52 protein-coding genes (1 of these 52 only partly in view) are annotated in these 55,644 nt (G+C 72.7%); 17 read left to right on the top strand and 35 right to left on the bottom strand.

The genetic code is table 11. From position 1 onward, the window contains the following. From AB0F29_RS19105 to AB0F29_RS19075, 7 genes are all read right to left on the bottom strand, one after another. A protein-coding gene (locus tag AB0F29_RS19105) for a GMC family oxidoreductase (protein ID WP_361873452.1) crosses the window boundary here: on the bottom strand, nucleotides 1-282 show its 5' portion. Its footprint begins 1,599 nt before the window's first position; only the first 282 of its 1,881 coding nucleotides appear in the window; the start codon lies at nucleotides 280-282; the stop codon falls past the left edge of the window. Nucleotides 283-342: 60 nt separating this feature from the next. Next, complete coding sequence (locus AB0F29_RS19100; RefSeq protein ID WP_361873450.1) at nucleotides 343-1,959, bottom strand: succinic semialdehyde dehydrogenase; 1,617 nt, start codon at nucleotides 1,957-1,959, stop codon at nucleotides 343-345. 173 nt (nucleotides 1,960-2,132) lie between these two features. After that, nucleotides 2,133-3,800, bottom strand: coding sequence for a serine/threonine-protein kinase (locus tag AB0F29_RS19095; RefSeq protein WP_361873449.1), 1,668 nt, complete (start codon nucleotides 3,798-3,800; stop codon nucleotides 2,133-2,135). Nucleotides 3,801-3,916: 116 nt separating this feature from the next. Further along, nucleotides 3,917-5,671 (bottom strand): serine/threonine-protein kinase, encoded by a 1,755-nt coding sequence (locus AB0F29_RS19090; RefSeq protein ID WP_361873447.1) that lies wholly within the window; start codon nucleotides 5,669-5,671, stop codon nucleotides 3,917-3,919. Nucleotides 5,672-5,864: 193 nt separating this feature from the next. Continuing rightward, the gene (locus tag AB0F29_RS19085; protein WP_361873445.1) at nucleotides 5,865-9,098 is read right to left on the bottom strand and encodes a protein kinase; all 3,234 of its coding nucleotides are present in this window, start codon (nucleotides 9,096-9,098) and stop codon (nucleotides 5,865-5,867) included. 278 nt (nucleotides 9,099-9,376) lie between these two features. Next, a complete protein-coding gene (locus AB0F29_RS19080) occupies nucleotides 9,377-11,500 on the bottom strand; it encodes a serine/threonine-protein kinase (protein ID WP_361873443.1) in 2,124 nt (707 codons plus the stop codon). Between the two features lie 260 nt (nucleotides 11,501-11,760). Then, nucleotides 11,761-13,467, bottom strand: a complete 1,707-nt coding sequence (locus tag AB0F29_RS19075) for a glycerol-3-phosphate dehydrogenase/oxidase (protein WP_361873441.1) — start codon at nucleotides 13,465-13,467, stop codon at nucleotides 11,761-11,763. A 242-nt stretch (nucleotides 13,468-13,709) separates the two neighbouring features. Here AB0F29_RS19075 and AB0F29_RS19070 point away from each other — a divergent pair, with 242 nt between their 5' ends. Together AB0F29_RS19070 and AB0F29_RS19065 are read left to right on the top strand one after the other, a co-directional pair. Next, nucleotides 13,710-14,972 carry a nucleotide sugar dehydrogenase gene (locus AB0F29_RS19070; protein ID WP_361873439.1) on the top strand — a complete coding sequence of 421 codons (1,263 nt, stop codon included), beginning with the start codon at nucleotides 13,710-13,712 and terminating at the stop codon, nucleotides 14,970-14,972. Nucleotides 14,973-15,102: 130 nt separating this feature from the next. Then, nucleotides 15,103-15,813: a hypothetical protein gene (locus tag AB0F29_RS19065; RefSeq protein WP_361873437.1), complete on the top strand. Its 711-nt coding sequence runs from the start codon at nucleotides 15,103-15,105 to the stop codon at nucleotides 15,811-15,813. Between the two features lie 84 nt (nucleotides 15,814-15,897). Here AB0F29_RS19065 and AB0F29_RS19060 read toward each other — a convergent pair whose 3' ends face one another. The 4 genes from AB0F29_RS19060 to AB0F29_RS19045 all read right to left on the bottom strand — a co-directional run bounded on the left by AB0F29_RS19060 (nucleotide 15,898) and on the right by AB0F29_RS19045 (nucleotide 20,233). Then, on the bottom strand, nucleotides 15,898-17,022 hold the full coding sequence (locus AB0F29_RS19060; protein ID WP_097870356.1) for a GuaB3 family IMP dehydrogenase-related protein: 1,125 nt from the start codon (nucleotides 17,020-17,022) through the stop codon (nucleotides 15,898-15,900). Between the two features lie 104 nt (nucleotides 17,023-17,126). Further along, nucleotides 17,127-18,629 carry an IMP dehydrogenase gene (gene guaB / locus AB0F29_RS19055; protein ID WP_361873435.1) on the bottom strand — a complete coding sequence of 501 codons (1,503 nt, stop codon included), beginning with the start codon at nucleotides 18,627-18,629 and terminating at the stop codon, nucleotides 17,127-17,129. A 137-nt stretch (nucleotides 18,630-18,766) separates the two neighbouring features. Next, a complete protein-coding gene (locus AB0F29_RS19050; protein WP_018960265.1) occupies nucleotides 18,767-19,342 on the bottom strand; it encodes a sigma-70 family RNA polymerase sigma factor in 576 nt (191 codons plus the stop codon). Nucleotides 19,343-19,621: 279 nt separating this feature from the next. Continuing rightward, the gene (locus tag AB0F29_RS19045; RefSeq protein ID WP_003948568.1) at nucleotides 19,622-20,233 is read right to left on the bottom strand and encodes a response regulator transcription factor; all 612 of its coding nucleotides are present in this window, start codon (nucleotides 20,231-20,233) and stop codon (nucleotides 19,622-19,624) included. 453 nt (nucleotides 20,234-20,686) lie between these two features. Here AB0F29_RS19045 and AB0F29_RS19040 point away from each other — a divergent pair, with 453 nt between their 5' ends. Next, nucleotides 20,687-21,016, top strand: coding sequence for a WhiB family transcriptional regulator (locus tag AB0F29_RS19040; RefSeq protein WP_361873433.1), 330 nt, complete (start codon nucleotides 20,687-20,689; stop codon nucleotides 21,014-21,016). Nucleotides 21,017-21,179: 163 nt separating this feature from the next. Here the strand turns inward: AB0F29_RS19040 and AB0F29_RS19035 are convergent, their stop codons facing one another. After that, nucleotides 21,180-22,070 (bottom strand): LysR family transcriptional regulator, encoded by an 891-nt coding sequence (locus tag AB0F29_RS19035; protein WP_018960263.1) that lies wholly within the window; start codon nucleotides 22,068-22,070, stop codon nucleotides 21,180-21,182. An 80-nt stretch (nucleotides 22,071-22,150) separates the two neighbouring features. Here AB0F29_RS19035 and AB0F29_RS19030 point away from each other — a divergent pair, with 80 nt between their 5' ends. From AB0F29_RS19030 to AB0F29_RS19020, 3 genes are all read left to right on the top strand, one after another. Then, entirely contained in the window at nucleotides 22,151-22,819 is a 669-nt protein-coding gene (locus AB0F29_RS19030) for an MOSC domain-containing protein (protein ID WP_361873431.1), read from the top strand. 242 nt (nucleotides 22,820-23,061) lie between these two features. Beyond that, on the top strand, nucleotides 23,062-24,645 hold the full coding sequence (locus AB0F29_RS19025) for a PQQ-binding-like beta-propeller repeat protein (RefSeq protein ID WP_361873429.1): 1,584 nt from the start codon (nucleotides 23,062-23,064) through the stop codon (nucleotides 24,643-24,645). Between the two features lie 52 nt (nucleotides 24,646-24,697). Beyond that, a complete protein-coding gene (locus AB0F29_RS19020) occupies nucleotides 24,698-25,471 on the top strand; it encodes an SDR family oxidoreductase (protein WP_361873428.1) in 774 nt (257 codons plus the stop codon). Between the two features lie 214 nt (nucleotides 25,472-25,685). Here AB0F29_RS19020 and groL read toward each other — a convergent pair whose 3' ends face one another. From groL to AB0F29_RS19005, 3 genes are all read right to left on the bottom strand, one after another. Then, complete coding sequence (gene groL, locus AB0F29_RS19015; protein WP_015610787.1) at nucleotides 25,686-27,311, bottom strand: chaperonin GroEL; 1,626 nt, start codon at nucleotides 27,309-27,311, stop codon at nucleotides 25,686-25,688. A gap of 98 nt (nucleotides 27,312-27,409) precedes the next feature. Beyond that, nucleotides 27,410-27,718, bottom strand: a complete 309-nt coding sequence (gene groES, locus AB0F29_RS19010) for a co-chaperone GroES (RefSeq protein ID WP_003966899.1) — start codon at nucleotides 27,716-27,718, stop codon at nucleotides 27,410-27,412. 332 nt (nucleotides 27,719-28,050) lie between these two features. Further along, nucleotides 28,051-28,974 (bottom strand): polysaccharide deacetylase family protein, encoded by a 924-nt coding sequence (locus tag AB0F29_RS19005; protein WP_361873425.1) that lies wholly within the window; start codon nucleotides 28,972-28,974, stop codon nucleotides 28,051-28,053. A 161-nt stretch (nucleotides 28,975-29,135) separates the two neighbouring features. On the opposite strand from AB0F29_RS19005, the gene AB0F29_RS19000 reads away from it, so the two are divergent. Then, on the top strand, nucleotides 29,136-30,359 hold the full coding sequence (locus AB0F29_RS19000) for a methyltransferase domain-containing protein (RefSeq protein WP_361873423.1): 1,224 nt from the start codon (nucleotides 29,136-29,138) through the stop codon (nucleotides 30,357-30,359). Between the two features lie 763 nt (nucleotides 30,360-31,122). On the opposite strand, the gene AB0F29_RS18995 is transcribed toward AB0F29_RS19000, so the two are convergent. Further along, on the bottom strand, nucleotides 31,123-31,587 hold the full coding sequence (locus tag AB0F29_RS18995) for a VOC family protein (RefSeq protein ID WP_361873421.1): 465 nt from the start codon (nucleotides 31,585-31,587) through the stop codon (nucleotides 31,123-31,125). A gap of 181 nt (nucleotides 31,588-31,768) precedes the next feature. Next, nucleotides 31,769-33,340 carry an MFS transporter gene (locus AB0F29_RS18990; protein ID WP_361873419.1) on the bottom strand — a complete coding sequence of 524 codons (1,572 nt, stop codon included), beginning with the start codon at nucleotides 33,338-33,340 and terminating at the stop codon, nucleotides 31,769-31,771. Between the two features lie 127 nt (nucleotides 33,341-33,467). On the opposite strand from AB0F29_RS18990, the gene AB0F29_RS18985 reads away from it, so the two are divergent. Next, complete coding sequence (locus tag AB0F29_RS18985) at nucleotides 33,468-34,253, top strand: TetR/AcrR family transcriptional regulator (protein WP_361873417.1); 786 nt, start codon at nucleotides 33,468-33,470, stop codon at nucleotides 34,251-34,253. A 102-nt stretch (nucleotides 34,254-34,355) separates the two neighbouring features. On the opposite strand, the gene AB0F29_RS18980 is transcribed toward AB0F29_RS18985, so the two are convergent. The 4 genes from AB0F29_RS18980 to tsaB are packed head-to-tail and all read right to left on the bottom strand — an operon-like array spanning nucleotide 34,356 to nucleotide 36,911. After that, nucleotides 34,356-34,625, bottom strand: coding sequence for a hypothetical protein (locus AB0F29_RS18980; RefSeq protein ID WP_018960254.1), 270 nt, complete (start codon nucleotides 34,623-34,625; stop codon nucleotides 34,356-34,358). Beyond that, nucleotides 34,622-35,740, bottom strand: a complete 1,119-nt coding sequence (gene tsaD, locus AB0F29_RS18975; protein WP_361873415.1) for a tRNA (adenosine(37)-N6)-threonylcarbamoyltransferase complex transferase subunit TsaD — start codon at nucleotides 35,738-35,740, stop codon at nucleotides 34,622-34,624. Before tsaD ends, AB0F29_RS18980 begins: the two co-directional genes overlap by 4 nt. Beyond that, entirely contained in the window at nucleotides 35,740-36,234 is a 495-nt protein-coding gene (rimI, locus tag AB0F29_RS18970) for a ribosomal protein S18-alanine N-acetyltransferase (protein WP_361873681.1), read from the bottom strand. Before rimI ends, tsaD begins: the two co-directional genes overlap by 1 nt. A gap of 29 nt (nucleotides 36,235-36,263) precedes the next feature. Then, a complete protein-coding gene (gene tsaB, locus AB0F29_RS18965) occupies nucleotides 36,264-36,911 on the bottom strand; it encodes a tRNA (adenosine(37)-N6)-threonylcarbamoyltransferase complex dimerization subunit type 1 TsaB (RefSeq protein WP_361873679.1) in 648 nt (215 codons plus the stop codon). A gap of 134 nt (nucleotides 36,912-37,045) precedes the next feature. On the opposite strand from tsaB, the gene AB0F29_RS18960 reads away from it, so the two are divergent. Next, nucleotides 37,046-37,642, top strand: coding sequence for a hypothetical protein (locus AB0F29_RS18960; protein ID WP_361873413.1), 597 nt, complete (start codon nucleotides 37,046-37,048; stop codon nucleotides 37,640-37,642). Between the two features lie 41 nt (nucleotides 37,643-37,683). On the opposite strand, the gene AB0F29_RS18955 is transcribed toward AB0F29_RS18960, so the two are convergent. From AB0F29_RS18955 to glmS, 8 genes are all read right to left on the bottom strand, one after another. Beyond that, entirely contained in the window at nucleotides 37,684-37,866 is a 183-nt protein-coding gene (locus AB0F29_RS18955; protein ID WP_018960249.1) for a hypothetical protein, read from the bottom strand. A 134-nt stretch (nucleotides 37,867-38,000) separates the two neighbouring features. Next, complete coding sequence (gene tsaE, locus AB0F29_RS18950; protein WP_361873411.1) at nucleotides 38,001-38,591, bottom strand: tRNA (adenosine(37)-N6)-threonylcarbamoyltransferase complex ATPase subunit type 1 TsaE; 591 nt, start codon at nucleotides 38,589-38,591, stop codon at nucleotides 38,001-38,003. Next, complete coding sequence (locus AB0F29_RS18945; RefSeq protein WP_361873409.1) at nucleotides 38,560-39,798, bottom strand: alpha/beta hydrolase; 1,239 nt, start codon at nucleotides 39,796-39,798, stop codon at nucleotides 38,560-38,562. The genes tsaE and AB0F29_RS18945 overlap by 32 nt, the downstream gene beginning before the upstream one ends. Further along, nucleotides 39,795-40,967: an alanine racemase gene (gene alr, locus AB0F29_RS18940; RefSeq protein ID WP_361873407.1), complete on the bottom strand. Its 1,173-nt coding sequence runs from the start codon at nucleotides 40,965-40,967 to the stop codon at nucleotides 39,795-39,797. The genes AB0F29_RS18945 and alr overlap by 4 nt, the downstream gene beginning before the upstream one ends. Before the next feature lie 69 nt (nucleotides 40,968-41,036). Next, on the bottom strand, nucleotides 41,037-41,432 hold the full coding sequence (locus AB0F29_RS18935; RefSeq protein ID WP_361873677.1) for a DUF488 family protein: 396 nt from the start codon (nucleotides 41,430-41,432) through the stop codon (nucleotides 41,037-41,039). 39 nt (nucleotides 41,433-41,471) lie between these two features. Continuing rightward, nucleotides 41,472-42,920: an NAD(P)H-hydrate dehydratase gene (locus AB0F29_RS18930; protein WP_361873405.1), complete on the bottom strand. Its 1,449-nt coding sequence runs from the start codon at nucleotides 42,918-42,920 to the stop codon at nucleotides 41,472-41,474. Between the two features lie 305 nt (nucleotides 42,921-43,225). Next, on the bottom strand, nucleotides 43,226-43,594 hold the full coding sequence (locus AB0F29_RS18925; protein WP_361873403.1) for a holo-ACP synthase: 369 nt from the start codon (nucleotides 43,592-43,594) through the stop codon (nucleotides 43,226-43,228). A gap of 41 nt (nucleotides 43,595-43,635) precedes the next feature. Continuing rightward, the gene (gene glmS, locus AB0F29_RS18920; RefSeq protein WP_361873401.1) at nucleotides 43,636-45,483 is read right to left on the bottom strand and encodes a glutamine--fructose-6-phosphate transaminase (isomerizing); all 1,848 of its coding nucleotides are present in this window, start codon (nucleotides 45,481-45,483) and stop codon (nucleotides 43,636-43,638) included. A gap of 90 nt (nucleotides 45,484-45,573) precedes the next feature. On the opposite strand from glmS, the gene AB0F29_RS18915 reads away from it, so the two are divergent. Both AB0F29_RS18915 and AB0F29_RS18910 read left to right on the top strand, forming a co-directional pair. Beyond that, entirely contained in the window at nucleotides 45,574-45,795 is a 222-nt protein-coding gene (locus AB0F29_RS18915; protein WP_265599845.1) for a type II toxin-antitoxin system VapB family antitoxin, read from the top strand. Beyond that, nucleotides 45,792-46,202, top strand: a complete 411-nt coding sequence (locus tag AB0F29_RS18910; RefSeq protein WP_361873399.1) for a PIN domain-containing protein — start codon at nucleotides 45,792-45,794, stop codon at nucleotides 46,200-46,202. Before AB0F29_RS18915 ends, AB0F29_RS18910 begins: the two co-directional genes overlap by 4 nt. 75 nt (nucleotides 46,203-46,277) lie before the next feature. On the opposite strand, the gene AB0F29_RS18905 is transcribed toward AB0F29_RS18910, so the two are convergent. Beyond that, nucleotides 46,278-47,633 (bottom strand): M14 family metallopeptidase, encoded by a 1,356-nt coding sequence (locus tag AB0F29_RS18905; RefSeq protein ID WP_361873397.1) that lies wholly within the window; start codon nucleotides 47,631-47,633, stop codon nucleotides 46,278-46,280. A 195-nt stretch (nucleotides 47,634-47,828) separates the two neighbouring features. Here AB0F29_RS18905 and AB0F29_RS18900 point away from each other — a divergent pair, with 195 nt between their 5' ends. Further along, nucleotides 47,829-48,206, top strand: coding sequence for a hypothetical protein (locus AB0F29_RS18900; RefSeq protein ID WP_361873395.1), 378 nt, complete (start codon nucleotides 47,829-47,831; stop codon nucleotides 48,204-48,206). Nucleotides 48,207-48,269: 63 nt separating this feature from the next. On the opposite strand, the gene AB0F29_RS18895 is transcribed toward AB0F29_RS18900, so the two are convergent. From AB0F29_RS18895 to AB0F29_RS18885, 3 genes are all read right to left on the bottom strand, one after another. After that, nucleotides 48,270-49,505 (bottom strand): DUF6596 domain-containing protein, encoded by a 1,236-nt coding sequence (locus tag AB0F29_RS18895; RefSeq protein ID WP_361873675.1) that lies wholly within the window; start codon nucleotides 49,503-49,505, stop codon nucleotides 48,270-48,272. 224 nt (nucleotides 49,506-49,729) lie between these two features. Further along, nucleotides 49,730-50,080, bottom strand: coding sequence for a YciI family protein (locus tag AB0F29_RS18890; protein WP_018960234.1), 351 nt, complete (start codon nucleotides 50,078-50,080; stop codon nucleotides 49,730-49,732). A gap of 118 nt (nucleotides 50,081-50,198) precedes the next feature. Next, nucleotides 50,199-51,557, bottom strand: a complete 1,359-nt coding sequence (locus tag AB0F29_RS18885; RefSeq protein WP_361873392.1) for a BTAD domain-containing putative transcriptional regulator — start codon at nucleotides 51,555-51,557, stop codon at nucleotides 50,199-50,201. A 125-nt stretch (nucleotides 51,558-51,682) separates the two neighbouring features. Here AB0F29_RS18885 and AB0F29_RS18880 point away from each other — a divergent pair, with 125 nt between their 5' ends. Continuing rightward, nucleotides 51,683-52,207, top strand: a complete 525-nt coding sequence (locus tag AB0F29_RS18880; RefSeq protein WP_361873390.1) for a hypothetical protein — start codon at nucleotides 51,683-51,685, stop codon at nucleotides 52,205-52,207. Here the strand turns inward: AB0F29_RS18880 and AB0F29_RS18875 are convergent, their stop codons facing one another. Both AB0F29_RS18875 and AB0F29_RS18870 read right to left on the bottom strand, forming a co-directional pair. After that, on the bottom strand, nucleotides 52,208-53,266 hold the full coding sequence (locus AB0F29_RS18875; RefSeq protein WP_361873388.1) for a hypothetical protein: 1,059 nt from the start codon (nucleotides 53,264-53,266) through the stop codon (nucleotides 52,208-52,210). Between the two features lie 373 nt (nucleotides 53,267-53,639). After that, complete coding sequence (locus AB0F29_RS18870; RefSeq protein ID WP_361873386.1) at nucleotides 53,640-54,059, bottom strand: ATP-binding protein; 420 nt, start codon at nucleotides 54,057-54,059, stop codon at nucleotides 53,640-53,642. Between the two features lie 135 nt (nucleotides 54,060-54,194). Between AB0F29_RS18870 and AB0F29_RS18865 the strand changes: the two genes are divergently transcribed. The 4 genes from AB0F29_RS18865 to AB0F29_RS18850 all read left to right on the top strand — a co-directional run. Next, nucleotides 54,195-55,076, top strand: a complete 882-nt coding sequence (locus AB0F29_RS18865) for a helix-turn-helix transcriptional regulator (RefSeq protein WP_361873384.1) — start codon at nucleotides 54,195-54,197, stop codon at nucleotides 55,074-55,076. Then, nucleotides 55,073-55,264: a DUF397 domain-containing protein gene (locus AB0F29_RS18860; RefSeq protein WP_361873382.1), complete on the top strand. Its 192-nt coding sequence runs from the start codon at nucleotides 55,073-55,075 to the stop codon at nucleotides 55,262-55,264. Before AB0F29_RS18865 ends, AB0F29_RS18860 begins: the two co-directional genes overlap by 4 nt. Before the next feature lie 16 nt (nucleotides 55,265-55,280). Further along, complete coding sequence (locus AB0F29_RS18855) at nucleotides 55,281-55,472, top strand: DUF397 domain-containing protein (protein ID WP_361873380.1); 192 nt, start codon at nucleotides 55,281-55,283, stop codon at nucleotides 55,470-55,472. A gap of 16 nt (nucleotides 55,473-55,488) precedes the next feature. Further along, nucleotides 55,489-55,644: DUF397 domain-containing protein (locus AB0F29_RS18850; protein WP_361873674.1), on the top strand; the 156-nt coding region annotated here is incomplete at its 3' end.

Here is a 55,644-nt window from a genome sequence, read left to right as displayed (position 1 = left end):
GACGTTGCCGAGGAGGTGGACGCGCTGGATGCCGAACAGGCCCAGCGCGGGGGCCCAGAGGTAGTTCTTCAGGTCCCAGGAGGTCTTGGGGAGGGTGCCGGGGGTGAAGCGGCGGCCCGCCTCCAGGATCCCGACCCGGTACCCCTTCTCGGTCAGCCGGAGCGCCGACACCGCGCCCCCGAAGCCCGATCCGACGACCAGGACGTCGTAGTCGTACGCGGCGTCGTCCTCGGCCGGGACATGGCTCACGGCCTGTTTCTGGGCAGGGCTGTCCTGGGACATGGCACTCCTCGGAACGGGATCGGTACGAAAAGGGCGGAAGTCGCTGGGCCCCCCGGGGCGTCAGCGCAGCCGGAACGCCTTCATCGCCTTGAGGCTGCTGGTCATGAGCGCGGCGTACTTCTCGTCGTCCATCCCGAAGGCGGGCGCGAGCGGCATCAGCCGCTGCTGGGCGATGGTCTGGGCCTCGGTGAACTTGAGGATGCCCTCGGAGCCGTGCCGTCGGCCGAGGCCGGAGTCCTTCATGCCGCCCATCGGGGCCTGGACGCTGCCGTACGCGGGGGCGAACCCCTCGTTGATGTTGACGGTGCCGGTGCGCAGCCGGGCGGCGACCGCGTGACCCCGCTTGGAGTCGGTGGTCCAGACGCTGGCGTTGAGGCCGTACGGGGTGGCGTTGGCCAGCGCGATCACCTCGTCCTCGTCGCTGAAGCGGTAGATCGAGACGACCGGTCCGAAGGTCTCCTCGGTGCAGACGGCCATCGGGGCCTCCACCCCGTCGAGGATGGTCGGCTCGTAGAACAGCGGGCCGATGTCGGGGCGTGCGACGCCGCCGGCGACGAGCTTCGCACCCTTCTCGACGGCCTCGTCGACGTGGCGCGTGACGGCCTCCAGTTGGCGTTCGCCCACGAGGGAGCCCATGTCGGCCCCGTAGGCGAGGGCGCTGCCGAGCCGCATGGCCTTCGTCCGGGTGGCGAAGCGCTCCACGAAGGCGTCGGCGACGGACTCGTGGACGTAGAGCCGCTCGATGGAGATGCAGAGCTGTCCGGCGGAGGAGAAGCAGGCGCGGACGGCTCCGGCGGCGGCCTTCTCGACGTCGGCGTCCTTCAGCACGAGCATGGCGTTCTTGCCGCCGAGCTCCAGGGAGACGCCGACCAGCCGGGACGCGGCGCCGACGGCGACCTCGCGGCCGGTGCGGGTGGAGCCGGTGAAGGAGACGTAGTCGGCGCGGCTGACGACCTCGGGTCCCACGACGGGCCCCTCGCCGAGGACGACCTGGAAGACCTCGGCGGGCAGTCCGGCCTCGATCAGCAGGTCGCGGGCCCACAGGGCGGTGAGCGCGGTCTCCGTGTCGGGCTTCATCACGACGGCGTTGCCGGAGACGAACGCGGGCAGCGCGTCGCCCACGGAGAGTTCGAGAGGGTAGTTCCAGGGGGCGATCTGGCCGACGACGCCGCGCGGCTGGCGCAGTTCGGTGACCTTGGTGAGGATCGGGACGACGCCGGTGTGGCGGCGGGGCTTGAGGTAGGCGGCGGCCTTGCGCCCGTAGTGGCGGGCGGCGACGGCGACGGCCTGCACCTCCTCGTGGGCGTGCAGGCGGGCCTTGCCGGTCTCCAGCTGGATGAGGTCGAGGACCTCGGACTGGCGGCTGAGGACGAGGTCGTGGAAGCGCAGCAGGACGGCGGCCCGCTGCCGTACGGGGACGGCGGCCCAGACGGGCTGGGCGGCGCGGGCCCGGTCGAAGGCGGTGGCGACGTCCTCGGGGGTGGACTCGGGCAGGTCGGCCAGCTTCTCCCCGGTGAAGGGGGTGTGGTTGGCCGTGCGGCCCGACCCGACGACGCCACGGGTCAGCTGGGCGATCACCTCGGGGGTGACCACGTCGGCGGCGGTGCGCACACCGGCGGGGGCGGCCGCCACGGGGTTCGTACCGAGAGGGGCGTCAGGGGCCTGCGAGTCCGTCATGAGGCCGAGAGTATGTCCAGCCGCAGCCTTTGGGTACCCGTGGGTAACAGTTTTTCGCAGGACCCCCCACCTACGCCGGACACCCTCCTCGAACGAGCCAGTGATCGCTGGCGATATAACCGCTGATCAGTGGCTATGCGGCCGATCGCCCCACGGCGGTCGGCCCGCGGCGCTCAGGAAGCGTGAATCTTCAGCCCCTCGGTGACCTTGGTGAAGATCGCGTCGCCGTCCTTCGCCGCGTCCCCCTTGGCGGGCATCCGCACCCGCACGTGCCAGTAGGGGTCGTTCTCCTTCTTGCCCGGGATCAGCAGCTCCCGGAGGCGGTAGCGCACCGGATCGTCGCCGGAGGAGGGGTAGGGGACGAACTCGGTGGTCATCTCGACCGCCTTGCGCCCCTCGTGCGTGGCGTCCTTGTACGTGACGGAGGCCTCCTCCATGTCCGTGGAGCTCGACGAGCCCTCCTCGTAGTACTCCTTGCGGGCCTTCGGGTCGACGCCGGGGTTGTCGTCCATGGTGTCCTCGCTCTTCGGGGAGCGGTGCCAGAAGGTGATCTCGAAGACGCCGCTGGGGTCCGCGTACCAGACCAGCTCGTCCTCGCCGTCCTCCTGGACCCGCTTGTACTCCTCCGGCACGGCGACGTCCGCCGACAGCACCTCGTTCTCCGGCCGGACCTGCCAGCCCTCGGGCGGTCCGTCGCCCGCGAACGGGTTCAGCAGGAGCAGGACGAGCGAGACCGCCACCGCCAGCGCCCCGCCGCCGAGCGCGAACTGCGCGACGCGGTTGCGGTGCAGCACGGGCGGCACCCACTTGCTGCCACCGCCTCCGCTTCCGCCCACGGGGACCGTCCCGTACGCGGAGGTCGCCTGCGCCGGGGCCGGGGACGCCAGCTGCTGGAGGGCCCGCCGGACCTCGGCGGCCGGCGGACGCGCCGCGGGGTCCTTGCGGAGCAGCTGCATGACGAGGGCGCCGAACGCGCCCGTGCCACGGGCGGGCACCTGCGGCTCGGCGGACAGCACGGCCTGGAGGGTGGCCGGGGTGTGCGAGCGGCGGTACGGGGACATCCCCTCGACCGCCGCGTACAGCACGACGCCCAGCGACCAGAGGTCCGACTCCGGTCCGGGGCGCTGCCCGAGGACCCGCTCCGGTGAGATGAACTCGGGCGAACCGACGAACGCCCCGGTCTCGGTGAGCTGCTGCTCGCCCTCGACCTGGGCGATCCCGAAGTCGGTGAGGACGACCCGGTCGCCGGTGCCGAGCATGACGTTGTCCGGCTTGACGTCCCGGTGCAGGATGCCGATCGCGTGGGCTGCCATCAGCGCGTCGAGGACGGCGAGTCCGATCCTGGCCGCCTCGCGGGGGTCCAGGGTGCCTTCCTGGAGGCGGTCGCCGAGCGACGGGCCGCGCACCAGCTCCATGACGATCCACGGCTTGCCGTCCTCGACGGCCACGTCGTGGACGGTCACGACGGAGGGGTGGTCGATCCGGGCGGCGGCCCGCGCCTCGCGCTGCATGCGCTGGTGCACCATGCTGTGCTCGCGCTCGCCGAGGTGTTCCGGTACGCGCGGTTCCTTGACGGCCACCTCCCGGTCGACGACCTCGTCGTGGGCCCGCCACACCGTGCCCATACCGCCGTGGCCGAGCCGGGCGAGCAGCCGGTAGCGCCCGCCGATCAGCCGGTTCACCGCGCTGTCCGGGGCGCTCGCGTGGACGGTCGGGGACGGAACGTGCGCCGGGGGTGAGGGATGCGGCGCGGGATGCGGCGCGCCGAAGCCGCCCGGTGTCTGCGGCGGCTGGAGTCCGTAGCTGGTGGGCTGGTTCGCCCATCCCCCGTGATCTGTCATGTACCCCATCCTGGATCACGCGCCGGGCCGGACACCACCGGGGGTGGAGACCGGATGCGCAGCCGTGACCGTCTCGCGACCCGGCCGGAGCATCGGCACCCGCAGGGCGCCGATGCTCACTGCTGGGGTTTCGGGGCGCTCCAACTGCGCAGCATGATGTCGAACTTCTCGCGGCTGGCCTCCCAGCCCTCCTGCGGGGCCGTCAGATACAGCGCGTACTCGGGGCCGCCGGGACCGCCGTAGTACATCTGGTCGATCCCGTGCCGGGGCCCCGGGTGGTCCTTGGTCTCGTTCCAGGTGAACTCCCAGAGGGCGCCCGGCCGGTCGCGGAAGGTGTTCTTCTCCATCCCGATCCGCTGATACCCCGGCAGCCGCTCGGAGAGCTGCTCCTCCATGTTCTCCGTGTGCAGATACGGATGCTCGAAGTCCGGGTCCGGGTCGACGCTGATGCGGATCCGGTGGGCCCCGCCGTCCGGCGTGTAGTCGATCTGCCCGTCCTGGACCTGCCGGGTCCAGTCCACCGGCACGACCAGGCTGAACCCCGCCGGGTCGTCGACCCGGTGCCAGCCGTCGGGTATCTCCGGTGCCCCCTCCGACGACGCGGCCGGATCCGGCGAGGTCTGCTCCGTGGAGCTCCGCTCCGGGGACGGTGTGCCGCCGGCGACCGTGCCGCCGCTCGTTCCGCCGGGGGCGTCCGAACCCTCCCGGTACTTCATCGCGAACAGCCCGGCCGCGCCCCCCAGGACGGCGGCGGCGACGACCACGACGAGCACCGTGCGCCACCGGGATTTGGCGCGCCGGGTCACCGGGGCGGAGGCGGGGCCGGTGACCGGAGCGGCCGCGTCCGGGCCGGGGGCGGGCGTTGTCGTGGCGGGGGTCGCTCCGGGCAGCCGGGCGGTGGCGCCGTCGGAACCGTCGGCGCCGTTCGGGCTGCCGGAACCGTCCGGGCCGCCGGGGCCGTTCGCGTCCCGGTGGGCGTACCGGGCGTCCTCGGAGAAGCGCTGGGTCGGCACGTGCGCCTGGGCGGCGCGGGGCTCGCGGCCGTCCATCGCGTCCAGCAGCATCTGCTCGGTCTGGGCGGCGGTGGGCCGGTCGTCCGGGTCCTTGCGGAGCAGCGCGGTGATCACGGCGCCGAGCGGGCCGGCGTTGACCGGGGCGGGCGGCTCCTCGGTGACGACGGCCTGCATGGTGGAGATCGGGGACGTACGGCGGAACGGGGAGGTCCCCTCGACCGCCGTGTACAGCGTCGCGCCCAGGGACCAGAGGTCGGAGGCCGGTCCGGGGTCGCCGCCGCGTACCCGTTCCGGGGCCAGGTAGTCGATGGAGCCGACCAGTTCGCCGGTCCGGGTGATGGTGGAGTCGCCCTCGATCGCGGCGATCCCGAAGTCGGTCAGCAGCACCTGCCCGTCGCGCGCCAGCAGCACGTTGCCGGGCTTGACGTCGCGGTGCAGCACCCCGGCCGCGTGCGCGGCGCGCAGGGCGCTCAGCACGTGCAGCCCGATCCGGGCCGCCTCGCGCGGGGCGAGCTCGCCGCTCTCCTTGGCGGAGTCGGCGAGCGAGGGCCCGTCGACGTACTGCATGACGATCCAGGGGCGGTTGTCGTACTCGATCACGTCGTGGACGGTGACGACGCCGGGGTGCGTGATGCGCGCCGCCGCCCGCGCCTCCTTCTGCGTCCTGGCGTGCAGGACGAGCCGGTCGGCCTCGGCGACGTACAGCCCGGCGGTCAGCTCCTTGACGGCGACCGTGCGGTGCAGCACCTCGTCGTGGGCGCGCCAGACCTTGCCCATGCCGCCCCGGCCGAGGACGTCGCCCAGCCGGTAGCGCCCCGCCAGCACCAGTCCCGCGTCCGTGCTCTGTGATCGATCCACGTGATGTCCCCGCCCCGTTCCTCGAATGGCCAGATTACGGAGGCGCGGCGGTGGGGCGGAACCGGGGATCGCCCACGAGACCGCACTGTGATGGTTGTCGGCACCGCACAACGCCCGTGCCGGAGCAGTAGCGATGACGTGTGATCAGGCCCAGGAACGGACGGTCACGCGCGCGGTCGGGTGTGACCGGCGGTCAGGTGACCCGGTAGGAGGCGATGGCCTGCTCGTAGATCTCGGTGACCTTGTCCCGGTCGCTCTCGGGCCCGATCACCTGGATGACGTGGTATCTGCCGTCGACGATCATGGCGAGATTACGGACGTACACCTCACGCCCGCCGCTCTCCTGCCAGGTGAACTGCCCCTCGGCCATGGCCTGCCGGCCGACGTCGACCCGGCGCAGTCCGGACGAGGAGGACCAGGTGGAGTCGCGGAACGGCTGGAGCTCGGGCTCCTTCTCCCGCTGGTAGTCCAGGGGATCGCCGCCCCCCGCCTTCACCGTGTCCCGGCCGGGCACCACGAGCAGGGTGAACCCGTCGCTGCCGTAGCGGATCTGCCGGTCCGCGTTGGCGGGGCTGCGCTGCCAGTCCTTCGGTACGCCGACCTCGAACCCCTCCGCGTCCTCACGGAGGGCGTAGCCGGGGGCGAGCGCCACGGCCGACCGGCTGGTCTGCGGCTGCTGGGAGCCGGGATCGGCGGACCCGCCCCCCGAGGCGGACGGCTCGGGCTCCCCCGAGGCGGCGGGCGGTGCGGCGGAGCCGGCGGGCGACGTCGGCGCTCCGCTGTCCTTGCCCGGCTCCTGCTTCGGCAGGAACATCACGGCGTACGCGACGGCGGCGGCCATCAGCAGCAGGATGAGGACGAGCAGCAGCCGGCCCAGGCTGCGCGGCGATGAGGACTCCTCGCCCCGGCGCGATGGTTCCCGCAGCACCCGGGGCCCCTTGGGCGCACGGGGTGCGCGGGCCGGACGCTCCTCCTCCCAGGTCTCCACGGGCATCCGCACGGACCGGTCGGGCGGCAGCAACGACTCCTGCCGGTCCCGCTGCTTGCCGCCGCCGCGCTGCTTCGGCGGCTGCTGCTGGCGCTTCCCCTGGCGGTGCCTGCCGTGCGCCGAGCCGCCGCCGAAACGGCCCCGGCGCCGGCGGACCAGCTCGCCCCGGCGGCGTACGACGGGGAGCCGGGCGGCGTCGGGCGCGGGCAGCGGCACGACGTCGGCGCCCGCCTCCGGCTCCGGCGCGGAGCGCACCAGCGAGCGCAGCCAGCCGCGCAGCTCCTCGAAGTCCGGCCGCTCCGTGGGGTCCTGGCGCAGCAGCGACTCGACGACGGGCCGCAGCGGGCCGCACTCCTCCGCGAAGGCGGGCGGCTCCCCGCACACCATCTGGACGAGCTCGGCCGCGTTCTCCTCGGGGTAGGGGGCGTGGCCCTGGACGGCGCGGTAGAGCAGTGCGCCGAGCGCCCACAGGTCGGTGGCGGGGCCGATGGGGGGCGCGAGCTGCCAGTTCTCGTGGACGGGACCCGCCTGTTCGGGGGCCCAGCGCTCGGTGACGGCTCCGACGACGGCGATACGTGCCTGGCGGGCGCGTTCGGCGGCGAGCGGGGTGGCGGGGCCCCGGTAGACGGCGGGCTCGTCGCCGCCCGCGACGGCCTCCTCCCAGGCGCCGGGGGCGGTCCGCCCGTCCCGGGGCGGTGCGGTGCGGGCGAGCTGCTTGGGGGCCGGGGCCGCCGGGCCGGGCCGCCGGGAGTCGGCGCGCAGCGCGTCCTCGCCGGAACCGCCCGCGGAGACGGGCCGCGCACCGGGTCCGTCGTCCCACGTCCCGGCGAGGTGCACGCGGCGGCCCGGCGGCCGGGGGCCGTCCTCGTCGTCCTCGTCGTCCTCGTCGTCATAGGGGCCCTCGGCGGGCCGGCCCCAGGGGGAGGTGAGGTGGGGGGCCACGGGGGCGCCAGGGGCCGGGGCCCCGGGCGCCGGGCGCTGCGGCGGGAGGATGCCGGTGTCGGCGTCCGCGTCGGCTCCCGCTCCCGCTCCGGCTCCGGCTCCGGCTCCGGTGATTCCGCTGGTGCCCGGGGCGGGCGTGCGCCCTTCCGGCGGCGACTTCGTGAGGTCGGCCGGGGCGCGGTCGGTCTGCTGCCGGTCCTCGGTGACCCGGGCGGCGGCCCGTGCGCCCGCCCGGTAGGCGGCGATGGCTCCGGCGCGCGCGGCCCGCAACTGGGCGGCGCTCGCGGCGCCCGGCTCGGCGGGGGGCGGCACGGCGGTGTACGGGACGGCGGGTGCGGCGGGGCGCGGGACGATCTCCTGGCCGGCGTGCGACGCGAAGCGCTCGGCTTCCGGGCCGCCCGGGGGCAGGTCGTACCGGTCGCCGGACCGGTCCTCGGCCCGGTCGCCGTACCGGTCGTCGTCCCTCTCGTCGTCCCTCTCGCCGTCCCGGTCGTCGTCCTGGCGCGGTGCATAACCCTGCGGCAGCGACGGAACGGGAAGCCCCTGGTCCGCCCGGTACGGCCGGTCCCCCCCGTACGGCCGGTCCGCCCGACCGTCGCCCCGGTCGCCGTCGTCACCGGCGTACTCCTGGACGTCCACGTCCACGTCCACGGCATCGTCCGCGTACTCCACGTACTCCGCGTACTCCTGGACGTCCGCGTCCGCGTCCGCGTACTCCGTGTGCTCCTCGACGGCCGCGTAGCCCTGGCCGTCGTCGACGGATCCGTAGCCGTCGACCGGTGCGTACTCCGTTTCGCTCCTGGCCGCCGGGAGCGCGTAGGCCCCGTCGAGCGCTCTCGGCGGGGCGGCCTCGAAGGCCGGGATGCCGTACGTCGTGGGGCCGGCCACCGGGTCGGTGTCGGGCGCCGGTCCGGGGGCGTATCCGCAGAGCGCCTCCTCGGCGGCGCCCGCCGCGAGACCGGTGAGCATGACACGGCCGTCGTCGCACACCAGGACCGTGCGCACGGTGATGTTGCGATGGGTCCAGCCGTGGGCGTGCAGCACCCGCAGGGCGGTGAGCACGTCGGAGCCGATCTCGGCCGCCCGGTAGGGGTTGAGGGGGCGTTCGGCGAGGAGGGCGGCGAGCGGGCGGGCCGCGACGAGCTCGCTCACTATCCACAACGAGCCCGCTTCGGCGAACACGTCGAAGACCTGGTCGAGCCGGGGATGGTCGGGCACCTGGGCGGCGGCCTGCGCGGCCTCGATCGCCCTCCGGACCGCCGGGTCCGTGCTGCGGCGGACCGCTCGCCCGGGGGCGCGTCCGGATGATGCGGAGGGCCGGCCGTCGGCGTCGAGCACCTCCGCGTCCACGATCTCCGGCAACGGCACCTGGCGGACCAGGACTTCCTGTCCGCTGTACGTGTCGAACGCCCGGGTCTCGGCCAGTTCGTACCCATCGGACGGGGGCAGCGGAAGGCGGTAGCGGTCGGCAAGCACCCGACCCGCGTAGTCGTCCACGACGCCTCCCCAGAGCGCGCTCTTCCCCCGGTCACCGGAGGCGCACTTATCCGTCGGTCACGGTCATTCGGCGGACAATTGACCCGCTGTTCCGGCTGCGTACGGTCCCCGGCCTCTTACGATACGTGGCAACACGGGCCGCCGGGCCGGGTCGCGCCAACCCGGTCCGCACAAACGTTTCCCACCGACCGGTCCAGGGCGTTCCCGACCCGTCGACGGGCGTGCCCAGGCGGTCGGTCGGCACGTGCCCAGGCGCGCAGTCGGCACGTGCCCAGCGGTCAGTCAGTGGGCGTGAACGTGGCGAACGCCGTTTCGCGCAGCGTCCGGCACTCGTCGTCCTCCCACTCGCCCACCTTGCAGCTGATCATGATCGAGTAGCCACGCTTGGCGTCCACCTTGAACCCCCGGTTGAGCACCTTGACCCGGACGCCGTTGTGGTTGCGTTCGAACGTCCAGTCCGCGACGGTCGGATAGCCGTTGTACTCGACCTTCTTTATGCTGCCGTGCTTGTAGCCGTCGCTGAGAACCTTGGCGCTCCCGACGGCCCCGCGCCAGGCGGCAGCCGCGTCGTCCTTGGGCGAGCTGTTGAAGTCGACCTGGACGCGGGGGAAGCTGCCCCGCTTGTCGTTGTAGATGCCGCCGGAGTTGCTGCCCGCGATGTCGGTGCGCTTGAAGCCCTCGGGCATCGCCATGGTGAAGTGGAACCGGGCGTCGGTGACCTCCTCGTACCCGGCGGGCAGGGCGTCGCCCGGGGCCGCCCCGTCGTCCCCGTCGTCGTCGGAACCGGAGTCGTCGGCGTCGCCGGAGTCGTCGTCGGCGGACGGGTCGGCGGAGGCCCGGCCGTCGCCCGTTCCCTGGCCCTCCTTCTGCCCGTCGCCCTTCTCGCCGGCCGAACCGCCGCCGGTGTCGCCGGCCTTGTCGTCGGCGCCGCCGGCCGAGGCTCCGGCCGAGGCGGCCGTGTCGCCGCCCTTGTCCGCTTCGTCGCCGCCGAGCGTGAGCGCGAGGACCGTGCCGAGAAGGGCCAGGGCGACGACGGCCGCGATGATCGCGAGGGTGCGGCGGGGCACCACGTCGGTGATCGAGGCACGCGTGGACGCGACCGAGGACGGCGGGCGCTGCCCGGGTACGGACCCACTCGCCGCCGCGGATTTCGAGGCGCCGGCGGTCGCCGCGGCGGCTCCCTTCGCGGTCGCCGGGTCGGACGCGGCGGGCTTCGCACCCGGGGCGGAAGTCCCGGGCGGTGAAGGAGGCTTGGGCGGGGTGGCGGGCGGTCCGCCGGCCGCCACGGCCGGAGAGCCCGCCGACGCGGCGGCGGCACCCGCCGCGGCTCCCGCGGCCGCCGCGGGGGTCTTCGCGTTGCGCACGGAGCGCAGGGCTCCGCGCAGCCGGTCGCGGGAACCGCCGCCGGACTCGCCCGACCCGGTGGGCTGCTTCGGCGGCTTCGGGGCCTTGGGCTGCTTCGGCGTCCTCTTGACGAGGGGGTCGGCGGCGGGCGCCGGCGGCAGCGCCATGATCTGAGTGGAGTCCGCGGGGGCCGGAGCGGGAACGTCGGGGGCATTGATGACGTCGTTGAGCAACGCCCGCGCCCCGGCGTCGTCGAGGCGCTGGTCGGGGTCCCGGGCGAGCAGCCCGTAGATGACCTCGGTGAGCGGTCCGGCGTTCTTCGGCGGGTCGAGCGGTTCGGTCATCACGGCCGTCAGGGTGGCGATGGCCGAGCCCTTGTCGTACGGCGGGCAGCCCTCGACGCTCGCGTACAGCAGTCCGCCGAGGGACCACAGGTCCGCGGGCGGGCCCGGCTTGTGACCGCGGGCCCGCTCCGGCGAGATGTACGAGGGTGCGCCGACGAGCATGCCGGTGGAGGTGACCGACGGGTCCCCCTCGACCTGGGCGATGCCGAAGTCGGTGAGCACGACGCGCCCGTCCTCCGCGATCAGCACGTTGGACGGCTTCACGTCGCGGTGCAGGATGCCCTCGCGGTGCGCCGAGCGCAGCACGTCGAGGATGGCCAGCCCGACCTCCGCGGCCCGCCTCGGCGTCAGCGTGCCGTCCTCGCGGATCGCCTCGGCGAGCGACTTGCCCTCGATCAGCTCCATGACGATCCACGGGCGGTCGTCCTCGTCGACCACGTCGTAGACGGTCACCGCGCTGTTGTTGCGGATCCGTGCGATCGCCTTGGCCTCACGCAGTGTGCGCGTGATCAGCCGGCGTTTCTCGTCCTCGTCGATCGCCCCGGGGAACCGCAGTTCCTTGACCGCGACCGTGCGGCCGAGCGTCTCGTCGTCGGCGCGCCAGACCGTACCCATGCCGCCTCGGCCGAGCACCTCACCGAGCCGGTAGCGCCCCGCGAGGAGACGACCGTCCTTGTCCCGTTGGGGCTCCCGTGCCTGCTCCGCCTCCGACATGCGTCCCCTCTGCGATCAACCCGCCCTGGCAGAGCGTTCATTGTCCCTCACCCCGGGACCGGTCCTGGTGCCGGGTCCGGGGTCCGCCGCGCCGCGGCTCGAAGAGGGAAGCCCCCACAGCCTCCTACCAACCCGGCCTCCCCGTCCAGGCCGGTCCGGGCAGCCCCCGCCGCCCCACCGGGCCGGCGGAGCCCAACTGGCCCGGTGAAGACGGGCGGTGACCGCGCCACAGAGACGCGCGGACTCCGGGAGGGCGTGTCCTAGATCGGCACAATGTCCGGTGCGCCGAGCCGGGCCGCGTCCGCCGTGAGGTCGTCGGGCTGCCGCTGCGATTCGCGTTCGGCCTCCACCCGCTTCTCGTAGTGCTCGACCTCCCGGTCGATCCGCCCTTCGTCCCAGCCCAGCACCGGCGCCATCAGCTCCGCGCAGAGCCGGGCGCTGCGGGTGCCCCGGTCGAAGGTCTCGATGGAGATCCGGGTGCGCCGGGTCAGCACGTCGTCCAGATGGCGGGCGCCCTCGTGGGAGGCCGCGTAGACGATCTCGGCGCGCAGATAGTCGTCGGCGGCGGGCAGGGGTTCGCCCAGGGTGGGGTCGGCGAGGATCAGTTCCAGAATCTCCTCGGTCATTGAGCCGTACCGGTTGAGCAGATGCTCCACCCGGGCGACATGGAGTCCGGTCCGGGCCGCGATCCGGGCGCGCGCGTTCCACAGGGCCTTGTATCCCTCGGCCCCCAGGAGCGGGGTGTCCTCCGTGACGCAGGCGGCGACCCGCTGGTCGAGTCCGTGCACCGCCTCGTCCACCGCGTCCTTGGCCATGACCCGGTACGTCGTGTACTTGCCGCCCGCCACGACGACGAGGCCGGGCGCGGGGTGGGCCACCGTGTGCTCGCGCGACAGCTTGCTGGTGGCGTCCGACTCGCCGGCCAGCAGCGGTCGCAGTCCGGCGTAGACGCCCTGGACGTCGTCCCTGGTCAGCGGGGTGTTGAGGACGGAGTTGACGTGCTGGAGGAGGTAGTCGATATCGGCGCTGGAGGCGGCCGGGTGGGCCTTGTCCAGGTCCCAGTCGGTGTCCGTGGTGCCGATGATCCAGTGCCGGCCCCAGGGGATGACGAAGAGGACGGACTTCTCGGTGCGCAGGATGAGCCCGGTGGAGGAGTGGATGCGGTCCTTGGGGACGACCAGGTGGATGCCCTTGGACGCCCGGACGTGGAACTGTCCGCGCTCGCCGATGAGCCCCTGGGTGTCGTCGGTCCACACACCGGTCGCGTTGACCACCTGCTTGGCCCGGATCTCGTACTCCGTGCCGCCCTCGACGTCCCGCACCAGCGCGCCCACGACCCGCTCGCCCTCGCGGAGAAAGCCGATCACCCGGGCCGCGTTCGCCACCTGGGCCCCGTAGGACGCGGCGGTGCGCACCAGCTCGGTGACGAAGCGGGCGTCGTCCATCTGTGCGTCGTAGTACTGGAGGGCGCCGACCAGGGCGTCCTTCTTCAGCGCGGGGGCGACCCGCAGGGCGTGCTTGCGGGAGAGGTGGCGGTGGACGGGGAGGCCGCGGCCGTGTCCGGAGGAGACCGACATCGCGTCGTACAGCGCGACGCCGGAGCCGGCGTAGAGCCGCTCCCAGCCCTTGTGCTGCAAGGGGTAGAGGAAGGGCACGGGCTTCACCAGGTGCGGGGCCAGCCGCTCCAGGAGCAGCCCGCGCTCCTTGAGCGCCTCCCGGACCAGGGCGAAGTCGAGCATCTCCAGATAGCGCAGCCCGCCGTGGATCAGCTTGCTCGACCTGCTCGATGTGCCGGACGCCCAGTCGCGCGCCTCGACCAGGCCGGTCGAGAGGCCTCTGGTGGCGGCGTCCAGCGCCGTGCCCGCGCCGACCACGCCCGCCCCCACGACCAGCACGTCCAGTTCGCGCTCGGCCATGGCGGCGAGCGCGACGGTGCGCTCGGCGGGTCCCAGTGTCGCTGTCCTCACTGCTGCCTCCCGGTGGATCGGGGTGGTCGGACACGGGAGTGCCACCCGGCCGAGGGGCCGGCCGCCCGTGTCCACTCCTCGATTCTGTCCGCGCTCCCCGAGTTCAGCCACCGCCTGTGGACAACACCCGGGCGACCGGAGCCACACAATGCGACATATAGGTCATATTTACGCCTAGTCTGACATTGCACTGTCCACAGCAGTTGCGATCTTCGCTCTCCGCACTTAGGGGGTCTTCCTCTATGCCCGCAGACCTCGCCGTCATCGGACTCGGTCACCTCGGCCTGCCCCTCGCCCAGGCCGCCGTGACCGCCGGGATCGACACCGTCGGCTACGACCCCGACCCACGCCCCTACGCGGAACTCGGAGCGGGCCGCAGCCCGGTCGAGGGCACCCTCACCGCCTCCGAGATCCGCCGCATGCTCTCCGGCGGCTTCCGGCCCACCACCGACCCCGCCGAGCTGGGCCGGGTCCGTACCGCCGTGATCTGCTCCCCCACCCCGCTCGGCCCCGACCGGGCAATCGACCTCACCGCGCTCCGCGACGCCGCCCGCGCACTGGCGGCCCGGCTGCGCCCGCACACCACCGTGCTGCTGGAGTCCGCCGTGCCGCCCGGCACCACCGAGAACGTCCTGCGCCCCCTGCTGGAGGAGGGATCCGGGCTCGTCGCCGGACGCGACTTCCACCTCGCCTGCTCGCCGAGCCGGCTCGACCCCGGCAACCGCACCCACGTCCTGGCCAACACCCCCAAGGTCATCGGCGGCCTCACCCCCGCCTGCACCGAGTCGGCCGCCGCCTTCTACGGACGCCTCACCGACAAGGTCGTCCGGGCCCGCGGACCGCGCGAGGCGGAGATGACGAAGGTGCTGGAGACCAACTTCCGTCACGTCAACATCGCGCTGGTCAACGAGATGGCGGTGCTCTGCCACGACCTCGGCGTCGACCTCTGGGACGTCATCCGGTGCGCCGAGACCAAGCCGTTCGGCTTCCAGCCCTTCCGGCCGGGACCCGGCGTCGGCGGACACGGCGTCCCGGTGGACCCGGGCTGCCTGCCCTACAGCACCCGCACCCCCGGGCACCCGCTGCGGATGGTCTCGCTGGCGCAGGAGATCAACGACCGGATGCCCAGCTACGTCATCCAGCGCTGCGCCACCCTCCTCAACGAGCACGGCAAGTCCGTCCGGGGCGCGCGCGTCCTGCTGCTCGGCGTCACCTACAAGCCGGACAGCGCCGACCAGGAGGCCGCCCCCGCCCGCGAGATCGCCGCCCGGCTGATGGACATGGGCGCCCAGATCGGCTACCACGACCCGCACGTCCTGGACTGGCGGGTGCGCGAACGGCCCGTCCCGCGCGCCGACTCGCTGTACGAGGCGGCGGCCGCGGCCGACCTGACCGTACTGCTCCAGCAGCACCGCACCTACGACCTCCAGGGCCTCGCGGTCAAGGCCCAACTGCTCCTGGACACCCGGGGAGCCACTCCGGCGGGGGCGGCGCACCGGCTCTGAGGACGTACGGGAGGCCGAAAAGGATTGCCGGTGACCGATTCCGGTGCGTACTGCTACCCTGCGGCGTCACAGCGCGCACATACGTGCGCAACCGCACACGCGTGCGCAGCCATCCAGGGGGAGCCCCACCGTGAGTCAGCCCGTGCAGCCGCCGAACCAGCCCCAGCAGCCCTACGGCGGGCAGCCCGTCGACGGCAACCCGTACGCCGACCAGCCGGGCCAGGCCACCCCCGCCGCACCGACAGGCAACTCGTACGGCCAGCCCACCCCCGCCGCGCCGACCGGCAACCCGTACGGGCAGTCCGCCCCCGCCGCCCCGACCGGCAACCCCTACGGCCAGCAGCCCCCGGCCCCGACCGGCAACCCGTTCGCGGGTCAGCAGCCCGGCCAGAGCGCCCCGTTCGGCGGCGGCGCGCCCTTCGCCCCGGCGCCCCCGGCCCGCGACAACAACATCATGCTCGGCGTGCTGGTCGCCCTGGGCGCGGCCGTCGTCGCGGGCATCCTGTACGGCGTGATCGCGGGCTCGATCGAGCGCGAGGTCGGCTACGCGGCGGTCGGCGTCGGCTTCCTGGTGGGCTTCGCGTCCAGCAAGGTCGGCGGCTCCAACCCCGCGGTCATCGGCGCCGCGGCCGTCTTCTCGATCGGCGCCGTCTACCTCGGGCAGCTCGTCGGCATCTCGATGGTCCTCTCCGACCTGGCGCAGATCCCCTTCTCCGAGGTCATCGGCGACCACTTCGGCACCGTGACGGACGCCTGGTCGCAGGAGGCCGACTTCATGACCTACCTCTTCCTCGCCCTCGGCGCGGTGGCCGCCGTCGGTGGCGCCAAGAAGGCCGGCTGAGAGCACCCCGCAGGATTCATACGGAAGGGCCCGGCCCGATCGAACAATCGATCGGTCCGGGCCCTTCCGTATACGTACGGGAGGTCAGCGGCGGTGCTGCGAGTCCGCCACCGTCACCTCGACGCGCTGGAACTCCTTGAGGTCGCTGTAGCCGGTGGTGGCCATCGCGCGGCGCAGGGCGCCGAAGATGTTCATCGAACCGTCCGGGGTGTGCGAAGGGCCGGTGAGGACCTCCTCCGTCGTCCCGACCGAGCCGAGGTCGACCAGCTTGCCGCGCGGCACGTCCTCGTGGACGGCCTCCATGCCCCAGTGGCGGCCGCGGCCGGGCGCGTCCGTCGCGCGGGCCAGCGGGGAGCCCATCATCACGGCGTCCGCACCGCAGGCGATGGCCTTCGGCAGGTCGCCGGACCAGCCGACGCCGCCGTCGGCGATGACGTGCACGTACCGGCCGCCGGACTCGTCCATGTAGTCGCGGCGGGCCCCGGCGACGTCCGCGACGGCCGTGGCCATCGGGACCTGGATGCCGAAGACGTTGCGCGTGGTGTGCGCCGCGCCGCCGCCGAAGCCGACGAGGACACCGGCGGCGCCGGTCCGCATCAGGTGCAGGGCGGCGGTGTACGTGGCGCAGCCGCCGACGATGACCGGGACGTCCAGCTCGTAGATGAACTGCTTCAGGTTCAGCGGCTCGGCCGCGCCCGAGACGTGCTCGGCGGAGACCGTCGTACCGCGGATGACGAAGATGTCGACGCCCGCGTCGACGACCGCCTTGGAGAACTGGGCGGTGCGCTGCGGGGAGAGCGCGGCGGCGGTGACGACGCCGGAGTCGCGCACCTCCTTGATGCGCTGCCCGATCAACTCCTCCTGGATGGGGGCGGAGTAGATCTCCTGGAGCCGGCGGGTCGCGGACTCGACCGGCATCCCGGCGATCTCGTCCAGCAGCGGCTGCGGGTCGGCGTGCCGGGTCCACAGGCCTTCCAGGTTCAGCACACCCAGACCGCCGAGCTCGCCGATCCGGATGGCGTGCTGCGGGGAGACCACGGAGTCCATGGGAGCGGCCAGGAACGGCAGCTCGAAGCGGTAGGCATCGATCTGCCAGGCGATCGAGACCTCCTTCGGGTCCCGGGTGCGACGGCTCGGAACGACAGCGATGTCGTCGAATGCGTAAGCCCGGCGGCCGCGCTTGCCGCGCCCGATCTCGATCTCAGTCACGATGTGTGGCCTTTCCCTCTACGTCTGCGCTGACCAGTATCCCCGACACAGGAGTGAGGGGCGGTACCGGGAACTCCGGTCCGCCCCTCACCTGCGCTGATGCGTTACTTCCTGCTGTAGTTCGGTGCTTCGACCGTCATCTGGATGTCGTGCGGGTGGCTCTCCTTGAGCCCCGCCGAGGTGATCCGGACGAACCGGCCCTTGCTCTCCATCTGGTCGACGGACGCGGCGCCGACGTAGCCCATGGTCTGGCGGAGGCCGCCGACGAGCTGGTGGAGGACGTTGGCCAGCGGGCCGCGGTAGGGCACCTGGCCCTCGATGCCCTCGGGGACGAGCTTGTCGTCCGATGACACCTCGGCCTGGAAGTAGCGGTCCTTGGAGTAGGACCGGCCCTGTCCGCGGGACTGCATCGCGCCGAGCGAGCCCATGCCGCGGTACGACTTGAACTGCTTGCCGTTGATGAACATCAGCTCGCCCGGGGACTCCTCGCAGCCGGCGAGGAGGCTGCCCAGCATCACGCTGTCCGCGCCGGCGGCCAGCGCCTTGCCGATGTCGCCGCTGTACTGGAGGCCGCCGTCGCCGATCACCGGGACGCCCGCGGCACGGGCGGCGAGCGCGGCCTCGTAGATCGCCGTGACCTGCGGGACGCCGATGCCGGCGACCACGCGGGTGGTACAGATCGAGCCCGGGCCGACGCCGACCTTCACGCCGTCGACTCCGGCGTCGATCAGGGCCTGGGCGCCGTCGCGGGTGGCGACGTTGCCGCCGATGACGTCGACGCCGACGCTCGACTTGATCTTCGCCATCCAGTCGAGGGCGTTGCTGTTGTGTCCGTGCGAGGTGTCGACGATCAGGAAGTCGACCCCGGCGGCCGCGAGGGCCTGCGCGCGGTCCAGCGCCTCGGGGCTGGCGCCGACGGCCGCGCCGACCAGCAGACGGCCTTCGGCGTCCTTGGCGGCGTTCGGGTACTGCTCGGCCTTCTTGAAGTCCTTGACCGTGATGAGGCCCTTGAGGATGCCCGCCTCGTCGACCAGCGGCAGCTTCTCGATCTTGTGGCGGCGCAGCAGCTCCATGGCCTCCACGCCGGAGATCCCGACCCGCCCGGTGACGAGCGGCATCGGCGTCATGACCTCGCGCACCTGGCGCGACCGGTCCGACTCGAAGGCCATGTCGCGGTTGGTGACGATGCCGAGGAGCTTGCCCGCCGGGTCGGTGACCGGCACGCCGCTGATGCGGAACTTCGCGCAGAGCGCGTCCGCCTCGCCGAGCGTGGCGTCGGGGTGCACGGTGATCGGGTCGGTGACCATGCCCGACTCGGAGCGCTTGACCAGGTCGACCTGGTTGACCTGGTCCTCGATCGAGAGATTGCGGTGCAGCACGCCGACGCCGCCCTGCCGGGCCATGGCGATGGCCATCCGTGCCTCGGTCACCTTGTCCATGGCGGCCGACAGCAGGGGGATGTTCACCCGTACGTTGCGCGAGATGAGCGACGAGGTGTCGACCGCGTTGGGCAGGACCTCGGACGCGCCGGGCAACAGCAGCACGTCGTCGTAGGTCAGCCCGAGCGTCGCGAACTTCTCGGGCACTCCGTCGACGTTTGCAGTCATGACACCTTCCCCAAATGGCCTTGATCGGTGCGGATGTCCATGCTAACGGGCTCCACGGGCGTCTCATTCCACGATCAAGATCACTTGGCTGATCTGTAGCTTCCTACAGCGCCTCCGGCGGGGGCCGGCGGGGGTGCCTACTGCTCGGCGAGCGCCCGGAGCCGGCTGAGCGCGCGGTGCTGGGCGACCCGGACCGCGCCCGGGGACATCCCGAGCATCTGGCCGGTCTCCTCCGCGGTCAGCCCGACCGCGACGCGCAGGACCAGCAGCTCGCGCTGGTTGTCCGGGAGGTTGGCGAGGAGCTTCTTGGCCCAGGCGGCGTCGCTGCTGAGCAGGGCGCGCTCCTCCGGGCCGAGGGAGTCGTCGGGCCGCTCCGGCATCTCGTCGGAGGGGACGGCGGTCGACCCCGGGTGACGCATCGCGGCGCGCTGGAGGTCGGCGACCTTGTGCCCGGCGATCGCGAAGACGAAGGCCTCGAAGGGCCTTCCGGTGTCCTTGTAGCGCGGCAGCGCCATCAGCACCGCGACGCAGACCTCCTGCGCCAGGTCCTCCACGAAGTGGCGAGCATCACCGGGAAGGCGGTTCAGCCGGGAGCGGCAGTAGCGCAGGGCGAGGGGGTGTACATGGGCCAGCAGATCATGGGTGGCCTGCGCGTCACCGTCGACGGCCCGGTGCACGAGGGCACCGATCACCGTGGTTTCGTCATCGCGCATCGGACCATGGTGCCCTGAGGCCACCGGGTCCGCTCCACCGCGTCCCGAGTTGTGCACCGAAGCGTTATGAGCGGGTGCGCCGGATGTCATGTCCTGCGCCCTCCCCTTCCGCTCGACCGAATCGTTCCTGAGGAACTCCACGACTCAAGGATGCGTCATCGGCCGGGAAGCGTCACATGGCGCCGCTGGGCGGGCGCCCGGATACGGGGTGTGGAGCCGATGGCCCGCTCCGTGACCCCGTCCGCCGGTCTGCGGACGGGGCGCGGCCCGGGCCGGTCGTCAGCGGACCAGACCCCAGCGGAATCCGAGGGCCACCGCATGGGCCCGGTCGGAGGCCCCGAGCTTCTTGAACAGGCGCCGGGCGTGGGTCTTGACCGTGTCCTCGGAGAGAAAGAGCTCACGGCCGATCTCCGCGTTGGAGCGGCCGTGGCTCATCCCTTCGAGGACCTGGATCTCCCGCGCGGTGAGGGTGGGCGCCGCCCCCATCTCGGCGGACCGCAGTCGGCGCGGGGCGAGCCGCCACGTCGGATCGGCCAGCGCCTGGGTGACGGTGGCCCGCAGCTCGGCGCGCGAGGCGTCCTTGTGCAGATACCCGCGGGCCCCGGCGGCGACCGCGAGCGCGACGCCGTCCAGGTCCTCGGCGACGGTCAGCATGATGATCCGGGCCCCGGGGTCGGCGGAGAGCAGTCGCCGGACGGTCTCCACACCTCCCAGACCGGGCATGCGTACGTCCATCAGAATCAGATCCGAACGATCGGCACCCCAGCGGCGGAGGACTTCCTCGCCGTTGGCCGCCGTCGTCACGCGCTCGACGCCGGGCACGGTGGCCACCGCGCGACGGAGCGCTTCTCGGGCAAGCGGGGAGTCGTCGCAGACGAGGACGGATGTCATGACCGTCCTCCGCAGCTGATGCGCGTCACCTTGAGCCTCCAGGCTGATACAAGTCGTCACCTGTGCGGTTGACCCCCTCGGACATGTGCCCGAGCCGGATATCCGTCAACCGCATCCGCTCTCTTAACGACGGTCACTCGAAAGAGTTACGGGTCGGGCGGCCGGGTTCGGCACTCTACGTGAAGGGCCGTATACGGAGGAGAGCGGCGCGGGTGATTCACCCGTCAACCGAATCTTCACTCGTTGGCATGCCCTATTTGGCACCATTTCTTCCCTTTTGAGGGTGTCTGTGGCTAGATTCGCAATCAGTCATATTTACATCTACTAGCACCGCAGATGTACGGTCGAGACTTCGGTCACACCGATCACCGACGGTCCGAGCGTCAGAGGCCGTCGATCACAGACGGTCGAGGATGCCGCTTCCGACGCAGCACAGCTCCGAGGGGACAAGCAATGGCAGATTTCTCCCGCCTTCCCGGACCCAACGCCGACCTGTGGGACTGGCAGCTGCTCGCCGCCTGCCGAGGCGTGGACAGCTCCCTGTTCTTCCACCCCGAGGGTGAGCGCGGTGCGGCCCGTAGTGCCCGCGAGACCTCCGCCAAGGAGGTCTGCATGCGCTGCCCTGTACGTGCCGAGTGCGCGGCCCACGCCCTGGCCGTGCGAGAGCCCTACGGAGTGTGGGGCGGCCTGACGGAGGACGAGCGCGAAGAGCTGATGGGCCGGGCCAGAACCCGGCTGATCACCGCGGCGCCCGCTGCCGGACCGGGCCCCGGCACCCCCTGACACCCGTACGCGGCAACCGAACGCAGAAACGTTTCTTCGGCACCTTCAGCCATCCGGCGCGCGACCAGCCGCAGCGGGGCCGGATCCCTCACCGTCCGTGGGCCGCGGGCCCGGCGGGCGCCGCGGCTCCGTGCGGTCTCAGCGGGCGCGGCCCCGTGCGGTCTCAGCGGGCGGCCGTGCGCGCCAGCTGGTCCAGGGTGGCCGCCACCGCCGGGACCCGGGCCAGGTCCGGCAGGGTCAGCGCCACGATCTCCCGCTCGATCGCGGGCTCGACCGGCACGGCCCTGGCCCCCTTGGGGCGTACCGACTCGACGGCCAGCTCCGGCAGCACCGCCACCCCGAGCCCGGCCCCGACGAGCCCCATCACCGCCGGGTAGTCGTCCGTGGCGAAGTCGATGCGCGGGGTGAAGCCGGATTCCTCGCAGACCTCGACCAGCTGCCGGCGGCAGCGCGGACAGCCCGCGATCCACGACTCGTCTGCCAGCTCGCCGATGGACACGCTCGACGCCTCCGCCAGCCGGTGCCCCTCCGGGACGAGGCCGATCAGCCGGTCGGTGAGCAGCGGCCGGACCACCAGGTCGTCCCATTCGCCGCCGGTGCTTCCGTAACGGAACGCCAGGGCGATGTCGCAGTCGCCCTCGCGCAGCAGGTCCACCGAGCGCGGCGGCTCGGCCTCGACGAGCGACACCCGGGTGCCGGGGTGTTCGGCGCGCAGGGCGGCCAGCGCCCCCGGGACCAGGGTGGAGCTGCCGCTGGGAAAGGAGACCAGCCGGACCCGGCCGGCCCGCAGTCCGGCGATGGCGGCGACCTCCTCCTCGGCGGCGGTCAGACCCGCGAGGATGCCGGAGGCGTGCCGTACCAGCGCCTCGCCGGCCTGGGTGAGGCGCATCTCGCGTCCGGTACGGATCAGCAGCGTGGTGCCCGCGGAGGACTCCAGGGCCTTCATCTGCTGGCTGACGGCCGGCTGGGTGCAGCCGAGTTCGCGGGCTGCGGCGGAGAACGAGCCGGTGGTGGACACGGCACGCAGGACACGGAGGTGGCGAGCTTCGATCACCCAGTCAGCATAAGAAATTCTTGGAGGCTGGGCGAATTCACGAGAGGACGCTTTGGGATCAAGACGGTTAGCGTGACCCCATGAAGCTGCTGACCGTGAACATCGGGCAACCTCGCCCCTCCGTGCGGACCGACGGCCCGGGTGGCCTCACCGGGATCGACAAGCGACCGGCGGAGGGCCCGGTCGAGGTCCGCGACCCCGGGCCCAAGGGCCGCGGCGGCAGCGGACTGGCCGGGGACGCGGTGTGCGACCCGCGTCATCACGGCGGCAGCGACCAGGCGGTGTACGCCTTCGCACGGGAGGAACTGGACGCCTGGGAGCGGGAGCTGGGCGGCCGGAAGCTGACCAATGGGGTGTTCGGCGAGAACTTCACGACCCTGGGCCTCGACGTCAGCGGCGCGCGGATCGGCGAGCGCTGGCGGGTGGGCACGGACCTGGTGCTGGAGGTGACCTCCGGCCGCATCCCGTGCCGGACCTTCGCCCACCACCTCGGGGAGCGGGGGTGGGTCCGGCGGTTCACCCAGCAGGGCGCCACCGGCGCGTATCTGCGGGTGATCGAGCCGGGCGCCGTCCGCGCCGGGGACCCTGTCGAGATCGTGCACCGGCCGGACCACGAGGTCACCGCCGCCCTGCAGTTCCGGGCGGTGACGACCGAACGCACCCTGCTGCCCGCGCTGCTGGCCGCCGGGGAGGCGCTGCATCCCGAGGCGCTGCGCAAGGCTCGGGAGTACGCAGCGCGGCAGGGCTGAGGGCCGGGCGGACGGTCCCGTACGGAGGGAGGCGGCCGTCCGGTGCGGGGGAAGCGGCCGTCCGGTGCGGGGGAAGCGGCCGTCCGGTGCGGGGGAAGCGGCGGTCCGGTGACGTGGCGTCATCCGCCGCGTGGTCCGAGGACGTTGCGGCGGGAACTGGATCGGTGTGCGGCGCGTCCACCATCAGTGACCTGTGCCCGAGGAGAAGTCTTCGAGCCGAGTGGCGTCTCAGGGGGAAGACCATGCCCGACCCGCAGCAGCCCTGGTACTCCCCGGGCCCGCCGCAGCAGCCCGTTCCCGGCAACCCGTACGCCTCGGAGGGCGGCGCGCCCCAGGGGTTCGGGCCGCCGACCGTGCCGGCACCGCCGCCGCGTCGCCGGTCCGGCCGGGGGCCGGTCGTCGCCGCGGTCGTCGCACTGGTGCTGGTGGTCGTGGCGGGAGGGGCGTACGCGCTCTCCGACCAGTGGCGGGAGGAGCCCGCGAAGCCTGTGGCGAAGGAGTCGCCCGGGCCCTCCGGGCCGGCGTCCCCATCCGGTACCCCTGCGGCGGGCGGCCCGGAGCTGAGCCGCATTCCGACGACGAAGGAGGTCGCCGCCGCCCGGAAGCCGGACGAGTCGGCGGCGTGGATCGTGGACGACAGGACCGACCTGCCGAAGCAGATCAACAAGGTCCACGATCTGTGGATCGTCGGCGACACCGCGGTCCAGGCCCTGCACCGGAAGGTCACGGCCTACCGGCTCTCGGACGGCGCCGAGGTCTGGAACGTCGACCTGCCCTCCTCCGTCTGCGAGACACCGGCCAACCCGACACCCGACGGCAAGGTCGTGGTCTTCCATCACGAGAGGCCGGACAACGAGCGGGGCAACCAGTGCAACCAGATGAGGATGATCGATCTGAAGACCGGGAAGCAGGGCTGGCACAAGGAGCTCGACGAGCCCGGTGACCGGGACAACACGTTCATCGTCTACAGCGCCATCAGCGGCGACGTCCTGTCCGTCGCCCGGAACATGCAGGCCATCACCTACCGGATGGACGACGGGAGCAAGCTCTACGAGATCCCCCGGGAGCACAAGAACAAGTGCGTCCCCGACGACGTGGCGGGCGGCGTCGCCCGGCTGCTGGTCAGCTCCAACTGCATGATCGCCATCGACCGGAGCAAGAACTACGGCCAGCTCCGCGAGCTCGACCCGCGTACCGGCAAGGTCCTGTGGCGCTACCGGATGAAGACCGGCTGGAGCTTCGGAAGCCTGATCTCCATGGACCCGGTCGTCTTCACCACCTACAACAACGAGGACACCGCGAGGGACTGGCGGATCACGGTCCTGGACCCCAAGGGCAAGCACCGCACCACCTTCGACGCCCGTGCCAAGGGCTTCGAGCACTGCGGCGGGGACGGGGCCGGCGGAAACATCCAGCCCTGCCGGGGCGCCGGGGTCGGCAAGGGCCTCATCATGCTGGGCGGCACCGAACAGGTCGGCGCGTACGACCTGAAGACCGGGAAGTTCCTGTGGGGCATCAAGTCCGATGAGCTGCGCAGGCTGTACCCGCTGCGCGCGGAGGACGGCAAGTCGATGCTGATCTACGAGGCGGCCACGTCGAGCCGGCCCGGCCGGACCTTCCTCATGGGCCCGCGCGGCGCCGGCACGGAGACGAACGTCGTGAAGCACCCGGTGGCGACCGCGCCGTGGGAGTACGAGATGTCCATGGGGCACACGGCCCTCGTCGGCGGACGGCTCGTCCTGACGTCGACGCACGTGAGCGGCGACGAGGACCGGAAGCCCGTGCGCGAGGCCCGCATGCTGTCCTTCGCCCCTGCCGCGCCTTAGACGCAGCGGGCGGGTACGCCGCCCGGTCGTGAGGGGCACTAACGTGCCGCGTATGACGACTGCACTGATCACGGGCGCGACGGCGGGCATCGGGGCCGCGTTCGCGCGGCGGCTCGCGGCCCAGGGGCACAACCTGGTGCTGGTGGCACGGGACATCGCGCGGCTGCGCGAGCAGGCCACCGAACTGCACGACCGGCACGGCATCGAGGCCGAGGTGCTGAGCGCCGACCTGTCCACGGAGGGCGGGATCGAAGCGGTGGAGAAGCGTCTCGCGGACCGCACGCACCCGGTCGACCTGCTGGTCAACAACGCGGGGTTCGGCAACAAGGGGCGCTTCCTGGAGGTGTCCATGGCCGACGAGCTGACGATGCTGAAGGTGCACTGCGAGGCGGTGCTGCGGCTGACCTCGGCGGCTGTCACCGGGATGAGGGAGCGGGGCCGGGGCGGGGTCGTCAACGTGGCGTCGGTCGCGGCGTTCGTGCCGCGCGGTACGTACGGGGCGTCCAAGGCGTGGGTCGTGCAGTTCACCCAGGGCGCGGCGCGGGATCTGGCCGGGTCGGGGGTGCGGCTGATGGTGCTGTGCCCCGGGTTCGTGCGGACGGAGTTCCACGAGCGGGCCGGGATGGGCACGGACAACATCCCGAACTGGATGTGGCTCGACGCGGACAAGCTGGTGGCGTCCGCGCTGACGGATCTGGCCCGGGGGAAGACGGTGTCGATCCCGGACCCGCGCTACAAGGCGCTGATGGGGCTGGTGAAGGTCGCCCCGCGGGGCCTGCTCGGCGGGGTCACGTCGCGGACGGGGCGCAAGTACGGTCCGCAGTAGCACGTACGGTCCGCCGTTGCGCAGCACCCCGCTGCTGTGCGGCGTACGGATGCGGTACGGGTGTGCCGTACGGGAGCGGTTCCGCCCCTCCCGCGTCCGGCGCACGGCTCGCCGCGAGGAACGCACCGAGGCCCGGCGCCCCCGCGACGGGGGTGCCGGGCCTCGGGCTTACCGAACGGCTTACCGGACGGCCTACCGAACGGTACGGGCCGTACTAGTGGGAGTGGCCGTGGCCGCCGTGACCGGCGTCGCCCTCGTCCTCGGCCGGCTTCTCGACGACCAGGGTCTCGGTCGTGAGCAGCAGCGACGCGATGGACGCGGCGTTCTCCAGGGCGGAGCGGGTGACCTTGACCGGGTCGATGACGCCGGCCTTGACCAGGTCGCCGTACTCGCCGGTGGCGGCGTTGAAGCCCTGGCCCTTGTCGAGCTCGGAGACCTTGGAGGTGATGACGTAACCCTCCAGGCCGGCGTTCTCGGCGATCCAGCGCAGCGGCTCGACGGCGGCGCGGCGGACGACCGCGACACCGGTGGCCTCGTCGCCGGTCTTGCCGAGGTTGCCCTCCAGGACCTTCACCGCGTGGACGAGGGCGGAGCCACCGCCGGAGACGATGCCCTCCTCGACGGCGGCGCGGGTCGCCGAGATGGCGTCCTCGAGGCGGTGCTTCTTCTCCTTGAGCTCCACCTCGGTGGCGGCGCCGACACGGATGACGCACACGCCGCCGGCCAGCTTCGCGAGGCGCTCCTGGAGCTTCTCGCGGTCCCAGTCGGAGTCCGTGGACTCGATCTCGGCCTTGATCTGGTTGACGCGGCCCTTGACGTCGTCGGAGTTGCCCCCGCCGTCGACGATGGTCGTGTCGTCCTTGGAGACGGTGACGCGGCGGGCGGTGCCCAGCACGTCGAGACCGGCGCCGTCGAGCTTGAGGCCGACCTCCTCGGCGATGACGGTCGCACCGGTGAGGGTGGCGATGTCACCGAGCATGGCCTTGCGGCGGTCGCCGAAGCCCGGGGCCTTCACCGCGACGGCGTTGAAGGTGCCACGGATCTTGTTGACGACGAGGGTGGAGAGCGCCTCGCCCTCGACGTCCTCGGCGATGATCAGGAGCGGCTTGGAGGCGCCGGCCTGGATGACCTTCTCCAGGAGCGGGAGCAGCTCCTGGATGGAGCCGATCTTGCCCTGGTGGATCAGGATGTACGGGTCGTCGAGGACGGCCTCCATACGCTCCTGGTCGGAGACCATGTACGGGGACAGGTAGCCCTTGTCGAAGGCCATGCCCTCGGTGAACTCCAGGTCCAGACCGAAGGTGTTGGACTCCTCGACGGTGATGACACCGTCCTTGCCGACCTTGTCCATCGCGTCCGCGATGAGCTCGCCGACCTGGGTGTCCTGCGCGGAGAGCGCGGCCACGGCGGCGATGTCGGACTTGTCGTCGATCGGGCGGGCGGTCGCGAGGAGCTCCTCGGACACGGCCTTGACCGCGGCGTCGATGCCCTTCTTCAGGGCGGCCGGGGAGGCGCCGGCGGCGACGTTGCGCAGGCCCTCGCGGACGAGCGCCTGGGCCAGCACGGTCGCGGTGGTGGTGCCGTCACCCGCTACGTCGTTGGTCTTGGTCGCCACCTCCTTGACGAGCTGGGCGCCCAGGTTCTCGTACGGGTCGTCGAGCTCGACCTCGCGCGCGATGGTGACACCGTCGTTGGTGATGGTGGGAGCGCCGAACTTCTTGTCGATGACGACGTTGCGGCCCTTGGGGCCGATCGTCACCTTGACCGTGTCGGCAAGCTTGTTGACGCCGCGCTCAAGGGCGCGACGGGCGTCCTCGTCGAACTTCAGAATCTTCGCCATGGGCTGTGTTCCCTCTCAAAATGAACTGCGCCCCTCGCCGCCCGGCTAGTTATTTCGCAGGGGGCCAGGGGCGCAGAACACAAGCAAACGTGGGTGAATTACTTCTCGACGATCGCGAGAACGTCGCGGGCCGAGAGGACGAGGTACTCCTCGCCGTTGTACTTCACCTCGGTGCCGCCGTACTTGCTGTACAGGACGACGTCGCCGGTCTTGACGTCGAGCGGAAGTCGCTCGCCGTTCTCGAAGCGGCCCGGGCCCACCGCGAGGACGACGCCCTCCTGGGGCTTCTCCTTCGCGGTGTCCGGAATGACCAGGCCGGAAGCCGTGGTCTGCTCGGCGTCGAGCGGCTGGACCACAATGCGGTCCTCGAGCGGCTTGATCGCAACCTTGGAGCTGGTGGTCGACACGATCCGGTCTCCCCCTTCGGAGATCTCACGGGGTTTAACAGTCTGTGGGCGGCGACCTGACCGGCCCGTCGTCGCGGGTGCCGGACCTGCCCTGTCGCGCAAGGTGGTGCTGGCACTCTCCAGGGGGGAGTGCCAGCACCGAGACTATGACCGCGATTAGCACTCGGTCAAGCGGAGTGCCAATTCACCACCCTCGCGCCGTCCCGATCGGGGCCCTGTCGGGTCACCGTCCGGACAACGTCGGGGTGGTGCGTGACGTTCCGGCAACGGCGAACGCGCGCACAGCGGGGGCTGAGCGCGCGTTCACGGCCGGGTGCGGGGAAGGACGCGGGTCAGACGTAGTCCTCCAGCTTCGCCACCGCGTATCCCTTGTCGGTGATGGTCTTCATGACCTGGCGGATCATGTCGGGCATCGACCCCTTCCAGTCCTCCTTGCCCCGGAAGTGGGTGAGGACGATGTCGCCGGGGTGCAGGTCCCGGTCCCACTCGCGCCATTCCATGTGGTCGGGGAAGGCCTCGGAGGACCACAGGGGCACGGCGGTGATCCCGCAGGACTTGGCGACGACGAGGGTGTCGCGGTTGTAGTTGCCGTAGGGCGGGCGGAAGAGGGTGGGCCGCTTCCCGTAGTGCTTGAGGATCTTCTCCTGCTGGCCGCAGATCTCCCGCTTCTGCTCGTCGGCGGAGAGACCGGGCAGATAGCGGTGGTTGAGCGTGTGGTTGCTGATCGTCACCCCGCGCTTCTGCATCTTCTTGAAGTAGCCGTAGTCGTCGTTGATGACGTAGTCGCTGACGAACGCGCTGTACGGGATATCCAGTTCGGTCATCATCCGCAGCAGCTCGGGGTCCTTCTCCGCCCCGTCGTCCATCGTCAGGAAGACGATCTTCTCCTTGGTCGGGACGGTGGTGAAGACGGGCGGCAGCCCGGCGTCGTCCCGGACCTCGAAGCCCTCGCGGGTGGTGATGCGCGGCTTCACCTTCGGCGGCTCGGGGGGCGCGAGCGGGGTCCTGGCCAGTCCCCACTTCTTCGCGGCGACGGCCCGCGCCGCCTGCTTCTTCCTGAGCGCCTCGGCGTAGGTGTCCAGGGCACGGGCGGGCCCGGCCTCCGGAGCGGCCTCGCCCGGCTGGCCGGCGGCGGGCTTCGCGGGGCCGCCGGGAGTTCCCGGGCCACCGCCGCCCGTCTCCGCCGCGCACCCGGAGGCGACGGCGGCGGCCAGCAGGGCCGCCAGCACGACGGCACCCGACCTGTGCCACTTCATGGCTGTTTTTTCGTTTTGTCGTACTAGCTGCATGGCGCCGCATCCTGCCAGCCGTCAGCCCGCCCCCCGCCCCGACACCGCGAGCGGGTCGGCGCCGTCCCCCGGCCGGCCCACAGCGACCTCCGGCGGCGCGGGCAGCGGCACCCGGCGCAGCGGCCACAATGGACCGGGTGAACGCGACGACCCCCTCCGCCCCGGACGACGACCCCGCCCGCGCCGCCTTCGCGGCGCTGCGCACCCCCGAGGGCGAGCAGCTGCTGGCCGAGCTGCGCGACCACGACCCCGCCGACGAGCTGGCCGCCGCGACCCGGCTGCGCCGCACGCACCCGGCGGAGCTGGTCTCGGCGGCCCTGGGCCAGGCCCGGCTGCGGCAGCGGGCGGTGGCCAAGTTCGGGGCCGAGGACGCCTACCGGATGTACTTCACGCCCAACGGGGTCGAACAGGCCACCCGCACCTCGGTCGCCGCCCACCGCGCCGCCCGGTTCGCCGGGCTCGGCGTGCGGAGCGTGGCCGACCTGTGCTGCGGCATCGGCGGCGACGCCCTCGCCCTGGCCCGCGCCGGGATCTCCGTCCTGGCCGTGGACCGCGACCCGTTGACCGCCGAGGTGGCCCGCGCCAACGCGGAGGCGCTCGGCCTGGAGGGGCTGATCGAGGTGCGGTGCGCCGATGTCACGGAGATCGACACCGCCCCGTACGACGCGGTATTCGTGGACCCGGCCAGGCGCGGCGGACGCGGCCGCATCTTCGATCCGGAGGCGTACTCACCGCCGCTGTCCTGGGCGGCGGCCGCCGCGCTGAAGGCCCCGAGGGCGGCCTTGAAGATCGCCCCGGGCGTTCCGCACGAGGCGATCGGCCCGGAGGCGGAGGCCGAGTGGATCTCGGACGGCGGCGACGTGAAGGAGGCGGTGCTCTGGTACGGGGAAGGCTTCGCGCCCGGCGCGTTCCGGGCCACGCTGCTGCCCTCCGGGGCGACCCTGACCGCCCCGGCCCCCCTGCCCGCCCCGCCCGTGGGCCCGGTCGGGCGCTATCTGTACGAGCCGGACGGCGCGGTGATCCGGGCGCATCTGGTCGCCGACATCGTCGAGCGGTGCGGCGGGCGGCTGGTGGACGAGACGATCGCGTACGTCACGAGCGACACGCGCTACTCCTCCCCGTACGTCTCCGGGTACGAGATCACCGACCGGCTGCCGTTCAACATGAAGAAGCTGAAGGCGCTGCTGCGGGAGCGGGAGGTCGGCGTACTGACCGTCAAGAAGCGCGGCTCGGCGGTCGAGCCGGAGGAGCTGCGTCGCCGGATGAAGCTGAGCGGTCCGCACGCGGCGACGGTGTTCCTGACCCGGGTGGCGGGGGCTCCGACGATGCTGATCGGCCATCCGCTGGGCTGACCCGCCCGGCGGGTCCCATCAGGACGCCCACCACCCAGCGGCGGTGCGCCAGGGCCGTGACCGCGCCGGTCAGCGCGGTCAGCCAGGCGACCATGCCGACGCCCATCACGAGGGCGACCAGCCCGTACGTCTCCCGGCCGGGCCGCGCGTTCGCGGGTCCGAGCACACAGAGGGCGAGCCCCACCGCGCCCAGGACGAAGGACAGGAGCAGCCAGGCGAGGCTCGTCCCGGGCATCCGCAGCCGCCGGTCGCGCTCCGGGTCCCGGTCCAGCGCGCCCCAGGCGGCGAGCAGCGAACGGACCTTCCGGTCCCGCGCGACGCCGAGGCAGAAGAAGATGACGGCCGGGATCAGCACCGTCGCGCCGCTGAGCAGGCTGACGATTCCGCCGACGACGCTGGTGAAGTCGACCAGGTCGGCCGCCCGCTCGAACAGGACGATCCCGGAGCCCACCAGGGCCCAGCCGATCGCGACGAGCCCCGCCCACATCCACAGCAGCCCGAGCCGCCCGGGACCCACGTGCATCCTCACCAGCTCACCCAGGACCACCGCCCGGTCGGCGAGCAGCGCCTCACGGTCGGGCCAGGAGCGGATCTCGGCAGGCGGCGGAGGCGGCGGAAGAGGGGCACGGCGTGGCATGCGCAGAACACTACCGACCGGGCCACGGGGGTCCGTGCACGCGTTCGTCCGGGCCCTCACGGCCGCGCGCCGGCTCCAGCTCCCGCGACCCCCTACCGGCCCGAGCTCCTTCGGCCGCACGCCCGTTCAGGCGTCGCGCAGCGCCTGGATGTCCAGCTTGCCCATGCCGAGCATCGCCTTCATGGTCCGGTCCGCCTTCGCCGGGTCCGGGTCGGCCAGCAGGCGCGGCAGCTCGTTCGGCACGATCTGCCAGGAGACCCCGTACTTGTCCTTGAGCCAGCCGCACTGGCCTTCTTCGCCGCCTTCGGAGAGCGCGTCCCAGAACCGGTCCACCTCGGCCTGGTCGGCGCAGTCCACGGAGAGCGAGATCGCCTCGGTGAAGGGGAACTGAGGCCCTCCGTTGAGCCCCATGTAGTCCTGGCCCGCGAGCCGGAACTCGACGGTGAGCACGGAACCCGTCTCGCCCGGGGCGGACTCGCCGTAGTGGGTGACGTCCAGGACGCGGGAGTCCCCGCCGAAGATCGCGACGTAGTGCTCGGCCGCCTCCTCGGCCTTGCCGTCGTACCAGAGACAGGGCGTGATCTTCTGCATGATCTTCTCCTCGTCGGGCCGTCCACACGTCCGGACCGGAAGGTCCGGACGTCGTGGAAGGTAGACCTGGTCCGCCGCCCGAACTCATCGGACACGCCCCGCCCCGGCCGCCCCCACCCGCGCGGGCTCAGCGGGAAGCGGGGGCGGTACATGCTCAGCGGAAAGCGGGGGCGGTACGGGCTCAGCGGGAAGCGGCGTCGCCCTCCCGCTCGGCGCCCCGGTCCCGCTCGGCGCCCCGGTCCCGCTCGGCCCCCCGGCCCCGCTCGGCGTCCGTCGGCCCGCCGAGGGCCTTCCGCTCCGCCGGCAGCAGGACGTACGCCGCCAGCGCGGCCGCCGTCAGGAGCCCGGCGGCGGCCCAGAACGCGGCCGCGTACCCCGAGGACAGCTCGGTGCGCCCGGTGGAGCCTCCGGTGACCCGGGCGGCGACGGTGACCAGGACCGCGAGGCCGAGCGAGCCGCCGACCTGGCGCGAGCTGTTGAGCAGCCCGGAGGCCATGCCGGTCTCGCCGGTGGCCACGTCGGTCGTCGCGGCCGTGCCTAGCGGGACGAAACAGAGCCCGATGCCGAAGGAGCAGAGCAGCGACGGGCCGAGGATGGAGACGAGGAAGCCGCCGTCGACCGTGGCGGTCGCCGCGAACCAGGCCATGCCGAGCGCGGCCAGCGTCGCGCCCGCCGTCATCAGCCGGCGGATGCCGAGCACGGCGACCGCCCGGGTGGCGAGGATCGAGCCGGCGACGACGCCCACGCAGAACGGCAGGAACGCGAACCCGGCGGCGGTCGGCCCGAACCCGAGGACCAGCTGCATGTAGAGCGAGACGAAGTAGAACGCGCCGAACTGGGCCGAGGCCAGCAGCAGACAGAACAGGTTCGCGGTCAGCACCGGCCGCCCCCTCAGCAGGCCGGGCCGGAGCAGCGGGGACGCGGTCCGCAGCTCGACGGCGACGAAGGCGGCCAGCAGGATCACCGCGGCGCCGAGGGAGGCGAGCGTGACCGCCGAGCCCCAGCCATGGTCCGAGGCCCGCACCAGACCGAGGACCAGCAGCGTCGTCCCGGCCGTGACCAGCAGCGCCCCGGCCACGTCCAGCCGCGCCCCGGGCCGCCGCCCCCCGCCGACGGGTCCGGTGCGCGCGGCGGCGGCCAGCGCGAAGGCGACGATCGGCACGTTGACCAGCATCACGGACCGCCAGCCCGTCGCGTCGGTGAGCACCCCGCCCGCCAGCACCCCGACCGCGCCGCCCGCCGCGCCCGCCATGCCCCACAGCCCGAGCGCCCGGGACCGGGCGGGCCCGGCCGGGAAGGCGAGGGTGATCAGGGCGAACGCCACCGGGGAGAGGGCCGCCGCGCCGACGCCCTGGACGGCCCGCGCCGCCACCAGCGACCCGGGCGACCAGGCGAACCCGCCGGCCAGGCTGGCCAGACCGAAGAGCACCAGACCGGCCGTCAGGACACGGCGCGGACCGGCCAGATCGGCGAGCCGGCCGCCGAGCATGAGGAGCCCGCCGAAGGCGAGGGCGTAGGCGTTCACGACCCACAGCAGCCCCTCCCCGCCGAAGCCGAGGTCGCTGCGGATGTCGGGCAGCGCGACGTTCACCACGGACATGTCCAGCGACACCAGGAACTGCACCGTGAGCGCCACCACCAGCAGCCACCGGGCGTGCCGCTCCCCCGCGCCCCCGGCGGCCCCCACGCCCGGCGCGCCCGCCGCCCCGCCCTCGGGACCTCTTCCCGTCCCGCTCTTCCCCGCGCCGTCCATGACGTCCCCTTCGCTTCGCGCTTCCCTCGACCGGGAATTACCATACACGTATAGAAAATAGGCGCCGATGCATCGGGAGGGTCCCGCGGCGGACCGGAGCAGGGCCCCGGAAGGAGAGAATGCCCAGGTGTCAGGCACCGAGAAGACAAAGAAGACAAAGAAGATGAAAAATCCGGTGACGGGCGGCAAACCGGACGCGTCCGAGCAGTCCACGGGCCGGCCGGCGGGACGGCCGGTGGGGCGGCCGGTGGGGCGGCCGGTGGGGCGGCCGCGCCGACTGGACCCGGAGGTGATGGTCGCCACCGCGCGTCGCATCGTCGAGGAGGAGGGCGTGGCCGCCCTGTCCATGCGGCGGGTGGCGAAGGAGCTGGGCAGCACACCCATGGCGCTCTACCACTACGTGCAGGACAAGGACGAGCTGCTGATGCTCACCCTGTCCGGAACGGCGGCGGCGTTCCCGCGCCCGGAGCTGCCCGAGGACCCGCGCGAGCGGCTGGTGGCGGTGGCCGCGCACATGCACGACATCATCGGCCGGATCCCCTGGGTGCTGGACATCCTGGCGCTGGGCGAGCTGACCGACCGCAACGCGCTGTGGATGGTGGAGGAGATCATCGACTGCGCGCTCGCCTGCGGCCTCTCCCCGGCCCGCTCGGTGCGGGCGTACCGGACGATCTGGAGTTACGTCTACGGGGACCTGGTCTTCCGCAGGGCGGCGGCCCGTCGGGCGGAGAACCCGTCGCGGCGGGAGTTCTTCCCGGAGATGGTCACCGAGCAGGACGCGGCGGAGCTGCCCCGGCTCACCGAGGTCAAGGACCGCTGGCGGGAGTACGCCGCCGACTACGAGACCGTCGAGGAGCTCGAAGCGATCGTGGACGGCCTGCTCAGGCGCGGGACGCGGAACGCGAAGGCCTGACCGGGCCGCCGGGGCACGGAAGCCTCACGGACCGGGCCGCCGGAACGCAGGGCCGCGGACCGGGCCGCAGGGTCGCGGTGCCCCCGCCCGGTTCTCGCGCGTTCAGCCCACCGCCTCGAAGCGCCAGCGGTGCACCGGGCGGGTGATCAGGGCGGCGTCGGGCTCGGGGAGTTCGGGGAGGTCGTCGCCGTACGAGGCGCCCTGCCACCACGTCATCACCAGCACCCGGTCCTGCGGGGCGCGCAGCAGTTCGCTGCGGTGGGGTTCGCGGGCCAGCTCGGCGGCCCGTGCCCGCGCCCACTCCAGGAGTTCGCCGCCGCGTCCCTCGGCGGCGCGGGCCTCCCACATCAGGACGATGGTCGCGGCGCTCATGAGTACAGGTTGTCCTTGCTGATCTCGTGCACGTGGTCATGCGTGTGCTCATGCGTGTGCTCGTGGTGGGCCCCCGGCACATGCGGCTCCGTGACCGGCAGCGAGGAGTCGGCCGACAGCTCCAGGTCGGAGGGGCGGCGGTTGCGGGCGACCATCTCCGCGCCGAGCGCCGCGACCATCGCCCCGTTGTCGGTGCAGAGCCCGGGGCGGGGCACCCGCAGCCGGATGCCGGCCCGCTCGCAGCGTTCCTGGGCCAGGGCGCGCAGCCGGGAGTTGGCCGCGACGCCGCCGCCGATCATCAGGTGGTCGACGCCCTCGTCCTTGCAGGCCCGGACCGCCTTGCGGGTGAGCACGTCCACCACGGCCTCCTGGAAGGACGCCGCCACGTCCCGGACCGGCACCTCCTCGCCCGCCGCGCGCTTCGCCTCGATCCAGCGGGCGACGGAGGTCTTGAGCCCGGAGAAGGAGAAGTCGTACGGGGCGTCGCGCGGGCCGGTCAGGCCGCGCGGGAACGCGATCGAGGCCGGGTCGCCCTCCTTCGCGAGCCGGTCGATGACCGGGCCGCCGGGGAAGCCGAGGTTCAGCACGCGGGCGATCTTGTCGAACGCCTCGCCCGCCGCGTCGTCGATCGTCGCGCCGAGCGGCCGGACGTCACTGGTGATGTCGGGGGCCAGCAGGAGCGAGGAGTGGCCGCCGCTGACCAGCAGGGCCATCGTCGGTTCGGGCAGCGGGCCGTGCTCCAGCTGGTCGACGCAGATGTGCGAGGCGAGGTGGTTGACCCCGTAGAGCGGCTTGCCGAGTGCGTACGCGTACGCCTTCGCGGCCGAGACGCCGACGAGCAGCGCTCCGGCGAGGCCGGGGCCCGAGGTGACGGCGATCCCGTCGAGGTCGCGGGCGCTGATCCCGGCCTCCTTCAGGGCCCGTTCGATGGTGGGGACCATCGCCTCCAGGTGGGCGCGGGAGGCGATCTCCGGGACGACGCCGCCGAAGCGGGCGTGGGTGTCGACGCTGGAGGCGACGGCGTCCGCGAGCAGGGTCGTACCGCGCACGATGCCCACGCCGGTCTCGTCGCAGGAGGTCTCGATGCCGAGTACGAGGGGTTCGTCGACAGCCATCATTCAGTCCCGGTCTCTGGTGCGTGCTCGTGCTCGTGCACTGCTTGCTCTTGCATGGTCAGGCGCATGACCAGGGCGTCGATGTTCCCCGGCTGGTAGTAGCCGCGCCGGAAGCCGATCGGTTCGAAGCCGAAGCGCTCGTACAGCTTCTGCGCCCGGGCGTTGTCGACCCGGACCTCCAGGAGGACCGTGGCGCACTCGAAGTCGGTGGCGGCCTTCAGCAGGTCGGCGAGGAGTTCGGAGCCGAGGCCGGTGCCCCACGCCTCGCGGCTGACCGCGATCGTCTGGACGTCGGCCAGGTCGCCGAGGGCGGCGAGCCCGGCGTAGCCGGTGATCCGCCCGGTGGCGGGGTCCTCGGCGACGACGTAGTGGCGGGTGGCGCCGGGGCCGCGGGCGTGGGCCAGTTCGGACCAGAACATGCCGGGCGACCAGGCGTCGTCCGGGAACAGCGCGTGTTCGAGGTCGAGCACCGGCGCGATGTCCCACCAGCGCATCTCGCGAAGTACGGCGGCGGTGGCGGTGCTCACGTGGGGGTGACCACCTTGTAGTTCTTCGGGACCTGCGCGTCGGGCCTGCGCAGATACAGCGGCCGGGGCTCCAGGAGCTCCTGTCCGGCGGCGAGGCGTTCGGCGGCGAGCCCGGCGAGCGCCCCGGCGGCGACGTGCTCGGGGCCGCGCGCGTCCGGGAAGGCGTCCGGGTAGAGCACCGCGCCCGCGCCGACCACGGGGAGCCCGGCCAGCGCTCCGGCAATGTCGGCGGGCCGGTCGACGGCGGGTTCGCCCGAACGGGTGCGGGCGTCCTCGTACCGCGCCCAGTAGACCTCCTTGCGGCGCGCGTCGGTCGCCACGGCGAACGGCCCTTCCAGGCCCTCCAGGCCGGCGGCGTAGGCGAGGCCGTCCAGGGTGCACAGGCCGTGGACCGGCACGGAGAGGACGGAGCCGAAGGTGGCGGCGGTGACCAGGCCGACCCGCAGACCGGTGTACGGGCCGGGGCCGACGCCCACGACCACATCCGTCACGGCGTCGAGTTTCGTCCCTGCCTCGGCGAGGACCCGGTCGACGGCGGGGAGCAGCAGCTCCCCGTGCCTGCGGGCGTCGACCTGTCCCGATGAGGCGATGACGGACGTGCCGTCGTGCAGGGCGACGGTGACGGCGGGCGTGGCGGTATCCATGGCGAGCAAGAGCACGCAAACAGCCTACGGCTCCGCCGACGGCGTTACGGCGTCCGTACGGCGTCCCGGCCCGCCCCGTCCCTGCTGCTACCGTCACCGGGTATCCGCGGGTACGACGTAAACGCTTGTACGACATGCGGCAACGGCAGTCGAAAGGGGATTTCACGGTGGCTAGGGGAAGCTCGGGAATCGTGGCCGGGCTCACTGCGGCGGCGGTCGCCGCGGTCGCCTTCCTCGCCTACCAGGCCTCGGCGAACGCCCCTGCCTCGGTGGCGTCCACGCCCGGCAAGAAGCCCACCGCCTCGGCCTCGGCCCAGCCCTCCGCCAAGCCGAAGCCCACGGCCGACCCGCTGGCGGTCCCGGCGGCGTCCGGCGAGGGCGAGCGCGTCGTGTACGCGCTGAAGGACCGCCGGGTGTGGCTGGTCGACGAGTCCGACGAGGCGATCCGCACCTTCACCGTGATGCCGAGCCCCGTCAGCCCGCCTCCCGGGGTCCACAAGGTGACCTCGCGGTCGGGCACGGTCCGGGGTTCGGACGGCGTCCCGATCGAGCACGTGGTCCGCTTCGCGAACGTGGACGAGGTGGCGATCGGCTTCAGCGCGGCGCAGGACGGCTCGATGGCCAGCCCGGACCCGACGTCGAAGACCGGCGGTGTCCGGATGAAGCGCGCGGACGGCAACGCGATGTGGACCTTCGCGACGGTCGGCGCGAAGGTCGTCGTCGTCCCGTAGCGGAGGTAACCCCCGCACGTCCCGTAGCGGAGGTACCCCCGCTACGCGGCGTCGCGCCTGGCCGGCGGGGGAATCACACCCCGGTCCGCCGCCTCCGGCTCACCGGCCTCGTCGCTCGGCGGGGTGGAGACCGCGGTGGCCGCGGCGCACGAGGCCAGCAGGTCCTTCATCGACAGGGCGGACGGAGTCGGTCGCGGCTGCGCTGCGCGCTCGGGCGTCGGCATGGATGCCTCCTTGATGCTCCGATGGAGGGCGAAGTTAGGTAAACCTAACCACGCCTCGTACCCATGTGACCACGACCATGGGTCCGGACGCAACAATTTACCGACGCCTTGTCGGGAAGGCTACTCCCGGAGCTTTACTCCAGGTCCGCCCGCAGCCCCGCCCAGCGCTTCCCGATACCGACCAGGGTCACCTCGCGCCGCTCGTCGCCGGTGTCGCCCGTCGCGCGGTCGATGAGGACCCGCAACCGGTCGTCGGCCAGCTCCTCCACCTTGCCGTCGCCCCACTCCACGACCACCACGGACTCCGGCAGCGACACATCCAGGTCCAGGTCCTCCATCTCGTCGAGCCCGCCGCCCAGGCGGTACGCGTCCACGTGGACCAGGGCGGGCCCCCCGGTCAGCGAGGGGTGGACGCGGGCGATGACGAACGTGGGCGAGGTGACCGCGCCGCGCACGCCGAGGCCCTCTCCGAGGCCCCGGGTCAGCGTCGTCTTCCCGGCGCCCAGCTCCCCGGTGAGCATGACCAGGTCGCCGGGGGCCAGCACCCGGGCGAGCCGGCGGCCCAGGTCCTGCATCTGCTCGGGCGAGGTGACGGTGAGCGTCACCGTCACGGCCTCGGGTACGGCCCCGGCGGGCTCAGGTACGGCCCCGGCGGGCTCGGGAGCGGTCGCCCCCGCTGTCTCCGGAACGGTCTCAGCGGCCGGGCCGCTGTGCGGTGCTTCCATGTCCGCCAACGTTAGCGCCCGGCACGGTGCCGCTGCGTACGAGCAGGTCGGCCAGCCGGTCGGTGACCGTCTCCGGGTGCTCCAGCATCACCAGGTGCCCGGCGTCCGGCACGATCACCAGCTCGGCGTCGGGCAGGACGTCGGCGATGGCCTCGCTGTGGGAGCTGGGGGTGACCAGGTCCTTCTCCCCGGCCAGGATCAGCACGGGCACGTCCCGGAACGCGGGCAGCGCACCGCTCTTGTCGTGCTCGGTGAAGGCCGGGTAGAACTCGGCGACCACATCGATCGGGGTGGACTCGATCAGCCGTTCCGCGAACCGGGCGACCGCCGGGTCCACGTCCCGCGAGCCGAACGAATACCGCTTGATCAGTCCGGCGAAGAGGTCGGCCGTGGCCCGCCGCCCCTTCTCCACCAGCTCCGTCTGCGAGCCGAGCGCCTTCAGCACCCCGGGCAACACCCGGCGCACCGCGTTCACGCCCGCCACCGGCAGCCCGAAGTTGACCTCGCCGAGTTTGCCGCTGGAGGTGCCGACCAGGGCCACGGCGGCGACCCGGTCGCGGATCAGGGCCGGGTACCGGTCGGCCAGCGCCATCATCGTCATGCCGCCCATGGAGTGCCCGGCCAGCACCAGCGGGCCCTCGGGGGCCGCCGCGTCGATGACCGCCTTCAGGTCGCGGCCGAGCTGGTCGATGCCGAGCGGCACCCCGTCCGCCTGGGCCCGGCCGCGCCCGGAGCGGCCGTGGCTGCGCTGGTCCCAGTAGACGGCGCGTACGAGGCCGCGCAGGGCGGCCCGCTGGAAGTGCCAGGAGTCCTGGCCGAGGCAGTAGCCGTGGCTGAAGACGACGGTGACCGGGGCGGGGGCCTTGCGCCCGAAGAGCCTGCGGCGGCGGGCACCGGACGCGCCGGGGCCCTCGTCGGCCGCCGGAGCGTCCTCCACCTCGTCGATCTCGTAGTACAGCTCGGTGCCGTCGTCGGCGACAGCCCGGCCCGGCGTGCCGCGCAGCGAGCCGTAGGGCCCGGTGGCGTCCAGCGCGAGGCGGGCCTTCTTGCGCATGCCGCGCCCGACGGTGAGCCGCTCGACGGCGACCCCGGCGGCCGCGCCGGCGGCGAGCACCCCTATGGCGGCTCCGGCGATCCCGGCCCGGCGCCAGCCTGCCGCGCCGGCGGCGGTCGCGGCCACCACGGCCCCCGCGTCGCTCTCGCTCACCGCGGCACGCTCCCGGTCGGTTCGTCGGCCGTCCCGTTCACGTACACCCGGGGCACCCGGGAGCCGATGCGGGTGACGATCTCGTACGCGATGGTGCCGGCGGCCTCCGCCCAGTCCTGCGCGGTCGGCTCGCCCCGGTCTCCCGGGCCGAACAGCACCGCTTCCGCGCCCGCCTCCGGCCGGTCGCCGTCGAGGTCGACGACGAACTGGTCCATGGCGACCCGGCCCGCGACCGTGCGCACCTTGCCGCCGACCAGGACGGGTCCCGTGCCCGACGCGTGGCGCGGGACGCCGTCCGCGTAGCCGACGGGGATCAGGCCGAGGGTCGTCTCGGCGGTCGTCGTGTAGTGGTGGCCGTAGCTGACGCCGTGTCCGGCCGGGGCGTCCTTGACCAGGGCGACGGAGGCGGCGAGCGTCATCACGGGCCGCAGCCCGAAGTCGGCGGGCGTGCCCAGCTCGGGGGCGGGCGAGATGCCGTACATCGCGATGCCGGTCCGCACGAGGTCGAAGTGCGCCTCGGGGATCGTGAGCGTGGCCGGGGAGTTGGCCAGGTGCCGCACCTCGGGCTCCACGCCCTCCTTCTCGGCGTACGCCACCATGTCGCGGTAGACGCCGAGCTGGGCGGCGATCGAGGGGTGGCCGGGCTCGTCGGCGCAGGCGAAATGGGACCAGAGGCCGGTGATCCTCACCTGTCCGGTCCGCTCGGCGGCCAGCGCTCCGGTGACCAGCTCGGGCCAGTCGGCGGGCTGGCAGCCGCTGCGGCCGAGGCCGGTGTCGGCCTTGAGCTGGATCCTGGCCGGCCGGCCGGCCGCGCCGGCGGCCGCGACGACCTCGCGCAGCGCCCACATGCCGCTGACCGACACGTCGATGCCGGCCTCGATCGCCTCGCGCCAGGGGCCCCCGGGCGTCCACAGCCAGCACATGATCCGGCCGTCGAGTCCGGCCGCGCGCAGGGCGAGGGCCTCCTGCGGGGTCGCGGTTCCCAGCCAGGTCGCCCCGGCCTCGCGGGCGGCCCGCGCGCAGGGCACGGCCCCGTGCCCGTAACCGTCGGACTTCACCACGGCCATGAGCTGCGCCCCGGCCGCCCGCTCGCGCAGGACGCGCACGTTGGCACGCAGCGCGGCGAGGTCGATCTCGGCACGGGCTCTCAGGGACGCTGTCTCGTTCATCGCGCCCAGTCTCTCAGAGGCGTCGGCCGCCTCTCCGACGGCGCACGCCGATATCCAACCTTATGCACGTTACGTACGTTTCCCTTTCATCACATGGGTCAGGTGGTCGACCAGGACCGGGACATGGCTGTCGTCCACGTCCTTCACGGCGGTGATCAGCGTGACGGGACCGCCCTCGCGCACCAGGCCGACGAGCCGCTCGACGGCCTCCGTGTGCGCCGGGTCGTCCAGTTCGGTGCGGTAGCGCTCGACGAAGCCGTCGTGACGCTCGCCGGAGCGGCCGCCCTGGTGGTACCAGGAGCGCAGCTCGTCCGATGGCGTGACGTCCTTCAGCCATACGTCGATCGCGGCCCGCTCCTTGGAGACGCCCCGGGGCCAGAGCCGGTCGACCAGGACCCGGGTGCCGTCGCCGTCCTCCGGCGGGTCGTAGACCCTGCGTACGCGTACGGGTTCGCTCACTGCCAGGACCGCCCTTCTGCCGGGGCTCCCAGCATGGCCCCCTCCTCACCCCGCCCGCACGTCGCGCCAGGCGGCCTGGATGCCGTCCGCGACGTCCTGCGCGGAGACCGGGGCCCCGTCCGAGCCGTGCCGGGCGGCGAGCCCGTGCAGATACGCGCCCACGGACGCGGCGTCGCGCGGGGCGAGTCCGGCCGCGAGCAGGGACCCGGTCAGCCCGGAGAGCACGTCGCCGCTGCCCGCCGTGGCGAGCCAGGAGGTGCCGGTCGGGTTGACCCGTACGGGGGTGTCGCGGGCCTCCGCGATCAGGGTCGTGGAGCCCTTGAGGAGCACGGTGGCGCGGTAGCGGGCGGCCAGTTCGCGCACGGCGGCCAGCCGCCCGGCCTCGACCTCCTCGCGGGCCGTGCCGAGGAGCGCGGCGGCCTCCCCGGCGTGCGGGGTGAGGACGGTCGGCGCGGTCCGGGTCCGTACGGTCTCGGCGTCCAGCAGCCGCAGCCCGTCCGCGTCGACGAGCACGGGGACGTCGGTGGCCAGGACGTCGGCGACGGCCGCCTTGGCGCTCCGCCCGTCGCCGAGCCCGGGCCCGACCACCCAGGCCTGCACGCGTCCGGCCTCCGACGGCGGCCCGGCGTGCACCAGCGCCTCGGGGTAGCGGGCGATCACCGCGTCCGCGCCCGGTCCGACGTACCGCACGGCCCCGGCCCCGCCGCGCAGCGCGCCCGCGACCGCGAGGACCGCGGCGCCCGGGTAGCGCTCGGACCCGGCGACGACGCCGACGACGCCGCGCCGGTACTTGTCGCTCTCCGGGCCCGGCGCCGGGAGCAGCGCGGCGACGTCCGCGTACTGGAGGGCCTCCAGGTCCGGCGGCTCGGGCAGTTCCGGGCCGAGCCCGATGTCCACCAGCCGCAGGGCCCCGGCGTGTTCGGCGGCCGGGTCGATGAGGAGGCCGGGCTTGTAGGTGCCGAAGGTGACCGTCGCGTCCGCCCGGACCGCGTCGCCGTGCACCTCCCCGGTGTCGGCCTCCACCCCGCTCGGCAGGTCGACGGCCAGGACCGGGGTACGGTCCCGGGTCACGGTGTGCAGCAGCCCGGTGGCGTCCTCGCGCAGCCCGCCGCGCCCGCCGATGCCGGTGATGCCGTCCACGACGAGGTCGAGCACGCCGAGCCCGTCCGGCCCGTCGACGACGTGTCCCCCGGCCGCCAGCAGGGCGGCGAGGCCGCCGGGGTGGGCCCGGTCGGGGGCGAGCAGCAGGGCCCGGACGCCCGCGCCCCGGCGGGCCAGGCGGGCGCCCGCGTACAGCGCGTCGCCGCCGTTGTCGCCGCTGCCGACCAGGAGCAGGACCCGGGACCCGTACACCCGGCCGTTGCGCCGCAGCAGGTCGCCGCAGGCCACGGCGAGCCCGGCGGCGGCGCGCCGCATCAGGGCGCCCTCCGGCAGCCGCTGCATGAGGGCGGCCTCGGCGGCCCGTACGGTCTCCACGCTGTAGGCACGTCGCATGGGCCCAACCCTCCGCGATCACGCGGGCCGACGCCACCCCCGTACGCCGTACGCCCGCCTCGCGGGAGCCACTCGCACGCCCGTACGCCCACCGCGCGGGAGCCACGCGCACGCCCGTACACCCACCGCGAGGGACACCCGTACGTGACGGCCACCGTGCGGGAGCCACTCGCACGCGACGGCCGCCCACCGTGCGGGAGCCACCCGCACGAAACGGCCGCCCACCGCACGGGAGCCACCCGCACGCCGTACGCCCACCGCGCCGGAGCCACCCGTATGCGACGGCCGCCGTGGGACCACGAGGCTCACCCCTCGGCGATGACCACCGCCGACGCCACCCCCGCGTCGTGGCTGAGCGAGACGTGCCAGCCCCGTACACCCAGTTCGGCGGCGCGGGCGGCGACCGTGCCGCGTACCCGCAGCCGGGGCTGCCCGCTCTCCTCGACCCAGACCTCCGCGTCGCTCCAGAGCAGCCCGCCGGGTGCGCCGAGCGCCTTGGCCAGGGCCTCCTTCGCGGCGAACCGGGCGGCGAGCGAGGCGATCCCGCGCCGCTCGCCGCTGGGCAGCGTCAGCTCGCTCTCGACGAAGAGCCGGTCGGCCAGCTGCGGCGTACGCTCCAGCGCCGCGCCGAAGCGCTCGATCTCGGCCACGTCGATGCCGACCCCGATGATCACGAACCCACCCCTGTCACCTCGTCGCCCGGGCGCGTCCCGGGTCACTCCACGGTCACGGACTTCGCCAGGTTGCGCGGCTGGTCCACTTCGTTGCCGCGGGCCGTCGCGAGTTCGCAGGCGAAGACCTGGAGCGGCACGGTGGCGACCAGCGGCTGAAGCAGCGTAGGCGTTGCGGGGACCGTGATGAGGTGGTCGGCGTACGGGACGACGGCCTCGTCGCCCTCCTCGGCGACGACGATGGTGCGCGCGCCCCGGGCCCGGATCTCCTGGATGTTGGACACGATCTTGTCGTGGAGGACCGAACGGCCGCGCGGTGACGGCACGATGACGACGACCGGGAGACCCTCCTCGATGAGCGCGATCGGCCCGTGCTTCAGCTCGCCGGCCGCGAAGCCCTCGGCGTGCATGTAGGCGAGTTCCTTGAGCTTGAGCGCCCCTTCGAGGGCGACCGGGTAGCCGACGTGCCGGCCGACGAACAGCACCGTGTCGTGGTGGGCGAGGGACCGGGCCAGCTCGCGCACGGGCTCCATCGTCGTGAGGACGCGGTCGACCTCGCCGGAGATCGCGGAGAGCTGGCGCACCACCGTACGGATCTCGTCGCCCCATTTGGTGCCGCGCACCTGGCCGAGGTAGAGCGCCACGAGGTAGCAGGCGACGAGCTGGGTGAGGAAGGCCTTGGTGGAGGCGACGGCGACCTCGGGCCCTGCGTGCGTGTAGAGGACGGCGTCGGACTCGCGCGGGATCGTCGAGCCGTTGGTGTTGCAGATGGCGAGCACCTTCGCGCCCTGTTCGCGGGCGTGCCGCAGCGCCATCAGGGTGTCCATGGTCTCGCCGGACTGGGAGATGGCGACGACGAGGGTGCGCTGGTCCAGGATCGGGTCCCGGTAGCGGAACTCGCTGGCGAGTTCGGTCTCGCAGGGCAGCCGGGTCCAGTGCTCGATGGCGTACTTGGCGATCATCCCGGCGTGGAAGGCGGTCCCGCAGGCGACGATGACGACCTTGTCGACCTCGCGCAGATCGGCGGCAGGGATGCGCACCTCGTCGAGGTGGAGCGTGCCCTCCCCGTCGACCCGGCCGAGGAGGGTGTCGGCGACGGCCCGGGGCTGGTCGGCGATCTCCTTGAGCATGAAGGAGGCGTAGCCGCCCTTCTCGGCGGCGGACGCGTCCCAGTCGACGTGGTACGCGTGCACCTGGGCGAGCTCCCCGTCGAACCCGGTGACGACGACGCCCTCGCGGCTCAGCTCGACGACCTGGTCCTGGCCCAGCTCGACGGCGGACCGGGTGTGCGCGATGAAGGCGGCGACGTCCGAGGCGAGGAACCACTCGTCCTGCCCCACGCCCACGACGAGCGGTGAGTTGCGCCGGGCGCCGACCACCACGTCCGGCTGGTCCGCGTGCACGGCGACCAGGGTGAAGGCCCCCTCCAGCCGCCGGCACACCTGGCGCATCGCCTCCGCGAGGTCCCCGCCGGCCGAGAACGCCTCGGCCAGCAGGTGCGAGACGACCTCGGTGTCCGTCTCCGACTCCAGGGCGTGGCCGCGTCCGGTCAGCTCGCGGCGCAGGGCCGCGAAGTTCTCGATGATCCCGTTGTGCACGACGGCGACCCGGCCCGCGTTGTCCAGATGCGGGTGGGCGTTGGCATCGGTGGGCGCTCCGTGCGTCGCCCAGCGGGTGTGCCCGATCCCGGTCCGCCCGGCCGGCAGCGGCCGGGCGGCGAGCTCCTTCTCCAGATTGACGAGCTTGCCCGCCTTCTTCGCGGCGGCGAGCCCGCCGTCCGCGAGAACGGCGACGCCCGCCGAGTCGTAGCCCCGGTATTCGAGGCGCTTGAGTCCTGCGACGACGACGTCCTGCGCCGACTGCATCCCGACATAACCCACGATTCCGCACATAGCGGCACCCTAAGGCCGGAAGCGCTTCGCGAGAGGAATGTTGGTCGCATACAATTCCTTGTACATGACCCACACGAGGGGCGGCCGGACATGTCAGTGACCCAGATCGACATAGACGATGAAGCCTTGGAGCGGGCGATGGCCCTGTCCAAGGCCCGGACGAAGAAGGAGACCGTCAACCTCGCCCTGCGCTTCTACGCGGAGCAGCAGGAGCGTGCGGCGCGGATCGGCCGCCACTTCGAGCGCGCGCGCGAGTGGGGTGCTGTCGAGGACGCCGAGCGGCGGCATCGGGCGGAGAAGGACGGCCGGTGATCTACCTGCTCGACACCTCGGGCCTCGTCCGGCTGCTCTCCGACATCTCTCTGCAGTCGGCGTGGTCCGATGCGATCGAGGCCGGGACGATCGCCTCCTGCTATCCGCAGCGAGCGGAGTTCCTGCACGGGGCCCGGAGCGCACGCGAGTACGACGAGATCGTGGAGATGTTCACCGACCTCTACCCGGACGTCTCCGTGCCGAAGAGCGCGGGACGCTGGGTCGCCTCGGTCCAGCACCGTATGGCACGCGCCGGGCAGCACCGCAGCGCCTCCGCCGTGGACCTCCTCATCGCCGCCACGGCAGCCCATCACGGCCTGACGGTCCTCCATGACGACCTCGACTACCGTACGGTCGCCCGGCACGCCCCGGATCTCGGCGAGCACAGCGTCCATGACGTGGCCTGAAGCTCCGGTGCGGGCCCGTGCGGAGTTCCCACACCGGAGCGGGTTCAGCCCATCAGGAGCAGCACCGCGCCACCATCAGGAGCAGTACTGCGCCTCCTTGCCGATCGACCGGTACATGCAGTCCGCGTTCTCGATCAGCTGGAGCACCGCGTCCCGGTTGCGGGAGGTCTCGCGCTCGATGACCTCGTCGGGCGGGTAGAAGCCGCCGCCGGACGCCGAGCGCGGGTACATCTCGAAGGTGTAGCCGAAGATCTTCTGCGAGCCCCACAGCCAGTCGTCGATGGACCCGTCGGTGATGTACAGGTCGCTGGACTGCTCGGGGGTGTATCCGTTGCTCGCCGCCATCTTCCGGCCCACGGCCGCGAAGGCGTTGCGGTCGTCGGCGGTCATGCCGGGGGCGGTGTCGTTGTACGTGTAGCCGAAGGGCCACAGCACCAGTTCGCTGTACGTGTGGAAGTCGATGGCCGCCGTGATCTGCTGCTTCCCGCCGATCACCCGGCTGCGCACGAAGTCCGCCACGATCCTCGTCTCGGGCGCGGACTCGGCGGCCGCCCCCCGGTAGGTCTCGGACGAGGGGCTGGAGGAGGAGCCGCCGCAGCAGCCCCACTTGTAGGCCCAGTTGCGGTTGAGGTCGGTGCCGACCGCGCTGGAGCCGGAGTTGGGCTGCCGGTTCTTGCGCCAGCTGCGGTACGAGCCGGAGGCGATGTCGTACTCGCCGCCGTCCGGGTTCATGTCCGGCACGATCCACAGCTCCCGGCCGTCGACCGCCTGCTTGATCCGGGAGTCGGACCCGTAGCCCTGGCCCAGTTCGCGGAGCAGGTAGAGCGCCATCTCGACGGTCAGGTGCTCGCGGGCGTGCTGGTGGGCGGTGAACAGGACCTCGGGCTCGGCCTCGTCGGTGGCGACGTTGTCGCTGACCTTGACCGCGATGACGTCGCGGCCCTGGTAGGTCTTGCCGATGACGCGCTTGCTCATGATCGAGGGGTTCGCGGCGATGCGGGCGTCGATCGCCGCGTTCATCTCGGCGTAGTTGTGGTAGCGGGAGTCGGCGGGCGGGAAGTCGAGGGCGCTCACGCCGTCCGCCGCGCGCGGCTCGGCGTCCGGGGCGGGCAGGGCCGCCAGTACGTGGCCGCGCGCCCGGAGCTTCCGGGCCTGGGCGGCGTCCGCGGTGATCACGACGCCGTGGTCGTGGACCTCGTCGATCGAGACGCCCGCGCGGGCGATGTCGGTGCGGGCGGCGGGGGTGGTGCGCCCGGTGATCTCGTACTGGAGCGTCTGCTCGTCCGCGGCGACGGCCACGTTCGGGGCCGCGTCCCCGGCGGTCGCCACGGTGGTGGCGGGGGCCGCGAGGGCGAGGGCGAGCAGGATGGTCAGGGCGGCGTTGCGCCGGGCCTTCGTCGGCCGGGATCTCCGTGCGGTGACGAGTCGCATGCTGGCATCTCCTGGGTCCGTCGGGGTGGGGGGGGTGGAGCTGTGCGACGGGCACAGGATGGACTCATGTCATGAGCGGGTCAAGACAGTCGTTCCGGCCATCCCCTCCTGTTCGGGCGACCGGAGACCGGCAGGAGAATGGGTCCGAATCCGCTTCGACGCGAGGCGGATCACGAACAGCGGGGAGGACAAAGGGTGTCGACGGAGAGTCTGACGACGGGTCAGTGGTGGATCGTGTCGGTGGTCGCGTCCGCGTCGCTCCTGGCAGCGGTCCACTTCTGCTTCAGGAACCGCAGGGCGACGGCCTACTCACTGATCGCGCCCGCCCTCGGAACTGTCGCCGTCCTGGGGTTCCGCGGCGCACACGACCACTCGGAGGTGGAGGCGCTGGTCATCTTCTCGGTCTCCCTGCTCTCCTTGGCTCTCCTGATCGTGGCCATGAGGCCGGACATGGAGAAGATCAGGGCGAAGGCCCTGATCGGCGAGACGTACGAGGTCCCGAAGTGGAAGATCAACCTCTACGGGGTGGTGGTAGTGGCGTTCGCCGTGGTCGTCGTGTTCCTGCTGCTGTAGAGGCAGGAGGCTTTGCTGCTGCCGCGGAAGTGCGGGAGGCCCCGTCGGAGAAGCGGAAGCCCCCTACTCCCCCAGCTTCCGCCGCAGCGCGGCCCGCTCCGGCTCGGTGCCCGCGAGCTCCAGCGCCTCCCGGTACGCCTCAGCGGCCTCCCCGTCGCGCCCCAGCCGGCCGAGCAGGTCCCCCCGCGCCACGGCGTACGGCGGGTACGCCCGCAGCCGGGGCTCCCCCGCCAACGCGTCGAGCAGCGCGAGACCGGCCCCCGGCCCGTCCCGCATCGCCACCGCCACGGCGCGGTTCAACGCCACCACGGGGGACGAGGTGAGCGTGAGGAGCACGTCGTACAGGGCCACGATCTGCGGCCAGTCCGTGGCCGCCACCTCCGCCGCCTCGTCGTGCAGGGCGGCGATCGCGGCCTGCACCCCGTACGGTCCGGCCGGCCCGCCGGTCAGCGCCCGGACGACGAGGGCGCGGCCCTCCTCGATCATCGGCCGGTCCCAGCGCCCCCGGTCCTGGTCCTCCAGGAGCACCGGCTCGCCCTCCGGCCCGGTCCGCGCGTCGCGCCGGGCGTGGACGAGGAGCAGCAGCGCGAGGAGCCCGGCGCTCTCCCGCTCGGCGGGCAGCAGCCGGTGCAGTATCCGGGCCAGCCGGATCGCCTCCTCGGCCAGGTCGAGCCGCTGGAGACGGGGCCCGGAGCTGGCCGCGTACCCCTCCGTGAAGACCGAGTAGACGACCTGGAGGACTCCGGGCAGCCGCTCGGGCAGTTCGTCGGGGCCGGGCACCCGGAACGGGATCCGGGCCTCGCGGATCTTCTTCTTGGCCCGCACGATGCGCTGGGCCATGGTCGCCGTCGGCACGAGGAACGCCCGCGCCACCTCCGGCGTGGTGAGCCCGGCGAGGCACCGCAGGGTCAGTGCGGTGCGGTCCTCGGCGGCGAGGGCGGGGTGGGCGCAGGTGAAGAACAACTGGAGGCGGTCGTCGGGGAGTTCACCGATCGCGGCGATGTCGGCCACGGGGGCGACGGCCTCGGCCCGTTCCGCGTCTGCCTGGAGGACGGCGAGCCGGGCCGCGTATGCCTGGTCGCGCCGCAGCCGGTCCACCGCCCGCCGCCGGGCGGTCGTCAGCAGCCAGGCCCCGGGGCGGTCGGGGACGCCCTGGGCGGGCCAGTGCCGCAGCGCGGCCTCGATCGCCTCGGACGTCACCTCCTCGGCCAGGTCGAGGTCGCCGAACCGGCGGACGAGGGAGGCGAGCAGCAGCCCGCGCTCCTCCCGGAACACCGCCTCGACGGCTTCGGCGGCCACCCGGCCCTCGCGCGGGGAAACGCCCTTCTCAGGGGACTCCTCCGGGGACTCCTCCGGGAACGATGCCGGGAACGTCTCCGGGGACTTCTCCGGGAACTCCTCCCCTGGGGGCTGACCCGCGCCCGGGGGCACACCCTTCCCTGGGGACACGGCCTCCCCCTGGGGCTCGCCCTCCCCCGGGGGCACTCCCTCCTCCGGGAGCACTCCGTCGCCCGGCACGGCTCTCAGGCCCCGAAGTCCGCGACCGGCCGGACGACGACCGAGCCGCCGTCGCGCGAGCCGGGACAGCGCGCGGCCCAGTCGAGGGCGGCGTCGAGGTCGGGCACGTCGATCACGAGGAACCCGCCCAGCAGCTCCCGCGTCTCGGCGAACGGCCCGTCCGTCACGGTCCGCTCCCCCGTCGGCGAGACCCGCACGGTGGTCGCGGTCACCAGGTCGGCCAGCGACTCCCCGGACACGTGGATTCCCGCGTCGCGTACGGCCTTGTCGTAGGCCATCCAGTCCTCGACGGTGCACTGGGGCGCGCCGCCCTGCTCGTCGACGGCCCCGCTGTGGATCAGCAGCATGTACTTCATGGTCGGCTCCTTCTCGCCTGTGTCGCCTGTGTCGCCTGTGTGGTCCCAGCCCTCAGGGCTGCTTACACCATGACGACGATCGGGACCGGCCGGGATCGACACACCGCCCGGATCTTTTTCACGGCGGGCCCTGGACACCCGCCGCCGCGCGCCCGCAGACGCCCATGTTGCACCAGCGGCGTCGCCCGCCCGCGTCGAGGAAGAGCCACCCGCAGCCCTTCCCCGGGCAGACGCGGACGGTGAGGCGACGGGGGTCGGCGAGCAGGTCCGCGGCGCGCTGGGCAACGGCGTACAGCGGGAGCCGCGGCCCGGAATCCGGGTGCGGCCTCCAGCGCCCGAGGCCGTCGTCGCTCCGCACGAAGACGGCGTGGCGCATGGCCTCCTGGGCCACCTCGGCGACCCGGGCGAACGCCCCGTCGTCGCCCCGGCCCCTCTCCTCCGTGAGACAGCCGTACAACGCGCTCCGGAACTCCCGCGCGCCGGCGAGTGCGGCGCTCGCCTCCTCGGGCCGCTCATCCGCCCTCCGCAGCAGCCGGGTGACCGTACGGTCGTCGAGGAGGTCCAGGTGCCCGGCCCAGATCGCGAGCGAGCGGTAGCCGGGGAGCCACTCGGAGCCGGGCAGTCGCTCGCCGCCCCACCCGGCGTAGGTGTTGCAGAACTCCAGGGCGGGGTCCCCGCTGGTGTTCCACGGGAGCCACACCCCCCGCACCCGAACGGCGTACGTGGGTGGCGCGGGCCGCCGCAGGTCCGGGTCGTCCCGGCGTATCCGGTCGTACAGGGTCCGCAGGTCCCGCCCCGGCTCGGCGTCGAAGGCCGAGCGCAGGGTGTCGCGGGTGGCCCGGTAGAGCCCGAGCGCGTCCGCCGGCCGCCCGCTGCGGTGCAGGGCGACCATGCTGTCCGCGACGAGTCGTTCGCGTTCGGGATGCTCCTCGGCGATCGCGGGCAGCTCGGCGGCCACGCGCTCGTGCCGCCCCAGCGAGAGGAGGAGCCTGGCCAGCTCCTCCGCCGCCGACAGCCGCAGCGCGGCGAGCGGCCGGCCGATCCGGTCGCGCAGGGCCTCGTCCGCGACGTCCGCGAGCGGTTCCCCCCGCCACAGCTCCAGTGCCCGGTCGTAGCGGAGCACCCGCTCCTCGTCGTCCACGGCCGCCGAGGCGTCGCGCACGGCGTCCTCGAAGGCGCGGGCGTCGATCTCGTGGCCGTCGGGGCGGAGGAGGTAGCCGTCGTTCCGCGTCTCCAGCTGCACGCCCTCGGGCCCGAGGGCGGCGCGCAGTCTGCCGATGTACGTGTGCACGGTGGACCGGGCCCCGTCCGGGGCCTCGCCGTTCCAGAGCAGGTCGATGAGCCTGCCGGTCGGAACGGCCCGACCCGCCTCCAGGGCGAGGACGGCCAGCAGACACCGCTCCTGACGGCGCAGCCCCGCGAGTACGGGGCGCTCCCGGTGGAGGACGACGAAGGGCCCGAGCAACTGGAATTCCATCGGCACAGCATCCAACCGCCCCCGCTCGCGGGGCCACCCCGACCTGGCCCGCACCGTGGTGAGTCTCTGGTGAGCGGCCTGCGGCATCCTTCGGCGAACAGCACTACTGCTTCTGGGGAGTTTTCATGCGCAGCATCGTTCTCGGCACTCTCGGCACGGCCTGCGTGGCCGTGGTGGCACTCGGCACGGTCCCTGCGGCGGCGACCCCGGCCACCGCCCCTCCGCAGGGCTCCGGCTGGGAACCGGCCCCTTCGGCCCCCTGGGACGTCACGGCGGGCGAGCGGTGCGCGTTCGCCATCCACGGCGAGCCGATCGTGGACAAGGTCGTACGACGCGAACTGCCGCCGCCCGCCGAGGGCGTGACGCGGAGCGCGTACAAGGGCGACCTCGTGGTCCGGGTGACGAACAAGGAGACCGGGGCGCACTACGACGCCGACGTGAGCGGCTCCGCCGTGGTCGACGTGTACGCCTCCGGGTCCCAGTTCTGGCGCGTGGTGGGCCCGGTGCTGGTGGGCGTCGGGGACGGCAACCTCGCACGGGGGATGTACGTCGTCGACGGCGTCTACACCATCGGCATCAGCCCGACCGGAGCCAAGACCGTGGCGGGACCGGTGGTCGCGACGGACAGCATCTGCGACCGCATCGACTGATCACGCGCCGAGCAGGCACGGCAGGTCGTCGGCGTACGCGCGGACGTCGCGGCACTCTCCGCAGCACCCCGGCACGGACGACCGGAAGGCCCGGTCGCAGGCGTCGCAGTTCTGGAGGGGGACGACGGGCACGGCGGCGGGCGGGGGCGGCGGAAGGAGGGCGATGAGCCGGTGCCGCAGCAGCTTCGCCGGGTGCCGGAGGGGCACGGGCGGATCGTCGGTGAGCGCGCCCCGCACGGCGTCCGGCCGCACACCCCGCTCCAGCCAGGCGGCGACGCCGGGGGTGAGCCGCTCCACGTCCGTCTCGGAGAGGACGAACTGGGGTGCGGAGACCTGGAGCCCGGCGAGAAGGCGGGCGGCCTCGTCGAACAACGCGGCGGTGGGCCTGCGGGGGAAGGGCAACGGCGGGGGCGGCGGCTTGGGCGCGGCAGGCACCGGCACGAGCCGGGGCTCGGGTGCGGGCTCGGGCTCGGACTCGGGCTCACGCTCCGGTGACGGTACGGGTGCGGGAGCGGGGGCAGGCACCGCCTCCCGTACAGGCGGCTCCGGCGCGGGAACGGGACCAGGACCAGGACCAGGACCAGGACCAGGACCAGGACCAGGACCAGGACCAGGACCAGGGGCAGGGGCAGGGGCAGGGGCAGGGACAGGGACAGGGACAGGGGCAGGAGCCGCCGCTGAAGTCCCCCCAGCCTCGGCCCCCGTCCGCCGGGCAGCCGCCTCCGGGTGGTTGTACGACTCCGTACGCGTGGCGACCCGCCCGCCCTGGACGCGTTCCCGGATGCGGCGCAGGAACCCGTGGTGCTCCAACTCCCGCAGCGCGGCGGCGATGCGCGACTCGCTCTCCGGGAAGATCGCGGCGAGCGCCTTGACGCCGACGCGCCTCCCGGCGGGCAGCGACTGGATGTGGGTGCCGAGGCCGATGGCCAGCAGGGACATGCCCCGGTGCTGGGAGAGCCGGTTGGAGATGATCGAGTAGCCGTCGGTGAGCCGGATGTTGATGTGTACAACACCGGAGGACGGGGCGCGCGAGGGCGCGCTAACCTGCTGGGTATCCATCGGGAAGCTTCTTCTTCCTTGGTGGTCAGGCCTTCGGTCGGGATGCCAGTCCCGGCCGGGGGCCGTCTCAATGTCTGGGGTGGTGGTGGTCAGCGTGAGCATATGCCCGCCAACAGGTCATAAATCCAGCCCGGTTGGCACACTTCACCCATGTGAGTGACGGCGCGTACGCGCGCTCACGCGCCCGCGCACCCAGGGGTAGCCACTGGCCCGCTCAGGGTCGGGTTGGGTTATTTCCCCAGTACTCAAAGACACATACTCAAAAGCTTTTACGTCGTGGGTGACCGCGACGCGGTCCACCGCGTCGCGGCCACCCACATCCCGGCTCACCGGGTCGCGGTTCACCGGGTCGCGGTTCACCGGGTCGCGGTAGTCACGATCCGGTGAGCGCCACCTCCGCCCAGACGGTCTTGCGCGGGAACGGCCCGTGTTCCGTGCCCCACCGCACCGACAACGCCTCGACGAGCAACAGCCCGCGCCCGCTCTCGGAGTCGGCGGCCGGGTCCCGCTTCACCGGGTCCCGGTCACCCCGGGTGTCGACGACCTCGATCCGCAGGATGTCGTCGTACACGCTGAGCAGGATCCGGAAGTCCCGCCCCGGGACGTACCCGTGCAGCGCTGCGTTGGTCGCCAGCTCGCCGATGACGAGCCCCGCGTCCTCCAGCGGCAGCCCCCAGGAGCGCAGTTGTTCGGTGGCGAGCAGGCGGGCGAGGCGAGCGCCCCGACGGGTGGCGGAGAGCTGGACGGCGAACTGTCCGGTGCGAGCCCTCGGTTGGGTGATTCTTTGGTTCATGTCACTCAGAGTGTCCGGACGTATCTACTCTGAGAAGCACTGACGCGCGTACGGACAGTGACTGTCCCCGGTGTACCGGGCCCCGTCCCCGCCGTACACGTCCGGCACACGGACACGGGTGGAGGCTTCTGCCGCATGACTGACATGAACAACCAGGACCGCGAGGACCGCACGGCGCTCGACGGGGACGACGAGGACCAGGATTTCGGCCTGGAGGACGACTCCGGTGCGGTCATCGCGGCGGTCGGCCGACAGATCAAACTCTGGCGCGAGTCGGCCGGACTGCGCGCCGCCGAGCTGGGCACGGCCATCGGGTACAGCGAGAACCTGGTCTTCAAGGTCGAGGGCGGCCGGCGCATCCCGAAGCCGGAGTTCCTGGACAAGACCGACTACGCCGTGGGCGCGGGCGGCAAGATCTCGGCGATGAAGAAGGACGTGGAGGAGGCGCGGTATCCGAGGAAGGTCCGCGACCTGACGAAGCTGGAGGCGGAGGCCGTCGAACTCGGCGCGTACGCGGGGGTCGTCATCCACGGACTGCTCCAGACCGAGGAGTACGCGCGCGCTCTGTACCGCGAGCGACGGCCCGCGTACACGGAGGACAACATCGAGCGTTTGGTGGCAGCCCGGATGGCCCGACAGGTGGTCTTCGACCGACGGCCCGCGCCGCTGCTGACCTTCGTCCAGGAGGAGTCGACCCTGCGGAGGCGGACCGGAGGCAGAATGGTCCTACGCCGCCAGCTCGAACACCTGCTTGAGCTGAGTCATTTGCGGCATGTCGAGATCCAGGTCATGCCGATGGAGGCGGAGGAGCACGCGGGTCTCGGCGGTTCACACCGGATCCTTAAGCTCAAGGACGGAAAGACGGTCGGGCACAACGAGGTCCAGCTCATCAGCGGGCTGATCACCAACCCACGCGAGGTGCAGATCCTGGAGATGCGATACAACCTGATCCGGGCGCAGGCCCTCACTCCTCGGCTGTCACGGGAATTCATCGAGAAACTGCTGGGAGAGACATGAACAGCACCGAGCTGACCTGGTTCAAGAGCAGCTACAGCACCAACGACGGCCCTGATTGCGTCGAGGTCGCCACCGCCCCCGCCACCATCCACGTACGCGACTCCAAGCAACTCCCCACCGGCGGCCCGCACCTCGGCTTCACCCCCGCCGCCTGGGCCGACTTCGTCACGTACGCCTCACAGACCTGAGCCCACCGGGAGAGACGTGAACAGCACCGAGCTGAACTGGGTCAAGAGCAGCTACAGCACCAACGACGGCCCCGCATGCGTCGAGGTCGCCACCGCCCCCGCCACCATCCACGTACGCGACTCCAAGCAACTCCCCACCCACGGCCCGCACCTCGGCTTCACCCCGTCCGCCTGGGCCGACTTCGTCACGTACGCCTCACAGGCCTGAGCCCACCGGGAGAGACGTGAACAGCACCGAGCTGAACTGGGTCAAGAGCAGCTACAGCACCAACGACGGCCCGCAGTGCGTCGAGGTCGCCACCGCCCCCGCCACCATCCACGTACGCGACTCCAAGCAACTCCCCACCCACGGCCCGCACCTCGGCTTCACCCCGTCCGCC

Source organism: Streptomyces sp. NPDC026589 (genome assembly GCF_040638385.1).
GTDB lineage: Bacteria > Actinomycetota > Actinomycetes > Streptomycetales > Streptomycetaceae > Streptomyces.
The sequence above is the reverse complement of the archived record's forward strand: the minus strand, read 5'-3'. Positions and strand labels throughout refer to the sequence as shown.

What these genes read in the sequence shown, in the direction of transcription:
- AB0F29_RS18880 (WP_361873390.1), top strand. Translation starts at nt 51,683, where the DNA reads ATGCGCAGCATCGTTCTCGGCACTCTCGGCACGGCCTGCGTGGCCGTG.
- AB0F29_RS19025 (WP_361873429.1), top strand. Translation starts at nt 23,062, where the DNA reads ATGCCCGACCCGCAGCAGCCCTGGTACTCCCCGGGCCCGCCGCAGCAG.
- alr (WP_361873407.1), bottom strand. Translation starts at nt 40,967, where the DNA reads ATGAACGAGACAGCGTCCCTGAGAGCCCGTGCCGAGATCGACCTCGCC.
- tsaB (WP_361873679.1), bottom strand. Translation starts at nt 36,911, where the DNA reads ATGGATACCGCCACGCCCGCCGTCACCGTCGCCCTGCACGACGGCACG.
- AB0F29_RS18865 (WP_361873384.1), top strand. Translation starts at nt 54,195, where the DNA reads ATGACTGACATGAACAACCAGGACCGCGAGGACCGCACGGCGCTCGAC.
- AB0F29_RS19100 (WP_361873450.1), bottom strand. Translation starts at nt 1,959, where the DNA reads ATGACGGACTCGCAGGCCCCTGACGCCCCTCTCGGTACGAACCCCGTG.
- AB0F29_RS18930 (WP_361873405.1), bottom strand. Translation starts at nt 42,920, where the DNA reads ATGCGACGTGCCTACAGCGTGGAGACCGTACGGGCCGCCGAGGCCGCC.
- AB0F29_RS18955 (WP_018960249.1), bottom strand. Translation starts at nt 37,866, where the DNA reads ATGCCGACGCCCGAGCGCGCAGCGCAGCCGCGACCGACTCCGTCCGCC.
- AB0F29_RS18885 (WP_361873392.1), bottom strand. Translation starts at nt 51,557, where the DNA reads ATGGAATTCCAGTTGCTCGGGCCCTTCGTCGTCCTCCACCGGGAGCGC.
- groL (WP_015610787.1), bottom strand. Translation starts at nt 27,311, where the DNA reads ATGGCGAAGATTCTGAAGTTCGACGAGGACGCCCGTCGCGCCCTTGAG.
- tsaD (WP_361873415.1), bottom strand. Translation starts at nt 35,740, where the DNA reads ATGGCTGTCGACGAACCCCTCGTACTCGGCATCGAGACCTCCTGCGAC.
- AB0F29_RS18875 (WP_361873388.1), bottom strand. Translation starts at nt 53,266, where the DNA reads ATGGATACCCAGCAGGTTAGCGCGCCCTCGCGCGCCCCGTCCTCCGGT.
- tsaE (WP_361873411.1), bottom strand. Translation starts at nt 38,591, where the DNA reads ATGGAAGCACCGCACAGCGGCCCGGCCGCTGAGACCGTTCCGGAGACA.
- AB0F29_RS19030 (WP_361873431.1), top strand. Translation starts at nt 22,151, where the DNA reads ATGAAGCTGCTGACCGTGAACATCGGGCAACCTCGCCCCTCCGTGCGG.
- AB0F29_RS19095 (WP_361873449.1), bottom strand. Translation starts at nt 3,800, where the DNA reads ATGACAGATCACGGGGGATGGGCGAACCAGCCCACCAGCTACGGACTC.
- AB0F29_RS19000 (WP_361873423.1), top strand. Translation starts at nt 29,136, where the DNA reads ATGGACCGGGTGAACGCGACGACCCCCTCCGCCCCGGACGACGACCCC.
- AB0F29_RS19050 (WP_018960265.1), bottom strand. Translation starts at nt 19,342, where the DNA reads ATGCGCGATGACGAAACCACGGTGATCGGTGCCCTCGTGCACCGGGCC.
- guaB (WP_361873435.1), bottom strand. Translation starts at nt 18,629, where the DNA reads ATGACTGCAAACGTCGACGGAGTGCCCGAGAAGTTCGCGACGCTCGGG.
- AB0F29_RS19040 (WP_361873433.1), top strand. Translation starts at nt 20,687, where the DNA reads ATGGCAGATTTCTCCCGCCTTCCCGGACCCAACGCCGACCTGTGGGAC.
- AB0F29_RS18995 (WP_361873421.1), bottom strand. Translation starts at nt 31,587, where the DNA reads ATGCAGAAGATCACGCCCTGTCTCTGGTACGACGGCAAGGCCGAGGAG.
- AB0F29_RS18870 (WP_361873386.1), bottom strand. Translation starts at nt 54,059, where the DNA reads ATGAACCAAAGAATCACCCAACCGAGGGCTCGCACCGGACAGTTCGCC.
- AB0F29_RS18905 (WP_361873397.1), bottom strand. Translation starts at nt 47,633, where the DNA reads ATGCGACTCGTCACCGCACGGAGATCCCGGCCGACGAAGGCCCGGCGC.
- glmS (WP_361873401.1), bottom strand. Translation starts at nt 45,483, where the DNA reads ATGTGCGGAATCGTGGGTTATGTCGGGATGCAGTCGGCGCAGGACGTC.
- AB0F29_RS19045 (WP_003948568.1), bottom strand. Translation starts at nt 20,233, where the DNA reads ATGACATCCGTCCTCGTCTGCGACGACTCCCCGCTTGCCCGAGAAGCG.
- AB0F29_RS18980 (WP_018960254.1), bottom strand. Translation starts at nt 34,625, where the DNA reads ATGAGCGCCGCGACCATCGTCCTGATGTGGGAGGCCCGCGCCGCCGAG.
- AB0F29_RS18915 (WP_265599845.1), top strand. Translation starts at nt 45,574, where the DNA reads ATGTCAGTGACCCAGATCGACATAGACGATGAAGCCTTGGAGCGGGCG.
- AB0F29_RS19005 (WP_361873425.1), bottom strand. Translation starts at nt 28,974, where the DNA reads ATGAAGTGGCACAGGTCGGGTGCCGTCGTGCTGGCGGCCCTGCTGGCC.
- AB0F29_RS18860 (WP_361873382.1), top strand. Translation starts at nt 55,073, where the DNA reads ATGAACAGCACCGAGCTGACCTGGTTCAAGAGCAGCTACAGCACCAAC.
- AB0F29_RS18990 (WP_361873419.1), bottom strand. Translation starts at nt 33,340, where the DNA reads ATGGACGGCGCGGGGAAGAGCGGGACGGGAAGAGGTCCCGAGGGCGGG.
- rimI (WP_361873681.1), bottom strand. Translation starts at nt 36,234, where the DNA reads ATGCGCTGGTGGGACATCGCGCCGGTGCTCGACCTCGAACACGCGCTG.
- AB0F29_RS19080 (WP_361873443.1), bottom strand. Translation starts at nt 11,500, where the DNA reads ATGTCGGAGGCGGAGCAGGCACGGGAGCCCCAACGGGACAAGGACGGT.
- AB0F29_RS19020 (WP_361873428.1), top strand. Translation starts at nt 24,698, where the DNA reads ATGACGACTGCACTGATCACGGGCGCGACGGCGGGCATCGGGGCCGCG.
- AB0F29_RS19070 (WP_361873439.1), top strand. Translation starts at nt 13,710, where the DNA reads ATGCCCGCAGACCTCGCCGTCATCGGACTCGGTCACCTCGGCCTGCCC.
- AB0F29_RS18960 (WP_361873413.1), top strand. Translation starts at nt 37,046, where the DNA reads ATGCGGCAACGGCAGTCGAAAGGGGATTTCACGGTGGCTAGGGGAAGC.
- AB0F29_RS18890 (WP_018960234.1), bottom strand. Translation starts at nt 50,080, where the DNA reads ATGAAGTACATGCTGCTGATCCACAGCGGGGCCGTCGACGAGCAGGGC.